Source organism: Streptomyces sp. NPDC050636, from assembly GCF_040654775.1.
Lineage (GTDB): Bacteria > Actinomycetota > Actinomycetes > Streptomycetales > Streptomycetaceae > Streptomyces.
Genome location: NZ_JBFAIP010000021.1, coordinates 1 through 57,671, shown reverse-complemented (window position 1 = coordinate 57,671; position 57,671 = coordinate 1). Strand labels below are relative to the sequence as shown.

The following is a 57,671-nucleotide window of genomic DNA, read 5'->3' as shown; positions in this document are numbered from 1 at the left end:
CCGCGCCCGGGATGTGGTGCTCTCCCCCACCGGCCGGCCCGACCGCTGGCAACTGCGGGTGGACACCTCGCATCCGGTGCTCTTCGACCACCCGGTGGACCACGCCCCGGGGATGCTGATGATCGAGGCCGCCCGGCAGGCCGCGCAGACGGCGACGCCCGGCTTCGCGCTGCCCGTCACGATGGAGTGTTCCTTCGAACGCTACGCCGAGATGGACGCGCCGAGCTGGGTGCAGGCCCGGACGACCGCACACGGGGACGACGGGAGCAGGCAGGTCGAGGTCGGTATCGAGCAGCACGGCAGGCCGGTGCTCGCGGCGCGGATCACCAGTCTGCCGACGCGCACCGACGCCTCGCTCCGCACGAACTGACTGCCGCCGACCGACCGCCGCCGGTCCATCGCCCCGCCGACCGCCCCGTCACCGCAGTGTGAGGCGGGGCTTCGGTGCGTCGGTACGGCCGGTCGGCGGGGTACGGCTGCCTGCCTGATAGGGCCGCGGCCAGGGTGCGCCGGGCCCCGTGTAGCCCTGGTCGGCGGCCGCGTGCAGCGTCCAGTGCGGGTCGTAGAGATGTGGCCTGGCCAGCGCGCACAGGTCGGCGCGCCCGGCCAGTACCAGGGAGTTGACGTCGTCCCAGGAGGAGATGGCGCCGACCGCGATGACCGGGACGCCGACGGTGTTGCGGATGCGGTCGGCGAACGGCGTCTGGTACGAGCGGCCGAAGTCGGGGCGCTCGTCGGGAACGACCTGGCCGGTGGACACATCGATGGCGTCGGCGCCGTGCGCGGCGAAGGCGCCCGCGATCGCGACCGCGTCCTCGGCGGTGGTGCCGCCGTCCGCCCAGTCGGTCGCGGAGATACGCACCGTCATCGGGCGTCCGGCCGGCCAGACGGCGCGGACCGCGTCAAAGACCTCCAGGGGGAAGCGCAGCCGGGCGGCGAGGTCGCCGCCGTAGGCGTCGGTGCGGTGGTTGGTGAGCGGCGAGAGGAATCCGGAGAGCAGATAGCCGTGCGCGCAGTGGAGTTCGAGGAGGTCGAATCCGGCGCGGGCGGCGGACTCGGCGGAACGGACGAACTGCTCGCGTACGGTGGCGAGTTCGGGTTCGGTCAGGGCGTGCGGGACCTGGTTGACGCCGGGCCGGTACGGCAGCGCGGAGGGGGCCGTCAGCTGCCAGTTGCCGTCCGGGAGCGGCTGGTCGATACCGTCCCACATCAGCCGGGTGGAGCCCTTGCGGCCGGAGTGGCCGAGCTGTACGCCGAGGGCGGTGCCGGGGGCGGCGGCGTGCACGAAGTCGGTGATCCGGCGCCAGGCGGCCTCATGGCCCGGCGTGTACAGGCCCGTACAGCCAGGGGTGATGCGCCCTTCGGGGCTGACACACACCATCTCCGTCATCACCAGCCCGGCGCCGCCCAGCGCGCGGGCGCCGAGGTGGACGAGGTGGAAGTCGCCCGGGGTGCCGTCGCCATCGGCGGAGTACATGTCCATCGGGGAGACCACGACCCGGTTGCGCAGCGTCAGGCCGCCCAGCCGGAACGGCGTGAACATGGGTGGTGTGCCGGGCGGGATGCCGGCCTCCTTCGCCACCGAGGCGGCGAACTCGCCGTCGCGCAGCCGCAGGTTGTCGTGGGTGACCCGGCGGCTGCGGGTGAGGAGGTTGAAGGCGAACTGGTGCGGCGGCTGCCCCGCGTAGGTCGCCAGGTCCTCGAACCAGGCGAGGCTGGCGCGGGCGGCGCGCTGCGTCGAGGCGACGACGGGGCGCCGCTCGGCCTCGTACGCGGCGAGCGCCTCGGGCAGGGTGCCCTGTTCCTCCAGGCACGCGGCGAGCGCCAGGGCGTCCTCGACGGCGAGTTTGGTGCCGGAGCCGATGGAGAAGTGCGCGGTGTGCGCGGCGTCGCCGAGCAGCACGATGCGGCCGTCCGACCAGCGCTCGTTGACGACTGTACGGAAGGCGATCCAGGAGGAGTTGTTGGAGCGCAGCGGGCGGTCGCCCAGGGCACCGGCGAAGAGCTTGGCGCACCATTCACTCGACGCACGCTCGTCGCACCGGTCCAGCCCGGCCGCCCGCCAGACCTCCTCGCGCATTTCGACGATGACGGTGCTCGCGCCGAATGGATACTGCGGCTCGGAGGGCCGCGTTGAGGGGTCCTCGTCGGGCGACGGGCGGGCGAAGGGATAGCCGTGGAGCTGGACGATCCCATGCTCGGTCTCGGCGATCTCGAAGCGGAAGGAGTCGAAGGCGAAGTCCGCGGCGAGCCAGATGTAGCGGCAGCGGTGGGTGGTGATCTGCGGACCGAACGCCTCCCGGTGGGACTCCCGGGTGAGGCTGTGCACACCGTCCGCGGCGATGACGAGATCGTGGGAGGCCGCCAACTCCTCGGCCGGCGGGGCTGGTTCGCGGAAGCGGAGCCGTACACCGAGCGAGGCGCAGCGCTCGTGCAGGATCTCCAGCAGACGGCGGCGGCCGAGGGCGGCGAAACCGTGCCCCCCGGAGGTCAGCGTCCTGCCCCGGTGCACGATGTCGATGTCGTCCCAGCGCACGAAGTCGCGGCGCAGCGCCTCGTACACCACCGGGTCGGCGTGCTCGATCCCGCCCAGGGTCTCGTCGGAGAGGACGACACCGAAGCCGAAGGTGTCGTCGGGGGCATTGCGCTCCCAGACGGTGATCTCGCGGCCGGGGTCCAGGCGTTTGAGCAGGGCCGCGGCGTACAGGCCGCCGGGGCCACCGCCGATGACCGCGATCCGCGCGGCGCCGCCCACGCCTATTTCCCCTGCCATTTGGGGGCCCGCTTCTCGGTGAAGGCGGCGTGGAATTCGGTGTAGTCGGCGCTGTTCATCAGCAGCGCCTGAGTGGCGGCGTCCATCTCGACGGCGGCGGCGAGCGGCATGTCGAGCTCCGCGGTGAGCAGCGCCTTGGTCTGGGCGTGTGCGAGCGCGGGCCCCTCGGCGAGCCGCCGGGCGAGCGCCGCGGCCGCCACGTCTGCCTGACCCTCTTCCGCCAACTCGCTGATGAGGCCGAGGCGTTCGGCCTCCGGGGCGCGGACGGCGTCGCCGAGCATCAGCAGCCGGGTGGCGTGGCCGAGGCCGACGACGCGGGGCAGGAGGTAGGCCGCGCCCATGTCGCCGCCGGACAGACCGACCTTGGTGAAGAGGAACGCGAAGCGGGCGGAGGGGTCGGCGACGCGGAAGTCGGCGGCGAGGGCGAGAACGGCGCCGGCACCGGCCGCGACCCCGTGGACAGCGGCGATCACGGGGAAGGGGCACTCGCGGATGGCCCGTACGACCTGGCCGGTCATCCGGTTGAAGTCCAACAGCTGCCCGGTGTCCATCCCCAGCGTGGCACCGATGATCTCCTCGACATCGCCGCCGGAGCAGAAACCGCGGCCCTCCCCGCCGAGGACGAGGGCGCGTACGGAGCGTTCCCTGGACAGCTCCGCGAGCAGATCACGGAGGTCGGCATAGGCCTCGAAGGTGAGCGCATTGAGTTTCTCCGGGCGCGCGAGGGTGACGGTGGCGATGCCGTCGTCCCTGGTCACGCGGATGTGCTGCCATGCGTCGGTACTGCGGGCGGATCCTGCGAACGGGCTCATCGGGCTGCCTGCCCCCTTTGGCGGGTCGGCCGGTGGATGTTCTCCGGATGCCCTTTGAAGTTATCACTGGTTGGTGACTGTCGTCACAAGAACGCGATCCGCTGCGCTTTGCCTGGGCCGCGTCTTTGGCTGTCCCGCCGTGGGGGTTGCTCGCCGTTGCGCCTGCGGCGGGCCGGTCCGCTGCGCGTTGCCTGAGCCGCGCTTCCGGCTTTCCCGCCGTTGCGCCTGCGGCGGGCGGTGCCGCTGCGCGGGGCTGTCGGGTGCGGTTCCGGACCTCCGGACTCCGTCCTGCGGTCCGGCCCCTCCCGTTGAGTGTGGGAAAAGACGGTGTGGGTGCACGTAATCGATCACGCGCGCCCAGTCGACGATTCGTATGGGAACTGGACACTCAACGTCGGCCCCCACTCAGTTTCACCACCCACCCACGGGAGGGGACAGCCCGCAGGACGGAGTCCGGAGGGCTGTCACCGCACCCGACAAAACCACGCCCGCCGCAGGCGCAACGGCGAGACACCCCCACGGCGGGAAAGCCGACAACGGCGAGCAACCAAGCCGGCTCAAGCCGAACGCAGCGCCGAGCGCCGCCGCCCATACACCGCATAGACCAGCGCGCCGACGAGCAGGAAGCCGGCGAACTGCAGCCAGGTCGCCAGGCCGGTGCCGTACATCAGGTAGACGCAGAAGCCGATTCCGAGGACCGGGCTGAGCGGGAAGAGCGGGACGCGGAAGCGGCGCGGCAGATCGGGGCGGGTGCGGCGGAGGACCATCACGCAGACGTTGACCACCGCCATGACCGCCAGCGTTCCGATGGTCGTCAGGTTCATCACGACGTCCAGCGGCACGACCGCGGCCGGGATGGCGAAGACGACCGCGACGATCCCGGTGTTGGCGACGGGGGTGGAGGTCCGGGGCGAGATCCGCTCGAAGATCCGCGGGACCAGGCCGTCCCGCGACATCGACATCAGGATGCGGGTCTGGCCGTACATCACGGCGAGGACGACGGAGGCGATCGCGACGACCGCGCCGAAGGCGATCACCCCGCCGCCGAGCGTCGAGTCGGTGACGCGGTTGACGATCAGCGAGAGCGCGGCGGGCTGGTCGGCGACCTGGTCGGAGGAGAGCGCGCCGATGGCGGCGACCGCGACCAGGCAGTACAGGACGGTGACCACACCGATGCAGATCATGATCGCGATGGGGATGTTGCGGCGCGGGTTGCGGACCTCTTCGCCGGCCGTGGTGATCGCGTCGAAGCCGATGTAGGAGAAGAACGCGACCGAGGCGCCGGAGGTGATGCCGGCGATGCCCTCCGAGGCGAACGGCGAGAGATTGCCGTCCCGGAAGGCCGTAAAGCCGATCACGCAGAACAGGATCAGGATCGCGATCTTGAGGACGGCCATGGCGGCGGTCGCGCGGGCGCTCTCCCGGATGCCGCGGACGAGGAGGAGCGCGGCGAGCAGCATCACGACGACGGCCGGGATGTTGACGATGCCGCCGTCACCGGGCGGGCTGGAGAGCGCCGCCGGCAGCTCCCAGCCGATCAGGCTGCCCAGCAGTTCGTTCAGGTACTGGCCCCAGCCGACGGCGACCGCCGAGGCCGAGATGCCGTATTCGAGGAGCAGGCACCAGCCGACGAGAAAGGCGGTGCGCTCGCCGAGGGCGGCGTAGGCGTAGGAGTACGAGCTGCCGGACACCGGTATCGCACCACCCAGCTCCGCGAAGGAGAAGGCGGTGAAGACGCAGGTGAGGGCGGCCAGCACGAACGAGACGAGGACGGCGGGGCCGGCCTCGGCGACGGTGTCGGAGAGGCCGACGAAGATTCCGGTGCCGACGATGGCGCCGATGCCGAAGCACACGAGCTGGAAGAGCCCCATGCTGCGCTTGAGGCCATTGCCTTCGAGGTCCGCGCCGGATTCGGCGACGAGGAGGTCGGGGGACTTGATGCGCAGTCCGGACGGACCTGACGACGGGGGCATGGGGTGGTTCTCTTCTCTGGTGGAGCGGTGCGCGGCCGGGGGTGGGGCCACACGCATCGGGGTCCGGACCGGTGGGTCCGAACCCCGTGAGCGGCTCGATGGTAGCCGCCGTGGCTGCATGATCGCCCATCCAGCCGTATGAGTATGCGGATGGGTCGGCGGTGGGCAGGCGGATGGGACAGGCAGCGGGCAGGCTGCCGTACAGACGGATGGGCCGGCGAGTGGTTGCCGGGCCGGGAGGGGCGTGGGTGAGCGGCGTGGCGCCCGGCGGCTCAGCCCGCCAGCGTCGCGACCAGCACGGCCTTGATGGTGTGCATCCGGTTCTCCGCCTCGTCGAAGACGACGGAATGCGCGGACTCGAAGACCTCGTCGGTGACCTCCAGCGACGACAGACCGTGCCGCTCGTGGATCTCCCGGCCGACGGCCGTGCCCAGGTCGTGGTACGCGGGCAGACAGTGCAGGAACTTCACGTCCGGCTTGCCGGTGGCGCGCAGCACGTCCATGGTGACCGCGTACGGGGCGAGCAGCGCGATCCGCTCGTCCCAGACCTCCTTGGGCTCGCCCATGGAGACCCAGACGTCGGTGGTGACGAAGTCCGCGCCGCGCACGCCTTCACTGACGTCCTCGGTGAGCGTGATGCGAGCGCCGCTGTCGGCGGCGAGCGCGCGGGCCTGCGCGACGACCGCCTCCTCAGGCCACAGCTGCTTCGGTGCCACGATCCGTACGTCCATGCCGAGCAGGGCACCGGTGACGAGGTAGGAGTTGCCCATGTTGTTGCGGGCATCACCGAGGTAGGCGAAGGCGGTCTCCGCCAGGGCGCGGCCCGAACCGTGCTCGACCATGGTCAGCACGTCGGCGAGCATCTGGGTGGGGTGCCAGTCGTCGGTCAGCCCGTTGAAGACGGGGACGCCGGCGTGCGCGGCGAGCTCCTCGACGTCCGACTGCCGGCTGCCGCGGAACTCGATGCCGTCAAACATCCGGCCGAGGACCCGGGCGGTGTCCTTGACCGACTCCTTGTGCCCGATCTGCGAGCCGGACGGGTCGAGGTAGGTGGTCGACGCGCCCTGGTCCGCGGCCGCGACCTCGAAGGAGCAGCGGGTCCTGGTGGAGGTCTTCTCGAAGATCAGGGCGATGTTCTTGCCCCGCAGGCGGGCGACCTCGGTTCCGGCGCGCTTGGCGGCCTTGAGCTCGGCCGCCAGGTCGATCAGTCGGCGGAATTCCTCGGCGCTGAAGTCCAGCTCCTTGAGGAAGTGGCGGCCCGTGAGGTCTGTCGCCATGGTGGGCTCCTGGTTCGTGGCGGACGGGAGGAACTCGTACCCTGGAAGTGTATACGAGCTCTCGTATCTCTATACGGTGAGTGTGGGCGAGACCACGGCGGCGCGGCCACGCCCGGTGAGAAGCCTGTCCGTGGGCACCCGTCCTCGAACACCGGCCGTGAACCCCGATCTCCGACATCGGCCTCGGACACCGGCCCGGGACGCCGACCACCGACGACCTTCGACCTGCCACCTCCACCTGTGACCTGCCACCTGCCACCTGCGGCGGGACCGGCTCTCAGGTCGTGCCCGGCACCGCCTCCCGCTCCACCGGGCAGCTCATACAGCGCGGCCCGCCGCGTCCCCGCCCCAGCTCGCTCCCCGGGATCGTGATCACCTCGATGCCGCGCTTGCGCAGAAAGGTGTTCGTCGTGACGTTCCGCTCGTACGCCACGACCACGCCCGGCTCCACCGCCAGCACATTGCACCCGTCGTCCCACTGCTCGCGCTCCGCCGAATGCACATCCTGCGTCGCGGTCAGCACCCGGATGTCGGCCAGGCCCAGCGCGGCCGCTATGGCGCGGTGCATATGCTCCGGCGGATGGTCGGTGACCTTGAGGTCCTGATCGCCCGAGCCGGGCTCGATGGTGTACGAGCGGAGCATCCCCAGGCCCTCGTACTGGATGAAGGTGTCCCCGTCGATCATGGTCATCACGGTGTCCAGGTGCATGAAGGCCCGCCGCTTGGGCATGTCGAGCGCCACGATCGTGCGCGCGGAACCGGCCGCGAACAGCCCGCGCGCCAGCAGCTCCACGGCCTGCGGAGCGGTTCGCTCGCTCATCCCGATCAGCACCGCGCCGCTGCCCAGCACCAGGACATCGCCGCCCTCGATGGTCGAGGGGAAGTCCGCCTGCCCCTCCGACCAGACATGGAAGTCCTCGTCCTGGAAGAGCGGGTGGTGCCGGTAGATCGCCTCGTAGTGCACGGTCTCGCGCTGCCGGGCCGGCCAGCGCATCGCGTTGATCGACACCCCGTCGTAAACCCAGGCGGAGGTGTCGCGGGTGAAGAGGTGGTTGGGCAGCGGGTCCAGCAGGAAGTCGTCCAGGTCCATCACATGGAAGCGGACCGAGGTCGGCTCGGGGTGCCGCTCCAGGAACTCACGCTTGGTCATGCCGCCGACCAGCGCCTCGACGAGTTCGGGCACCGGCAGTTCGTCGAAGGCAGCCCGCAGGTGGTCGGTGGCCAGCGGCCCGTACTCCTTCTCGTCGAAGACGCGGTCCAGGACGAGCGTGCGCGCTTCGGGAATCCGCAGGCTGTCGGCCAGCAGATCCCCGAAGAGGTGCACGTCCACGCCCCGGTCCCGGAGCACATCCGCGAACCCGTCGTGCTCGGCGCGCGCCCGCCGGACCCACAACAGATCGTCGAAGAGCAAGGCGTCCTTGTTCGTCGGCGTGAGCCGCTTCAGCTCCAGATCGGGGCGGTGCAGGATGACCCGGCGCAGCAGCCCGGCCTCGGAGTCGACATGGAATCCCATCTCCCCATCTTGGCCGCTTCCGGGGCCAGATGAGCGTCGCGGGGGCGATGTCGGGGGATGTCGGCGGGATGTCGGCGGGCTGGTGGACACCGTCCCGTGGCCTGGGCGCGGCGGTGCACTCCCATAGGCGGCCGGGTGGCCAGACGGGCCAGCAGCTCGTAGACGCGCCGGGCACGGCCTGCTCACCAAAGCCGCAGCGATGGCCACAGCAATGGCCACAGCCGTGCCCGTACGCCCATACGCCCCGTACGCTCCGTACGCCTCTACGCTCCGTACACCCCTACAACCGCGGATCCACCGGCTCGGATTCCAGTGCGAGCACCGCGAAGACCGCCTCGTGCACCCGCCACAGCGGTTCGCCGTCCGCCAGCCGGTCGAGCGCCTCCAGTCCGAGCGCGTACTCGCGCAGGGCCAGCGAACGCTTGTGGCCGAGATGGCGTATTCGGAGCCGCCGCAGGTTCTCCGGGCGGGTGTACTCCGGCCCGTAGATGATCCGCAGGTACTCGCGACCACGGCACTTGACGCCCGGCTGTACGAGCCTGCCGTCCTCCCGCCGCACCAGCGCCTGCACCGGCTTGACGACCATGCCCTCGCCGCCGTCCGCGGTGAGATCCAGCCACCATGCGACACCGGCCGCGAGCGATGCCTCGTCCTCGGTGTCGACGATGAGCCGACGGGTCGGCGCGAGCAGCCCGGTCCGGCCCGCCGGAGCAACTGCCGCCTCTCCCACTGCCGCCGGTTCTCCCGCTGTCGCGACCTCTCCCTCTGCCGCGATCAGCCGGTCGATCAGCGCCAGCTGCTCAGTGTGCGCCAGCCCGGCGAGGTTGCGGCCCTGCACGGCGAGAATCTGGAACGGGGCGAGCCGAATGCCGTCCAACGCATCGACCCCGGCCGACCGGCCCGCGGACCCGCTCGCCGCGGCCGACGGCCCAGCTTCCGGCGCCGCCTCCCCCGCAGCCGCCGCATCCGCGCCGACCCGCCAGCAGTAACGCCGGTACGCGTCCGTGAACGCCGCGGCGTCCGCGGCCCGGTCACGCTGCCGCTCCAGCAGCGCCGACACATCGACGCCCCGCGCGGCCGCCGCCTCCAGCACGCCGAGCGCGCCTGGGAACACCGCCCCGGACGCCGCACCAACGGCCGCGTACTGCTTGCGCAGCAGACCGGTCGCCTTCAGGGACCACGGCATCAGCTCGGCGTCCAGCAGCAGCCAGTCGGTATCCAACTCCGCCCACAGCCCGGCCCGTTCGGCGCAGTCACGAACCCTCCGCAGAATGCGCTCGGTCGTCTCGGCGTCGTCGAAGAACGGCCGGCCCGTACGGGTGTACAGCGCGCCGGTCACGCCCTTCGGCACCCCGAAGTGCTCGGCGGCCGCGGCCTCGTCGCGGCAGACCAGGACCACCGCGCGGGAGCCCATGTGCTTCTCCTCGCACACCACCTCACGCACACCATCGGCGCGGTAGGCGGCAAAGGCCTCCGCCGGGTGCTCCAAGTAGCCCTCTTCAGCGGCTTCGCCGCGGGCTTCATCAGCGGCGCCGCCGCGGGCCTCCTCCTTGGAGGTCGCGCAGGGCGCCATCGTCGGCGGGAGGTACGGCAGCAGCCGCGGGTCGATCGCGAAGCGGCTCATCACCTCCAGCGCGGCCGCGGAGTTCTCCTCCTTGACCGCGAGCCGGCCCATGTGGCGGGTCTCCACGATGCGCTTTCCCGCCACGTCGTTCAGGTCGAGCGGACGGCCGTCCGCACCGCCCGGAGCCTCGGTGGCGAGCGGTTTGGCGGGCTCGTACCAGACCCGCTCCGCCGGTACGTCGACCAGCTCGCGCTCCGGCCAGCGCAGCGCGGTCATCGTGCCGCCGAAGACACAGCCGGTGTCGAGGCAGATGGTGTTGTTGAGCCAACTGGCGCGCGGGGTGGGCGTGTGGCCGTAGACGACGGCGGCGCGGCCCCGGTAATCCTCGGCCCACGGATACCGCACCGGCAGGCCGAACTCATCGGTCTCGCCGGTCGTGTCGCCGTACAGCGCGAAGGACCGCACCCGGCCCGACGTCCGGCCGTGGTACTTCTCCGGCAGCCCGGCGTGGCACACCACCAGCCCGCCGCCGTCCAGGACGTAATGGCTGACCAGGCCCTGGATGAAGTCCCCGACCTCGGCGCGGAAGGCGTCGTCCTCCTTGTCCAGCTGCTCGATGGTCTCCGCCAGGCCGTGAGTGTGCTGAACCTTGCGGCCCTTGAGGTAACGGCCGAGCTTGTTCTCGTGGTTCCCCGGCACGCACAGCGCGTGGCCGGCCCGGACCATGCCCATCACCAGGCGCAGCACACCCGGGCTGTCCGGCCCGCGGTCGACCAGATCACCGACGAAGACGGCCGTACGGCCCTCCGGGTGCGCTGCGTCCACGGCGCGGCCGGACTCGTCGTGCACCATGACGTAGCCCAGGCTGCCGAGCAGGCTTTCCAGCTCGGAGCGGCAGCCGTGGATGTCGCCGATGATGTCGAAGGGGCCGGTGAGGTGGCGCAGATCGTTGAACCGCCGCTCGATGACGACCTCGGCCGACTCAGCCTCTTCCCGGCCTCGCAGGATGTGCACCTTGCGGAAGCCTTCCCGCTCCAAGTGCCGCAGGGACCGGCGCAGTTCACGCTGATGGCGCTGGATGACGCGGCGCGGCAGCCCGGCCCGGTCGACCCGTGCGGCATTGCGCTCGGCGCAGACCTGCTCCGGCACGTCGAGCACGATCGCCACCGGCAGCACATCGTGCTCGCGCGCCAGCCGGACCAGCTGGGCGCGGGCCTCGGACTGCACATTGGTGGCGTCCACGACGGTCAGCCGGCCGGCCGCCAGCCGCTTTCCGGCGATGAAGTGCAGCACGTCGAACGCGTCGCGGCTGGCCCCCTGGTCGTTCTCGTCATCGCTGACCAGCCCCCGGCAGAAGTCGGAGGAGATGACCTCGGTGGGCTTGAAGTGCCGGGCGGCGAAGGTGGACTTGCCGGAGCCGGTGGCCCCGACCAGCACCACCAGCGAGAGATCGGGCACGGGGAGGGAGCGGGGCCGCCGACTCCCGCTGCTCTCGGTGGGGTTCTGACTCACGGTCTCGCTCATGTTCGCGCGCTCGGTCTCGGTCTCGGTCTCGGTCTCGGTTTTGTTCCGGACCTTGTTCCCGGCCTTGTCCTGGGCGTTGGTCTCGGCCTTGCCCTGCGCCCTGTCCGCGGCTCTGGCCTGGGCTCTGTCCTGGGCCTTGTTCTCGTTCTCTGTACGGTCGGCGTCCGTCATGCCGCGGCTTCCTTCATGCTCACCGAATTGCTCGCGCTCTCGCCGCCGTTCGCCTTCGCCGCCTCGTCGGCACCGTCCGCCATCCGGAAGTGCGCGAGCTGGGTCGGCGGCCCGACCTCGGGATCCTCCGGCCCCACGGGACCGAAGGTCACCGCGTAGCCGTGCCGCTCGGCGACCTCCCGCGCCCACTGCCGGAACTCCTCCCGCGTCCACTCGAAGCGGTGGTCCGCATGCCGTACGTGACCGGCCGGCAGCGACTCCCAGCGCACGTTGTACTCGACGTTCGGCGTCGTCACCACGACCGACTTCGGCCTGGCCGATCCGAACACCGCGTACTCCAGGGCAGGCAGCCGCGCCGGGTCGACATGCTCGACGACCTCGCTCAGCACCGCCGCGTCATACCCCTTGAGCCGGATGTCGGTGTAGGCCAGCGATCCCTGTACGAGGCGAATCCGCTCCGACTGCCGCTCGGACATCCGGTCCAGCCGCAGCCGGCGCCGCGCTTCGTGCAGCGCCCGCATCGACACATCCAGCCCGACGATCTCGGTGAACTGCTTCTCCTTGAGCAGCGCACCGACCAACTGGCCCTGCCCGCAGCCCAGGTCGAGCACCCGCGCCGCCTTCGCCCCGCGCAGCACCGAGAGAATCGCCTCGCGCCGCTGTACGGCGAGCGGCACCGGCTTCTCCTCGGTGTCGGTCTCCTCGTCCACGGCGTTGTCGATCTCCTCGACCTGCACGCCGTCGGCCTCGGCCAGCCGCTCCAGCTCCAGCCGCTCCATGGCCCGGCGGGTCAGTGACCAGCGTCGCGCGAGATAGCGGCCGACGATCAGCCGCTGCTCCGGATGGTCCTCCAGCCAGCCCTCGCCGGCTCGCAGCAGCTTGTCGACCTCATCGGGCGCGACCCAGTAATGCTTGGCGTCGTCCAGGACCGGCAGCAGCACATACAGGTGCCGCAGCGCGTCGGAGAGCCTGTGCTCCCCTTCCAGGACGAGCCGTACGTAGCGCGAGTCGCCCCACTCCGGGAACGTCTCGTCCAGCGGCAGCGGCTCGGCCAGCACCGTCCATCCCAGCGGCTGGAACAGCTTGCGCACCAGCTCCGCACCGCCCCGGGCGGGCAGCACCGGCACCTCGATACGCAGCGGAAGCGCCCGCCCGACCAGCTCGGGCCGCGCCGCGCACTGCCCCTTCATCGCGCTCGCGAAGACGCTCCGCAGCGCCACCGCCAACAGCGAGGAGGCCGCGTACGGCCGGTCGTTCACATACTGGCCGAGCGCCGAATCCGGAGCGCCGCCCCGGCCCTTTCCCTTGGCCCGACGGACCAGGGCGATGGGATCGACCTCCAGCAGCAGTGCGGCCGTGCACCGCTCGGCGTCCGCCTCCGCGTAGAGCACATGCGCGGTGCCGTACGACGTGGAGAACTGCTGCGCCTTGTCGGGATGCTTGTGCAGCAGGAATCCGAGGTCGGTCGCGGGACGTTCGGCGCTGCCAGTGGTGGTTATCGTCAGGAACACACGTCCGAGTATTACTTCACCGGCCCCGATCCCCCACCGGTTTTCCGGTATCAGCGCTGTTTGATCGAGCAGGCCACCGCCGGCACGAACGCTGTAAAGATCAGCGAACATCCACAAACCCCCCGCAGTAGCGGCATTTCAGCGCACCAGACGCGTACTCTCTCGCCTCCAAAAACGCTACAACCCACCACTGACATCAGGGCCGTTCTGCCGTCCGCAGCGGGGATCGACACCACCGACTCCGCGCCGGCGTGATGCCACGAGAAGCGCAGCCACGAGCACATTCATGCCGCCCCTCGGTACGCACACGGCTGGATTGTCGCTGTCTGCGACGCGCTCCCGGTGGCTCGTGTCGGCAGCGATCATCAAGGCAATATGGACGGTATGGAACTTCGCATCTTCACTGAACCACAGCAAGGAGCCACCTACGAGAGGCTGCTCCGCGTCGCGCGGGCCGCTGAAGAGCTCAACTACGGCGCCTTCTTCCGCTCTGATCATTACCTCCACATGGGCAATGTCGACGGGCTGCCCGGCCCTACGGATGCCTGGATCACACTCGCCGGTCTGGCCCGCGAGACCAAGCGGATCCGGCTCGGCACGCTGATGACGGCGGGAACCTTCCGCCTGCCTGGCGTACTCGCCATCCAGGTCGCCCAGGTCGACCAGATGTCGGGCGGCAGGGTGGATCTGGGCCTTGGCTCCGGTTGGTACGCGGAAGAGCACGCCGCGTACGGAATCCCGTTCCCGAAGGAAAAGTTCGGCCGGCTCGAAGAACAACTGGCGATCATCAGGGGCCTGTGGGACACCCCTGTGGGCGAACGCTTCAACTTCGCCGGGAATTTCTACCAACTGCAGGACTCCCCGGCGCTCCCGAAGCCCACGCAGCCGCACGTGCCCATCCTCATCGGCGGGCATGGCGCCAAGCGCACGCCGGCTCTCGCCGCGCAGTATGCCGATGAATTCAACATCCCTTTCGCTTCGCTGGAGGACACGGAGAGGCAATTCAAGCGGGTACGGGCGGCGGCCGAAGAGCGTGGCCGGAAGGCGGATGATCTCGTCTACTCCAACGCGCTCGTCGCGTGCGTGGGCAAGAGCGACGCCGACATCAAGCGTCGCGCCGATGCCATCGGCCGAGAGGTCGAAGAACTCAAGGCCAATGGTCTCGCGGGATCTCCGGCCGAGGTCGTGGAACGACTGGAGCAATTCGCCGCCCTCGGATCGCAGCGCGTCTATCTCCAGATGCTGGACCTTGCAGATCTGGACCACATGGAACTGATTGCCGCGGAGGTTATGCCGCAGCTCGCTTGACCGCTTGGCGTCCCGTCGGAACAGCTGAACCGGAACAGCTGCCTCGGAATTGCTGCGCCGGAAAAGCTGCATCTCGTCCGGCGGGACCGCCAACAGGTGCGGCAGCGGTGGCGCTACCCGCGGACGGTCGAGGACGGGTCCGCCGGACGGTGGTTCCCTCGGCGGCGGTGACGGTGGCTGAGCCCTTGCCGGCTGCATGGTCGGGCGCGGCAACAGGCGCAGACGTGGGCGTAGGCATGAGCAGGGGCCGGTGCTACATCAGGCGAGATCCCGGTCGCGCACCTCTAGCCTTTCGAGTATTCCGGCCACGCGGTCCCCCGATTCATCGGCCATGTCGATGGCCTCGACGCAGGTCCAGTACATCCCCTCCTCGTCCGCCGTCGACACCACACTCACCAGTGCCTCGCACACCTCTTGCAGCAGTTGGCACAAGCCGGTTAAAGCGGCCTTGACATCACGCACTTCGGACAGCTGAGCCGCCCGCAGCCCACCGGTTGCCGGCGCCGAGCACAGCAGTCCCCCGCTGAACCGCCCGCCCGCGTCGCCCAACCCTCGCGCCCTGGACCGCACTTCATAGGGCCCGAATATCGCGAGATGGCTGCCGATCGCCTCCGCCAAGGCTTGCGCTTGCCATGCTTCGACGACCACGTCATGCGCCGTGCTCGCCTGCGCCAGACCGCGCCGGTTGGCCGCGATGATCCGCACCGCGTCCATCCGCGCCCCCTCCTTCCCTCATCAGTCACCTTCACCCTGCACTCTCTCCACTACCCAGAGTGAGGTCGAACACCCAAAAACGCCAGGGGAATTCGCAAATCTGTGGACAAGCGAGACGCTGTGGAAAGATCCATGACTCCAAAGAGTCACAATAGGCGAGTTCGGGCCCGCTCCTCTCCCTCGCGCCACCCTGCCCCCGCGAACCACCCTGCCATCACAGGCCACTTGAACCTCTGCCGACACCCCCGTCACGCCGATCAACGCGATCCCCGCCCGTCGTTCGACGCACAGCAGGAGAAGGGGAGGGAGGGCGCGCCTCCGCCCGCGCACCTCTCCCACGCCCCCGTCCACCGCCCGGCCGATCCTTACTCCTCGCTCCCCCGCGGCCGGTCCGGCCGTGCCGAGCGCACCGGCGGGAAGCGTGACTCGTTGCGTTCGATTTTCGCCGCGAGCGCCGTCAGGGCGTCGATCCCCAGGGCCTCACAGAACTGGAGCAGATACGCCAGCACATCCGCGACCTCGTCCTCGACCCGGTGGGCGCGCTCCGGGTCGGTCATGACTTTCGCCGACTCCTCCGGAGTCAACCACTGGAAGATCTCGACCAGTTCGGCAGCCTCGACGCTGAGCGCCGCGGCCAGGTTTTTCGGGGTGTGGTACTGCTGCCAGTCCCGGGCCGCCGCGAATGCGGCGAGCCGTCGCTGCAGGGCTTGAAGGTCCTCACTCATACCCCTAGGTGTAGCACCCGTACGCCGGGCAGCCCCTCGACGACCGACGGGTCGCGCACCGTCCCCAGCAGCCGGACGTGCCCCCGCTCGGCCATCCGTACGGCCAGCGACACCAGCTCGCGCACCTGCCTCTCGTCCATGCAGCGGTCCATCCCGTCCGCCATCACCGTCAGCTGCTGCTGGGCCGACGGGATCTCCCCGGCCGGGTCCATGGCCAGCACCCCCGGGCCGGTGAGCAGTACCAGCGCCAGCGCGACAAAGCGCAGCTCACCGTCGCCGAGCTGCTCGATGGGCAGCGCTCCCAGCGCACCACGGTCGATCACGGCCCGCACGCCCTGTGCTGGATCCACCGCCCGGGACACGTTCACGGCCGGGGACGCCTGAACCGCCTGAGTCACTTGAGCCGCCTGAGCTCTCCGTGGCACCTGTGTCGCCTGAGCCGCCGCTGCCCCGGCCTTCCGCCCCGCCCCCGGACCGGCATCCCCCCGCGTCCCCCTGGTACCCCCTTGCCGCGGCTCCGCCCGCAGCCCGTCGACAGGGCCGGCGCACGCGTCCCGTACGGCCTTGACCAGCACCTCATGCCGCAGCCTGCACTCGCGACTCGTTCGCTCCAGCACCGCCGGGAGGTTGTCGCAGGACGACCGCAGCCGCCCCTCGTCCACCTCCTCGTCACCGTCACGTCCCCAGTCGCCGGCCTCACCACCGTCCCGGCGCCCCGCACGCACACCCCCGCGCCCAGCCCCACGGGACCCCCCGGAGCCCCCCGCCCGGCCACCCTCACGAGCCCCGTTCCGCGCCGCACCTCCCCCATCGGCCCCGCCGGCCCCCTCATCCGCAACGTCCCCACCCCTCCCCGCCGCCCGCATGACTTCCGGCCGCGGGTCGCACACGAAGGCCGACCGGAGCGCGACCACCACCTGCTCCGCCGCGGCCAGGACCAGTCGCTGTCCCGCCGTCTTGCCCGCGACGCGCAACGGCAGCAGAGAGGTGCCCAGCCGGTCGTCGGGCAGTGGCGCACGCGTCACCGGAGTCGCGCCCGCCGTATGCCAGGCCGCCTGGACGGCGGGCCGGGCCGGATCGGTGAGGGCCGTGGTGAGCAGCGTCTCGCCGCCGCCGGTCAACCGCTCACCGACGATGCGCAGTTCGGGCTCGGCCTGTACGGCGAGATCGAGATGGACGGGGCCGGCCGGGCCGTCGACCGTGCAGCCGATCCGGAACCCGCGCCGCCCCTGTCCGTCGGGGCGGGCGCCCGCCGGAACGCACGCCGTCGCGCCGCCCGCCACCGCCCCGACGGCCCGCGCCAGCCGCTCCCCGCTGCCGAGCCGCGCGAGGACCTCGTACGCCTGCAGCGCGCTCGACTTGCCGCTGCCGCTCTCGCCGCTGAGCAGCGTCAGCGGGCCGAGCGGCAGGGTGACGCCTCGATGGGTCTTGAAGGCGGACAGCCGTAATTCGGTGACCGCCGGCCGCACACTGTCGGTATCCATGTGGGGACGCTATGCAGCGGCCCGTCGGGAAAACCGTTACGCCCGACAGCTCTTCCTACGAACGGGGGACGGCGCCTCCTGCTAGGAACGGGAGACGGCGCCGCCCGTCGGTTCGGCGACCTCGGTGCCGATCGGTGCCAGCAGGAACACATTGGTGTCGACGCGGTGCATCCCGCTGCCGAGCCCGAAGACCACGCCGCTGGAGAAGTCCAGGATGCGCTTGGCGACGTCGGTGTCGGCGCTGCTGAGGTCCAGCAGGACCGGGAGCTGCGCCATGAGGTACTCGGCGACCTCGCGCGCGTCCGCGAAGGTCTGGACGCGGATGACGATGAACCGCCGCATCTCCTCCGCCGGTTCCTCCTCAGGGAGGGCGCGGTGGTCGGGCCAGGACGGCCATTCGCTGCTGCTACGGAGCGGGACGACCTCGGCGAGCCCTTCCCACTGCTCGTCGGTGGCATCGGGGTCGTTCACCGAATCACCTCACTCAGAGGAGCACTGGCTGTCTGTGGTACCGGTATCTGCATCGCACAATTCTAGGGATAAACACACAAAGCTTGTCGGATGCGACACGCGGCGCCACACCCCTGCCCCATCCTGCACCATGGCCCCTGACCAGTGCTGACAGCCTCGGCAGATATCCTGCGTCGAGTTTCTGTGTGCCTGTTCATCCCCCCTTGTGACGGAGGTCGGTTCTGTCGTGAGCGCCGAGCCTCCCGGTCGGCGGCTGCGCGGCCTGCGTGGCCTGCGCAAACCCGCGAAGAAGCGGCCCGCCGCGCCCCCGCCGGCCGCGACCGCCGCCCTGCCGGACGCGCCGGCGCCGCCCCCCGACACCACCAACAGCGTCATCAACGCCGCCCTGTACCGGGACGGACACCGCGTCAGCACCCACGACACGCTCGCCGACACCTTCCGGCAGCTGCGCGCCACCCCGGACACCCTGGCCTGGATCGGGCTGCACCGCCCCGCCCCCTCCGAACTGGTCACCCTTGCCTCGGAGTTCGACCTCCATCCTCCCCCATAGCCCTGAACGGGCATGGGAGGTGCCCCCATGCCGTCGAGGACGCCCTGGAGGCCCACCAGCGGCCGAAGCTGGAGCGCTACGGCGGCACCCTCTTCGTCGTGCTGCGTGCCGCGCGCTATCTGGACGACCCCGAGGAGGTCGACTTCGGTGAGCTGCACATCTTTGTGGGACGCGACTTCGTCATCGCAGTGCGGCACGGCGGCGCCCCCGACCTCTCGGCCGTACGCCACCGCATGGAGGAAACCCCCGAACTCCTCAAGCGCGGCCCCGAAGCGGTCCTCTACGCGATCCTCGACGCTGTCGTGGACGGCTACGCGCCGGTCGTCTCCGGGGTCCAGAACGATATCGACGAAATCGAGACCGAGGTCTTCGGCGGCGATCCACGAGTGTCCCGCCGGATTTATGAACTCTCCCGCGAGATCGTGGAGTTCCAGCGTGCCACCCGCCCGCTGAACGGCATGCTGGAAAGCCTCACCGCGGGCTTCGAGAAGTACGCCATCGACGAGGAACTCCGCCGCTATCTGCGCGATGTGGCCGACCACGCACTCCATACGACGGACCGGGTGGACGGCTTCCGGCAGGCCCTGCAGGACATCCTCACGGTCAACGCGACGCTGGTGAACCAGCAGCAGAACGCCGAGATGCGGGCGCTGGCCGAGGCCGGCTTCGAGCAGAACGAGGAAATCAAGAAGATTTCGGCATGGGCGGCGATTCTCTTCGCACCGACCCTGGTCGGGACGATCTACGGCATGAACTTCACGGAGATGCCAGAACTACGCTGGGCGTTCGGATACCCCTTCGCCATCGTTCTGATGGCGGTCGTATGTGTCACTCTGTACCTGGTCTTCAAGCGGCGAGACTGGCTCTGAGCAGCCACGCCGAAAGATGATCGTCGTCCAAGCCGCCGGCCGTCCCGTCCTCGTCATCCAGCAAGCGGAGAGCGGGCGTTGCGGGACACCAGCGACGTCTTGAGTGTCGCGTCGGGTGCCAGCCGGGCGAGGACGGGACGGTTGGCGGCGTCGGTGGCCAGGGAGGCCGCACCGACCACCGCACCGGTGATGGTGGACCACCGGGGGGCGTGAACGGCGCCGAGGGTGGCCAGGCTGGTGCTGCCGTCGTTGTTGCGGGCAGCCAGGAGCACACCGTCATCTACGGGGCGCAGGGCGAGCGTGCCGTAACCGCGAGCGGCCAGATCGACGCGTTCGCTTCGCCAGGCCCCGCCGTCGGCCGGAAGACGGTGGACGAGCGGGCGGGCGGACTTGGCCTCGCGGAAGGCGAGGAGGACCGAACCGTCGGGCCGTGCCAGCGCGGTGGGCGGGTCGGCCGGGCTCGGCAGGCCGGTGCGGAGGAAGGCGAACTCCCCGCCGGTGTGCTCCTGCGCCCAGTGGTGGATGGTGGTGTGCCCGGAGCCGAAGACGTGGACCCGTCCCCTGGCGTCGGTGACGGTGCTCAGGCCCTCCTGGACTGCGGCGCCGCCCAGGTCCCTCCAGCCGGTCCAGCTGCCGTCGGTGCGCCGTTGGCGGGCGGAGACGGTCTTGGCCCAGTTGCGTACGAAGAGCCACGTCGTGCCGTCGGCGCCGCGGGCCACGACGGGCCCGCCGACCCGGCGGCCGTGATCCGGGTCGCGGTCGGGGTTGCCGAGCGAGGTCCAGGCGCCGAACGGGCCGCCCTTGTGGCGCTGTTCGGTCATGACGATCTCGCGGCGGTTGTCCTTCGGTCCGGGGCCCAGGGCAGTGATGCGCTCGGCGAACAGCTGCCAGCACCCGTCTTCGGTGAGGGAGACGGACAGGCCCGGCAGCAGCCCGTCGCCGCCCAGGAGCTTCGGTGCTGTCCACGTGCCGCTGCCTCGCCCGGTTTCCTGCCACATCGCAGCCTGCCCGGCGAGGACGGCGAACGCGGTCAGCCGCCCGTCGGGAGCCTGCCGCATCTGCGGGGCCGCGGTGGGATAGCGCAGGCTGGTGCGCTGAAGCCACCCGGTCCGGTAGGAGCGGTCCTGGCCGACGTCGTAGTCGCCGCAGCCTCCGGGGAAGTCGCAGGAGTCCGGGGAGCCTCCGTAGGCGTTGAGCACATCGGCCTTGGTACGGATGATCTGCGCCGGAAGGTTGTCCGGCCAGCGTTCGTTGTAGTAGCCGCGGTAGGCCGTGACGGCATAGAGGCGGCTGTTGCCGGGGCCCTTGTAGCGTTCGAGAGCGGCATAGGTGAACAGTGCGGCAGCCGTGTGGTCCGGATGGTCGGAGTAGCCGGGCTGGTCGTGGTGGACTCGGTGCCGTCGGTCGTGGACCTGCATGTCCGGGTCGGGGTCCATGGTCCGCACGAGCGTGGGCTGGTAGCGGTCAAGGAGGTGGACCAGAGCGTCGATCAGTCCGGACCGGGTGACCTTGTGGGAGGCACGGACGGGAGAGCCCGTGCTGACCAGGGTGCTGGTGACCATGGTGGGGTCCGCCCACAGGTCCCGCAGGCCGCGCTTGTGGCCGCGCCCGGAGGCGGAGTGCTGGCGCACGCCCAAGAAGATCAGTTGGATGCCGGGGTGGCCGGCCAGGGTGTTCACTTCGATGAGCGTGCCGTCGGGCAGGGCGGTCGCCTGCATCCCCCAGCGCATGTGCGCGTTGCCGGTCGCCATGAGCGCGTAGGCCTGGCGCAGGCCCTGACGGCGGGCGCCCGCATAGGCGGCGAGATGGGGCTTGGGCTGTGGCCGGCCCGGAACCTTGTTGCGGCCGCCGGTCTCACCGCAGTTCAGATAGACGCTGACGAGCTGGTCATTGGCGCCGATGGTCTGCTGGAGATCCGGGTTCATGAAGTACAGGTCGTCGTCCGGGTGGGCGAGGATCTGCATGACCCGGCCGCCGCTTTTCCCGTCCTCGGCGGCCGCCACCGCACTGCGTTGGGCGGACGGCAAGGAGACCGTCCGCGTAGCACTGCTGCACCCCGCCGCGGCGAGGGTGACGAGGCCGGCAACGACGGTGCGGCGGGTGGGCTGTGATCGCACGGGAGCTCTTCTTGTGGGTCAGCGGGGCAGTTCGTAGCGGCTGGGCACCGGGAAGTACGACTCCAGGAAGGGGCGCAGCAGCGAGGTGCTCCGCTCGAAGTCGTCCTCCGTGGAGAGAGTGTCGTTGAGGCAGAACACTCCCTTGTCGCGGTTGAGGAGGAGCCGGTCGAGCCGGTTGGCGGTGTTGGGGTGAGAGACGTCGATGTAGCCGTACTCAACGTCGCCGGGCAGCGCGCGCCGGGTGTGGAAGGCGTAGTAGTGGTAGAGGGAGGAGGGGATGGAGATGTCCGTGCTGCCGCGGAACCGTTGCGCGGCCGTCGCCCGGTGCTGCTCGCTGAACTCCTGCTCGATCTCCTTGAGGACGCCCCGGGTCAGCGCGTGCGGGACATGGCGCATCTTGCGGACGGGTGTCGTGCCGAAGCGTTCCTCTATGAGGGCGCGGTTGTTCTTGCCCGCGATGGAGACCGGTACGTCCTCCGGCGTTGGCGGCCCGAGCGGAACGAGCGCGGGCGAGGGGAAGAATTTGGTCAGCCCGTTGGCGAGGAAGAAGTCCTTCGGCGATACCTCGGCGCCGAGGAAGACGTCGTCGTTGAAGTAGAGGAAGTGTTCCGACAGGCCCTCGATGCGGTGCAGTTGGCTTTCGATGGCGTGGGAGTTGAAGGTGGGAAGCAGCTCCGGGTCGGCGAAGATCTCGCGGTGGCTGACGACCTTGATGCCGGGCTGGGTGGTGTCCAGCCAGGTCGGCGTCTGGTCGTCGGTGACGAGGTAGATGTTGCGCACCCATGGGGCGTACATCGCCAACGACCGCAGGGAGTAGCGCAGTTCGTCGTGGTTGGCGTAGCGCGCCGCGTTGGCCGCCTCCTCGTGGTACGCGCTGTCAGTGAAACTGATCCGGCGGTGCAGCCACTTGGGGTCGGAACCGTCCACCCAGGTGTAGACGACGTCGATGGGGAAGGTGATGTCGCGGGGCAGGACCGTGGTGAACTCCTCACGAGTACGCACCGTCACCGGTGAGACGTCGCGGGTACCGAAGGGCGCGGTGAAGGCGGCGACCGGGACCTCGACGCACGCCGCCTCGGCGGCCACGGACTCGGTGATGGCGTTGCGCCGCGGAGCGGTCAGCCGGTCGCCTTCACGCTTCCAGAACTCGATGGTGCAGCCGTGTTCCGCGCCCAGGACGAGGCGGCGGCTCGGCTCGGTGCGGTACCAGAACAAGCGCAGCGACTTGGTCTTGGCGTAGCGCCGCCACCCGGCGGGCCGGTAGGCGGGGGTAACGCGCCCTCCGTCCTTGCCAGGGGGGCTGCCGAAGTAGGCGGGGAGCGTCCGGCACAGCTTCTCAAGGGCACCCAGCGCGCGTCCTCGATCATCGGCGGAGACGGCCACCGTGGTCCCGCCGGGTTCCTGGTTGCGCACACAGAAGTAACCGATGCCGGCCCCCTCCAAGGCGGCGATCACCGCACCCAGGTCGGCACGGCGGGCCGTTTCCGGCGAGAGCCGGCCCTCGACGAAAGCGATCCGTGGACGACCGTCCACGGCCAGCACGACACCCCCCGACGCCGCGATCAGGGAGCGGCGCCGTGCGGCGAGGCGGGCGCCTCGCACCCGCTGGACGCTGCGGCCGAGGGCCGCCGCGCTGACGAACCGCTTGATGCTGCGCCGCATTTCGGGGGAGAACCGGCCGGCTATCGCGCGGCGCAACCGCTTGGGCGTGACCTTGCGGTAGACGGCAACCAAGGGGGAGGCCTCGGTGTTGACTCCTCCGTCGCTCCCGGGGACCGCGCCGTTCGTGCGCGACTTGGGCTCTTGTCCGACTCCGGCTGCGCTCTGCTCCGCGGGCCGCGCGCTCTCGATCTGCTTCATACCCTCTCGGTCCCCCTGGTCTGCAAAGACAGGGTTCATCCTTTATCGTCCAAATATTGCTAAGACACTACATTTAACATGCAAGTTGCATGAATGCTCAGGCGAGCCTGCCGTCACCGCAAAGGGAGAGGGCAAATCGGGCGAGAGGGTCACATGAGGCATCCGTGATTTAAATCACCAGAGCTATGCAATGCGGTGATTTGCTGCCGCCATGCACATGCTTGACACTGATCGCTGGCCGCCCGGCCAAGAGAAGAGATGACGAAGCGCCATGAGTGAAGCCCTGCTGTCCCACGCAGTGGCCGCGGTCACGCGCGCCCGCCGCACCGTGGGCCGTGTCCGCCGCCGCGTGGAGCAGATCAACACCGTTCCGGCGCTCGGCACCCGCGCCCGCCCTCGCCCGACCGTCCGCCCGGTCCACCTCTCGGTCCTCTCCGGCCGGACCCTCAACCTTGCGGTGCCCTGCCCCCAGGGCTCTGCGAGCCCGGCGGAGGCCCGCCTCGTACTGGAGCACCGAGGTCGGCAGCAGAGCGTTCTCCTGGAACAGGAGCCGCAGCCGGACGGCACCCTCCTGCTCACCGCCACCGCGCCGCTGCGCCATGCGCGGCACGACGATCGTGCCGCTGCGGGCCCCCAACTCGACGACGGCGTATGGCGGTTGACCATCGTGGCGGTCAACCGGGCGGGGCAGGAAACCCGCTACGGGATCGCGGCCCCGGACGCGCGCGCGGCGGACGGGCCCACGCTCCCCTGCCCGCCCAGCGCTACCAGCGGCGCCACGTTCCGGCCCGTGCGGTCCGTCGACGGCCACGCCATGATCAAGGTGGCCGGGCCACGCGAGCAGGCCGAGCTGATCAGATTCGACCTGCGCTGGGACCGGATCACCGTGCACGGCCGCCTGCTCGCCGCCGGCTCTCCGTACGCCGACTACACAGCGGAGGCGGTGCGCCGCGGCTCGGGCGCGGTGGTCGCGGCCACCCCCGTCTGGGACGGCGACCGCTTCACCTTCGACGTACCGCTCGCCACCATGGCCCGCGGCGCCCGGACCCAGCGGATGTGGGACCTCCAGCTACGCCGCGGACGGACCCGGATCAAGATCGCACGTCGGCTGACCGACGTACGCCACCCGAAGAAGGTCTTCCGCACTCCCTTCCGGACCGTCGCCACGGAGGACGGCGCGCTACTGCGCGTGCACGCCCACCTCTCCGCGGCCGGAACCTTCGCGGTCAGCTGCGCTCCCTTCACCACCACCGAGGAAACCGCCTGATGAAGATCACGTTCCTGCTCACCTGGGGCGACGAGATGGGTGGCACGGAGATGGCCACCTACACCCAGGCGGCGCATCTGGCCCCGCGCCACGACGTCGAGGTCCTGAGCGTCCTCAAAACCCGGAGGGAACCTTTCTTCACCGCCGGTCACGCGATCCCGCGCCGGTACCTGGTGGACCGCACCGGCTTGTACGGCCGCCCGGTGCGCGACAGCGGCCTGGACGAGCAGGCATGCCGCACTCTCACGTCCCTGCCCAGCGAACTGATCAAGCCTGCCTGGGAGTCCACCTTCGACCGACTCACCGACATCGAGATGTCCACCGCGCTGGGCGCGCTGGACACCGATGTACTGGTCACCACCACGCCCGCGCTGATGGCCGCCGCGGCCGAGCTGGTGCCCCCGCGCGTCATCACCGTCCACCAGGAGCACCGTGCCTCCCAGCTGCGGGGCGTCACCGGCGAACCGCTGCTGGTGTACGCGCCCCGGATCGACGCCCTGGTCTCGCTGACCGAGCGCACCAACGACTGGTTCGCCGACTCGCTCGGCGCCACCGCCCCCGAACTGGCGGCCATCCCCAACGCCGTTCCGGGCGGCTTCCGGCCGCGCTCCGACCTGGACAGCAAGACCATCGTGCTGGCCGCCCGCATGACGCCGGAAAAGCAGCTCGACCACGCCATCGAGGCGTTCGCCACCCTCGCCGACCAGCACCCCGACTGGACGATGCGCATCTTCGGCGACGGACCGCAGGAAGTACGGCTGCGGCGCATCATCGACGGCCTGGGCCTGCACGACCGCGTCCAACTCCTGGGCCGCTCCTCCGAGATGGAACAGGAGTGGGCCAAGGCCGGCCTGGCCCTGCTGCCCTCCCGCAACGAAGCCTTCCCGCTGGTGCTGCTGGAGGTCTTCGCCGCCGGTGTGCCCGTCATCGCGTACGACATCGTCACCGGCCCCGCCGAGATCGTCCGGCACGGAGTCGACGGCCTGCTCGTTCCCGCCGGCGACAAGGACTCCCTGGCCGTTGCCATGGCCAAACTGATGGACGATGACGACACCCGGCGCGTGTACGGCAAGGCCGCCCGCGAAGGCGTCCACGAGCGCTTCGGCGCCGAGAAGATCACCGCACGCTGGGAGGAACTGTTCTCGCGACTGGTGGCCCGTCGCGACGATCCCCGGCGCCTGGCCGACCGGGCCGACCGCACCGCCCGCCGCATCGCGGCCGGCGGCAGCCGCAGCTTCAACGTGGCCGCGCCCATCAGTGTGCTGTCCGGGTCCGCCGACGAGCAAAAGGCCCGCGAGGTACTGCTCCAGGCCCAGGACCGCACCGGCACCCTCGTGCGCTCGGCCGGCCGACTGGCCGAGGTGCGCGACGACGTCCTCGCGCCGCGCATGGCCGAGTGGAACCTGGAGATCGCCACCTCGGCACTGGCCGCACACGGCATCCCCTACATCCTGCTGCGCGACGGAGGCACCTCCTACCGTGTCGCCGTCGAGGTCGAGCGCCGCGAGCAGGCCCTCGGGGCCCTCGCCTCCGAGCTGCACGGCAAGCCCGTGTACGCGGAGTTGATCACCCCGCGCGGTGCCGCTCCCGGAGCCGTGCTCGCCGAGCGGCTGCGCGAGGCCGGCGATGTCGCGGGCCTGCGCGTCTTCAAGCCACTGACCACCGAGAGCCGCACCCTGCGCTACGGGCCCGCGTTCGGCTGCACCGTGGAGTTCTGGGCCGAGAACGCCGAGACCGCCGAGATGCCCGGCTGGCGCAGCGCACCCCGCGGCTCCACCCTCCTTGGCCCGAGGCTCCCGTCGCTGGAAGCGGAAGGGACCTTCCGCGTCGGCGAGCAGGACCACCCCACGGTGGCAGCCTTCACCGACCGCCTCATGTGGGACATCGATGTCCCCATCGACGTCGTCTACACCTGGGTCGATGACACCGACCCGAAGTGGCGCGAACGCCGCGACGCCGCCAAGCGCGCTGCGGGCCTCGCCGAGGGCGGTGCGGACAGCGGCGATGTACGTTTCCGCAACCGTGACGAACTGCGCTACTCCCTGCGGTCGTTGGCGATGTACGCCCCATGGGTGCGCAACATCTACCTCGTCACCGACGACCAGACCCCGACCTGGCTGGACACCACCCAGCCCGGCATCAAGGTCGTCAGCCACCGCGAGATCTTCGCCGACCCGGAGCTGCTTCCCACCTTCAACTCCCACGCCATCGAAAGCCAACTGCACCGCATCGAGGGCCTGTCAGAACACTTCCTCTACTTCAACGACGACGTCTTCCTCGGGCGCCCTCTCACCGCGAGCTCGTTCTTCGACAGCAACGGCACAGCGCACTTCTTCCGCTCGCCGACCGCCGTGCCACCCAGCGAGCTCTCCGAGAACGACGAAGGGTATTTCGCAGCCGGGAAGAACAACCGACGCCTCCTCCAAAGGGAGTTCGGCCGCACCGCCACCCATGGCTTCCTGCACGCCCCGCACCCGCTGCGGCGCAGCGTCCTGGCGGAGATCGCCGAGAAGTTCCCCGAGGAGATCGCGGCTACCGCGGGCAGTCGTTTCCGCGCGACCACGGATCTGTCCGTGGCATCCTCCCTGCACCACCACTACGGCTACCTGACGGGGCGCTCCACCCCGGCATCGATCTCGTGCTCGTTCGTCAACGCGGGCGACTACACCCACCACACCAGGCTCAGCCGCATGCTGGCCACCCGCAGCCACAGCGTGTTCTGCATAGGCGAGTCCGCGGACGCCGAGGTCCCCGCCGACGAGCAGGACCGCGTGCTGCGTGCCTTCCTCGGCGCGTACTTCCCCGTCCGTTCCCCCTTTGAGCGTGGGTGAGTAAACGCCCTGAGCCCCTGGGCGGCCCTCCTGCCCGGACGATCTCCGTCGTCCTGACCGGAATGGGCCACAAGCGGAATCCCCGGAGAGTCTTGGACCTCCGGGGATTCCTGCTCCGCAATGAGCGCCCCAAAGAGGCAGCGCCCTCGCCAGAACCTTCCTGGCGAGGGCATCTGTGCTTTTTATGGCTCAACGCGACGGGGTCGTAAGGACAGCGAACCCGTCACTTCTCCGAGGGGGGATTTCCCGTAGTAGGGACGGACGGTCTTGGCCAGCTTCCGCTGGATCGACCGCAGTGTCCTGATGGTGGTCTCGTCATCCCGTCCCGTGGTCGTCGACCATTCGAAGCCGGTGCCCGCCAGGTCGCTCACGAAGACGATCTCGACCGCCAAAAGCAGGCGCGCCCACTCCACCGGGGCGAGCGGTGCGTCTGCGCCAAGCGCACCCCGCAGTCTGTTGCACTGCCTGACCATTTCCTGGGCGTCCGTGAACCCCATACCGACTGCCAGATGGTCACTGCATCGTGCCGGCCCGCCCCACTCCAATAGTGCACGCCGTAGGAGTTCGGTCTCACCCTCGGTGAGTAGCTCACTCGCTGCCACTTCTCGCCCTGACATCATTCCAGTCCTCGCCAGTACTCATCCAACGTGGCCGGATCCCGGCGGAATACCGTTCCGGCGTCCGGATGGTTTGGATCGTGAATCACAATGGTCGATCCATCCTTGCCGAGATAGGCCTTCCGTCCGCGCCCCAGTTCCTTGGTCTGCGTCTTGTCCGCAGCCTTGCGGGCCTCCTCGTACTCCTCGGGGGACATCCCGGCCTGTTTGAGCGCATTCGCTTCCCGCCGACTCAGCTCGGGACCGCCCCCTTACCCGCCTGGTTGACGGCTTCCTCGCGGCGCTTGCGCTCCTGCTCGCGCTCCCACTCCTCGGCTTTCTTGGCTGCCTGGTCGGCTTCGTGGGCGTATTTGTTGGCGTATTTGTTGGCGTTCTTGGCTGCTTCTTCCGCTGATTTGGCGTGCTTTTCTGCGGAGGTGGCCAGGCTGTTGGCGGCCGAGGCGTCCTTCTCCGCCTGTGCCGCCGCGCCCTGGGCAACGCCGGCCTCGTGTTCGGCCTGGCTGACATCAACCGCTCCAGCATGTACGCCGCCTACGGCTCCAAGCACGACCTCTACCTCAAAGCCCTGGAACGCTACGGCGCGCACGAGGCCACCAAAGCACAACAGGGCCTGGCGGACACCGGTCCGGCCCTGCCCGCCCTTCGTGACTTCCTGCTCTCCTATGTGGATGCCGCGCTCGCGGATCCGGAACGCACCGGGTGCATGGTCACCCATGGCGTGATGGAACGCGTCCCGGGTGACGTCGAGGCCGCCCAGCGCCTGCGTACCGCGCTGGGTTCACTGGAAGAGACCTTCTTCGAGCTGTTGCTGCGTGCCCGTACAAGCGGAGAGCTCACGCCCGGTACGGACGTGCGGAGTGCGGCCCGGTTCATGGTCACGTTCACCCAGGGGCTGCGGGTGATGGAGAAGGCCGCTGACCGGTCGTACCTGACCCAGGCGGTGGATCAGGCGCTCAAAGCCTTCCCCCGGTCCCTCGGCCAGAGCGGCTCCCCTACCGGCGGCTGACGCATCCCGGGTCACACGGCCCGGCCTGCCAAGACGATCACTCCGCTGGGTATCGTGGCGTCACGTGGGCGACAGCACTCTATGGACACTGGCGATCGCGGCGCTGACCGGTGGCACCGCGGTACTCGCCAGTTGGGTCACCAGCCGCGGCAGCACCCAGGCCGCCAGGATCCAGGCGGAGATAGTCGCGCGGTCGCAGCGCGCCGAGCGGCTGCGCGAGAGCCGGCGTGTGGCCTATCTCGATCTGATCGAACAGACCCACCGGATAGGTGAGTTGTTCTGGGAGATATCCGCCGCGCTGCGGCTCCCCGACTCCGCTGACCGTTCGGCCGCGCTCAGCGAGCTATACGACCGGGAGCTCGCCGAATACGCGAGGATGCGCCGCTGTGCGCGCGTCGTAGAACTGGAGGGCCCATCCGCGGCCGCCGCGGCGGCACTCGCCCTCCAGCAGGCGACCGGCCCCTTCTTCTCGGCGTTCAAGGCCGAGTTGGACGGTGAAAACGGCACCCGTAACAGCGATAGCGACAACCATCAGGAATTCAACGCCGCTTACGACCCCTTCTGGAAGGCGTTGGAGGACTTCGTGGACGCGGCCCGCGATGCCCATCAGACCGACGAGGACCGGACCGGTCTCCAGTAGCCCCGGCGCGTGGCCGGGGCCGGCGCCCCCCGGCAAAAGCCCGGGCGCAGGGTGTGGCGGGTGTGCGGCGGGTCAGTGCGGCGGGTCGGAGTGGCGGTACCGTGCGGCCGCTGGTTGCGACGGGTCAGCCGCGTGGGCGCGGGCGCGGCGGGAGATGCTGCGGCCGTACGCTGCCCAGCCACAGGACGTCGCGAGCACGGGTCATCGCGACGAAGAGCTGGCTGCGAGCCAGTTCCCCGCGTTCACATGCCGTTTCGGCCGGTTGCGGTTCCGGGCCCATCGGCACATCGGCGTCGTGTCGCGGCAGGTATACGCGCTTGAACTCCAAGCCCTTGGCGCGGCGATAGCTGCCGAGCTTCACGGCTTCGACGGCGTGTCCGTCGTAGTGCTCCAGCAGGCATACGCGAATGCCGGCCTGGGTGAGAAGGCGCTGGTAGCCGGCTATGGCCCGCTTCGACGAGCACAGCACGGCGGCGTCCGACCGCTCCTGGGGAGTCAGGGCGCGCAGGGCCTCAAGGAGCGCCTGGTCGTGTTCGGCCGCCGTCGGCTTCACCACGCGGTGCACCCGACCGTCGTGGTACGTCAGGTCGACATCGCGCCGGCCCGGCGTACGGAGGCCGTCGATGTCCTCGAAGGAGTCCTCGGCGACGACGGCGAGCGCCGCGTCCACGATCTCCTTGCTGTTGCGGTAGTTGGTACGAAGGACCTGTCCGCGGTCTCCACGGATGTCGACACCCGCGTCCGACAGCCGGAACCCTCCGGGATAGACGGCTTGCTGGCCGTCGCCCACCAGGAGCAGGCCGTTGGGTATGTCTCCGACCAGGGCATGCAGCAACCGCACTCCGACGAGCGTCAGATCCTGGACCTCGTCCACGACGACGGCCCGGTACGGGGAGTCGCCGGCGTCGGTCGCCTCTTCCAGCGCGAGGGAGAGAATGTCGTTGAAATCGTGCACGGCGCGCTCGGTCCGGTGGGATTCGTACGCCTCGTACAGCGCCCAGACCGCCTGCCGGTGCGGGCGTCGCAGCGTGGTCCGTCGCCGGCGGCGGGCGACGGCGGCGTACTCCTCGAACGAGGCGATACCGCGCCCCTTGATGACGTAGTTGATCTCTTCCTGCCAGTAGTGCGGGGACGGTTCGATCTCGGCCAGGCAGCTGTCCCGCCCGACGTCCTTCCAGGCGAAGCTGAAAGCCGTCTCCGCCCGCGCCTTGTTCAGGTGGACGGGCACGCCGCGTCCCTTCAGGAAATCCTGGGCCCAGGAGTGCAGGCTGCGGAAGTCGATCCGGTCCGCCACGGCCGGGGCCATGGTCTTCAGGAAAGTGCCCTGCACGCGCGGCAGGTTGTTCGCGAAGGTGACATACAGGACCCGGCCGTTGGTGTGCCGGGCGAGATGGGCCGCACGGTGCAGACCGACGACCGTTTTGCCGGTGCCGGCCGGTCCGCTGATCCGGGCGGGACCGGCCCAGTTGCGGCGCACCAGCGCCACCTGGTCAGGATGGAGGAAGGTCATCCACTGCTCGATCGGTGCCTGCCGCGCCTCGTCGAGCGCCGCCTCGCGCAGGCCGTCGATGTCGAACAGGCCGTCGGGCTCCGCTTCCTGAGGACGGGCACGCGACGGTGCGTTCCGTGCGGCCGCCTGCCCGGCCCGGCCTGCCGGACCGGGCTCCGGGGCCCGGGTGGTCTGCGCACCCCGGCCCGGCGCGCTCTGCTTCGCGGCCGGGTCCTCGTACTCGGGGAAGACCCGCTCCAGGTGTTCGGCGATGGCGCGGACCAACGGCGCGGACAGCCGGGTGCGCTCCCGAAGCAGCACCGGCCCGATCTCGTACTCGCCCAGCAGCCGGACCCGCCCCAGCTCGATGTCGACCTGCCGCCCCGCGAAGGCCATGACCGGTTGCACCGCCACCGGGGACAGGCCCAGCGAGGCCACGGCGCCCTCCGCGGTCTTCGTCACCGCCAGCAGCTTGCGCCGGTGCTCGTCCCTCGACTCTCCTCCGGCACACAGCTCGCCGCCCGAAGTCTCCGGGGCGGCCCGCCAGTTCTTGACGTCGATGACGAAGACACCGCCAGGGCCGATCAGCAACATATCGACATTGGCCGCGCGCGTGCCCGGCCACCGCCGGTCCACGAGCAGCCGCCATCCCCGCTCGGCCAGCACCAGCAGCTGCGCGGCGACCCGCCGCTCACCCTCGCTCGCCGCCTCCCAGCGCCGGGCCCGCTGCCTGGCCGCCTGCCACTGCTCACGTAACAGCCGTTCCTGCAACCGGGCTTCCTGAGCCCGACGTGACGCCGAACCACCTGCCGTCATGTCTCGCCCCCTCGTACACGGAGTAAGGACCATAGGTCGTTGCACGGATGATGCGATAGCTGCCATGGGCCGGCGCAAAGGCACCGGGAAAGTCCTGGCCGGCCGGCCCCGGAAGGACGCCCTACCCCGTGCTCAGGCTCAGCGCCGACGTAAGGATGCGCACGGCCGAGGTGCCCAGCCCCGTCGGCCCCCCGAGCCACACCGGTGAGCCCGGTCCGTGGCTCAGGTATTCCTCGCGGTAGCGGCGGCAGTCCCGGTGCCAGGTGAGGATCCCGGCCAGCCAGTTCTCCAGTTCCTTCACATAGCCGTCGAGGGCCGTACGTGCCTCGTCCGAGAGCTTGAAGTCGTCGTAGACGATGGGGAGTTCATTGGCGGCGACATGCTGGAACTCGCGCATACGGGACGTCATCAGGTCGTGGATGATGGCCAGCGCCGTCGGATAGTCGCAGTCGAAGAAGTTCTGGACCACCAGGATGCCGTTGTGTACCTCCCCCTCGTATTCGATCTCCTTCTGGTAGGAGAAGACGTCGTTGAGCAGGCACGCGTAGTCGGCGGCCGCGTTCTCCAGTGAGCGCATCGGGCCGGTGCGGTAGATCTCGGGCGGGATCTGCCGCCCGTGTCCGATACGGCTCAGGCTCATCGTGAGGTCGGACCCGAAGGTGGACCGCCGCATCTCGATGTAGTCGACCGGGTCGGGAATACGGTTCAGCGCCTGGTTGTCCAGTTCCCAGAGCCAGCTGGCCGTCATCTTGTCGACGGCGGTACGGAACGTACGGCGCGCTTCAGGGGTCATCGGACCCGCCGTACGGGCCCACAGGTCCGCCAGGCCGCGTTCGAGGGCGTTGGCCGGCTGGATCGCGGGGGCCGAGGAGTCGACCGTCATCAGCTCCGACAGGCGCATGGTGCACGCCTTGGCCGAGGCCAGGTCGCGGGTCCGGCCGAAGACCGCGGGGTAGTAGTCGTCCGCGTATGTGCCCCAGGCCAGCCACTGGGCACCCAGATCGAGTTGCTCCAGGGTGGCGTCCGGGTGGAGGCCCGCCGCGCAGAGAGCAAGATCGTGCCGGGCCATCGCGGGCTCGTCCCAGACACCGGAGAAGGGCACCCCGGGCTGTGGCTGGAGCATGCCCATGCGGTGTGCCCACGCGATGACGTTTCGGCGGGACGCTTCCAGATGCGGGCTGTGTGTGGTGGTGAACGGCATGTAGATGTCGGGGATTTGGGACGGCCCGACCTTTGTGTACGGGGTGTGACTGTGACTGCGGACGCGCTGTCCGAAGTCCGTGGCGAGCGCCGCCTTCAGGTCCGCCGCCGAGGTGCCGAGGCCGCTGACGGCGAAGGGCGACCAGGACGCGGATGCCCCGGAGGACGACAACGGGGCCCCGGCCACCGCACCGGCCGCCACTCCGCCGCCGTTCATGTACCGGCTGGAACGCATATGCCATTCATGGCCGCCGGACTGCCAGTCCTGGAGCCCCTTCGCGTACGTCAGGACATCCGCGCAGGACTGCGGGTCGAGCCCCTTCTCCACGAAGAGCACGGGGAGTTCGCCCAGCACGGTGTTCTCGAACTGCTGCAGACGCGAGGTGATCAGTTCGTTGACGGCGTTCGCGGCCTCCTGGGTGGTGCAGTCCAGGAATGTCTCCAGCACCAGGACGCCGTTGCTCAGCTCGCCTTCGTCCTCCGTCTCCCGCTGGTAGGAGAAGAGGTCGTTGCGCAGGTGAACGCCGTCGGAAAAGGTGTCCTTGAGGACCCTCAGGGGACGGGAATCGGCGACGGCCACGGGAACTTCGGCGCCGGCCGCGAACTCCACCAGACCCGCGGACCACGGCGCTCCACCGACCTTGCGCCGCATCGCGATGTACTCAACGGGATTGGGCACGCGGTGAATATTGATATTGGACAGTTCCCACAGCGATTCATTGAGCAGATGCTCGGTGGCCTCGGCGAACCGCGCCCGCCATTCCATGGACATGTGCGGCACTGTGCGCGTCCACAGGTCCGCCAGGCCCGCTTCCACGGGATTGGTCGGCTCGGGCATGGGTGTGGCCAGGTCCATCGGCATAAAGGCCGGCAACCGGTCCAGATACGCCTTGCCGCCCTCGCGGTCCAGCGTCCGCTTGTACTTCTCCAGGAAGTGGTCGTCGAAGAAGAAGACCCACACGTACCAGTCCGTCACCAGGGACAGCGCGTGCTCCGGGGCGTCCGGGTGGGTATAGGAGCACAGCAGGGCGTAGTCATGGGCGTCGAGGTCCCGCTCCTCCCAGATGTTCGAACCTTCGAGCATTCCCATGCTGCGGGCCCACTTCTTCGAGTGTTTCCGCGCCTCCTCCAGATGCGGGTTCAACCGCGCCGGATAAGGGGTGTAGAAGTTCGGCAATTCGAAAGGCTGTGTCATCGCTGCTGACCTCTCCCGATACGCACGGAAGGAAGGCGCGTTGCGGTACGCCCCCCTGACGCGCACAGCACTACCCCGGGGCGCATCGCCGTAGGCCAGCTCCGTCAGATCATCAGCGCTACCACCCCCGCCGCCCGTTCATGCATTCGAGCCGTGCAGCGTAACTCAGCTGATTCCCGGCACATTTATTCATCCCTCCGGAATGCAGACGCTCCGACCGCGACCACCCCGGCTTACCCGGCCTCCCCCTCGGTCGCCTCGGTGTACTCCAGCCCCAGCGTGGCCGGGCCGGCCCTCCGCATCACCGAAGGAGGCATGGACCTGGACAAGGTCAACGTCATCTAAGAGCGGTATGGGATGCGCTATACGAGCGGCACGATGGAACTCGACCAGCAAACGGGCAAGCCCGCATTGGCCCCGCCCGAATCAGAGCTGGCAACCCGCCCGTTCGAGCAGCGCCCGCGCGGCATGCGTATGAGGATGATCGCTGCCGAAAGCGCCGTCGCAGGCGCGTACGGCTTCCCCGGCCAGCCGGCGGGCGTCGTCCCAAGTCAGTCTCTCGGGCCTGGCGTTATTGCCCACCGTACGGTCCAGGAAGCGCACTACCGGCGCCGGGAACATTCCGACGCCCCTGGACCGGCTCGCGCCCTCCTCCTGCAAGGAGCGGACCGCTGCCACCGTCACCTCCGCATGCGCGAGGCGGATCAGCGCGTCATCACGCGGGCTGTCCCGTTCGAGTTCGACTCGGTCGCGGAAGGCAAGGGCGTCATGGACCAATGACAGTGCCTCCACCCACAGACGCCGGCGTCCGAGCGCTCGGGCGCGATGCAACTGGGACAGCATGCGCGCCGGGTGCGCCGCTCCCAGGACCCGCCAGCGCAGCCCGACGGCTGTGTAGAGCAGCCGCTCGCACTCCACGTAGCGACGCAGCCCGTACAGGGCGTCGCCCAACGCATGCTGTACGTCGGCGACCTGCGCCAGCACATCGCAGTCGACCGGGGAGAGGCGACTGGTGAACGGGCCTTCGGCGTTCTCCCGGAAGATCTCGGTCAGGCTGGGCCCGGTGCGGCCGGCCAGCGACAGCCCGCGCCCGCTCGCCTTCTTCTCCGTCTGCGCCAGCAGCGGGCGCAGCGCGGCCTCGGCTTTGCTGAAGTCACCACAGTTGGTGTGCAGTTGACCGAGTGCCAGGGTGTCGTCGAATGCCACCCCGGGCCCGGCCTCAGCCCCGGCACCGGTCCCGGCCGTGGACTCGACGATCCGGGTGGCGAACGGAAGCGCCTCCCCGTACCGTCCGCACCGCTCGTACGCGTCCCGTACCCGGCGCGCGGCGGCGACCGGCCGCTCGGGATCGCGGCCCTAGCACCACAACAGCTCCATCGCATGCGGAGCGAACAGGTCCAGCACGGCACCGCCGAGTGACCGCGGCATGGCGTGGTCCAGCAAAGCCGCGGCGTAGGCGCACAGTTGGGCGCGCGCCTCGTCCGTCAGCTCACGGGCCGACTCCGCGAGCGCCGCCGCGTCCGGCCGCACACAGGCGACGACCGGCGGATCGGGATCGCCGTCCGCCCCGCCCGGATCGACAGCGGCGTCCCGCAGCGCGCGGAGCTCGGACGCCACCCGATCCGGCGGCAGTTCCGGCATCCGGACCGTGGCGACGGCCTCGGGGGACAGGACGGACACGGGAAGCGGGGCGTCGGCGAAGCAGGACAGAAGGTGCCCCAGCGAAAGCTGCGGCGACGTGCCCGGCTCGGGGGATTCGCCCTGCTGATAGGTGATGTGCAGGTCACGGGCGGCCTGGTAGCTCCGCGCTTGTTCGCGCGCGTCCGACCGGAAGGACGCCCCGTCGCTCATGGCTCCTGCACCCGCATGTCGCGGCCCGCCTGGTAGATCCGGGCGCTGCCCTCCGCGCGCGCCTGTAGCTGCACGCCGGCGGAGGGAGTTTCCGAAGGCAGTGCCCCGCGAGCCGCCTCCAGCACCCGCTGCAGCTCGTCGGCGGCCGCCGGATCGTCCCGCAGAACGCGCAGCAGACGCCGCTGCCACTCACCGACGAGTTCCAGCTCGGTCGCGTCCCCGTCAGCGGCGCCGGTCCTGGCCTCGACGAGTTCGGCGCGAGCCTCGTCGAGGTCCCGGCCGACGGCATCGGCGTCCGCGGGCCGTACCCGCCGCCACAACGCGACAACGCCCTCCCGGGCCTGCCCCCAGGCTTCCGTCACCATCAGCCCGACCAGGGCCGTACCCGCACTGGCAAGCATCGGATCCACCACTCCGCCGCCCCCTTCGTTTCCACCGCTGTGGGGTCAACAGCGTGGCACGACAGCAGGATGCTTCGCCGCGGAACGGTCACTTCTCACGGTGGTGGAACTCCGGGCCGGAGGTGCGTCCGCTTCCGTCGGGAAGCGGGGTGACAAGGATGCGGTGACGAGGATGGGGTGACAAAGATTCTGGAAGCGATCTCGGGCATTGGTGCCTTGCCCTTGCCGCGCCTCTTGCCGAGCAGGAATTCGACCTGCCGCCACGCCGCAAATACTCGGTGGGCGGGCACAGCAACCGGGTGACGCTGTCACCTTCGTAGCGGGCCATAAATGCAGTCGTCCGGGCTGCTCCCTGCATGGCATCAGGGACCGCTGCCGATGCGAACTCACTGATTCGAGTAGCCCTGTGCTCCAGTTGGCGCCGACCTTCTGCGGGCCGGCCGATTCGGTGTTGGGCTGGCACCGCAGGCCGTACTACGGCTGCCTTTGGTGTGCCCTTGCGGCTGTTTCGTCATATGCCCCAGGCAGGTTCCAGCTGCCCTGAGCAACCCCGGACAAGGAGAGCAAACGAGTGACCACCATCTCCGCGCGGCCCACATCCGTACCGGACATCGAACAGATGCCGGTACCGCAACTGCGCAGATCCAAAGAAATCCAGGGCAACATTCTTGCCGCGTTCAACAAGGACTACATGGCTTTCCGCTATGTGCGCTTCCCCGATGACGGGGGCGCGGGCGGCCGCGGCTGGCTGTCCGTCATGCTGAACACCGTCGCGGTGACCGCCGCGGTCGAGGACTTCAACGAGGAGTTCTCCCTCTCCCGCAGGGCATACGGCCAGGATCCGTCCATCACCGCCACCTGGGTCGGGGTCTCCCTGACGTACGACGGCCTGCTCGAAGTCGCCCGGGAACCCGGCAAGATCAAGGAGGATCTGAAGCCGCTCACGTCATTCGTCAAGGGCGCCGCCGAGATGGCGGGGGAGCTCGGCGACGTGGGTGAGAGCGACCCCGAGTTCTGGATGTTCGGCTCGGTCAGGAACGGCGTCCACGCGGTACTGGTCGTCGCCGCGGACTCCGAGGCGGCGCTGAATGACAAGCTCGAAAACATCGCCGCCGCGGATTCCGCGCACGGAGTGACACTCGTCCATCAGGACGACGGGCGTACGCTCACCGGAAACCTGCGCGGGCACGAGCACTTCGGGTACAAGGACGGCATCGCCCAGCCGGGAGTGAAGGGCTTCCACCGTGAGGACCGGGAGAACCCCGGCTTCCGGGAGAACCGCCCGGGGGCCAATATGGTCGAGCCCGGGGAGTTCGTCTTCGGGCACCAGAGTGAAAGCGGGCCGCCGCCCGTAGGACGGCCCGAATGGCTGGACAACGGTTCTCTGCAGGTCGTACGCCGGCTGCGGCAGGACGTCCCGGGCTGGAACGAAGCGGTGGTACGCGAGGCGGACACCTTCCGGCCGCGGGGCATTTCCCCCGATGTGCTGGGCGCGTGTCTGGTCGGCCGCAAGAAGGACGGCACACCTCTCGCCCGAGGCGAGAACCCGGTGACGGGTGTCGGTTCGGACGGCAACGACTTCACCTACGAGAACGACCCGGAGGGAAGGGAAACTCCGTGTTGCGCGCACATCCGCAGAACCCATCCCCGTCACTTCGAGCCGACGCAGCAGCACCGCATCATGCGCCGCGGCATCCCGTACGGCCCCCAGTACACGCCGAAGAACGCCGACGCCGACCGCGGCCTGATGTTCGTGTGCTACGGCACCTCTCTTGAGCATCAGTTCGAGTTCGTGCAGAAGGCCTGGTCGAACAATCCCAGGTTCGTACCCGGAAAGAACAGCGCCCCCAACGGCATCGACAAGTTGACCGGCACCGACGACGAGACCCCGGACGCGCAGATCGTGCTGGCCGACGGCCAGGAAGGCACCGTGTCGATGGACAGATTCGTCCGGACCACCGGTGCGGTGTACGCGTTCACGCCCTCGATCAGCACCCTGCGGCGGCTCGCCGCGAACAAGTCCCTGCACGAGAAGGCCTAGGTCACCATGGACGACAACACCCGCAGGGAAAGCACCGGCGTCGAGCGCGCCGACTGGAGGACTTTTCAGCAGCTCGCCCGCGAACTCCTGTTAGTCGGCCCCGAGCCGGCCAACGAGGACCTCAAGCTGCGCTACCTCGACACTCTGATCGACAACGGCCTTACACCGACCCGCGATCCCAAGCGCGTACTGATCGTCGGAGCGGGCATCGCCGGTCTCGTCGCCGGCTCGCTGCTCACCCGCGCCGGGCACCATGTCACGATCCTGGAAGCCAACGCCAACCGCGTCGGGGGACGCATCAAGACCTTCCACGCCAAGAGGGGAGAGCGGCCGCCCTTCACCGACCCCGCGCAGTACGCGGAAGCCGGCGCCATGCGGCTGCCCAGCTTCCACCCGCTGACGCTGGCACTGGTCGACAAGCTCGGCCTGAAGCGGCGGCTGTTCTTCAACGTCGACATCGATCCCGGTACCGGCAATCAGGAAGCCCGGGTACCCCCGGTGGTCTACCAGTCGTTCAAGGACGGCAAGGTATGGACGAACGCCGATCCCAGCCCTGATTTCCGCGAGCCGGACAAGCGCAACCACACCTGGATCCGCACCAACCGCCAGCAGGTCCGGCGTGCCCAGTACGCCAAGGACCCCTCCGATGTCAACGGCGGCTTCCACCTCACCGGCTGCGAATCGCGGCTGACCGTCGGCGAGATGGTCAACCAGGCCCTGGAACCGGTGCGCGACTACTACTCCGAACTGCGCGGCGACAAGCGGGTCAACAAGCCGTTCAAGGACTGGCTGGACGGCTGGGCCGGAGTCATCCGCGACTTCGACGGCTACTCGATGGGCCGCTTCCTGCGCGAGTACGCCGGGTTCAGCGACGAGGCCATCGAGGCGATCGGCACGATCGAGAACATGACGTCGCGGCTGCACCTCGCGTTCTTCCACTCCTTCCTGGGCCGCAGCGACATCAACCCGGACGCCACGTACTGGGAGATCGAGGGCGGGAGCCGCCAGCTCCCGGAGGCACTCGCCAAGGATCTGCGGGACCAGCTCGTGATGGGCCAGCGGATGGTCCGGCTGGAGTACTGGGACCCGAGCCGCGACGGTACACACAGCGGGCTCGTCGGACCGGGCGGCCCGTCGGTCGCGATCCAGACCGTGCCCGAGGACGCCCCGTACAGCGAGGAGCAGACCTGGACCGGTGACCTGGCGATCATCACCGTCCCCTTCTCCAGCCTGCGCTTCACCGCGGTGACCCCGCCGTTCTCGTACAAGAAACGCCGCGCCGTCATCGAGACGCACTACGACCAGGCCACCAAGGTGCTGCTGGAGTTCTCACGCCGCTGGTGGGAGTTCACCGAGGCGGACTGGAAGCGGGAACTCGACGCCATCGAGCCCGGTCTGTACGACTACTACCAGCGGTGGGGCGAGGACAGCGCCGAAGCCGCCGCGGCCGCCCCGCAGCGGGTGCGGGCACTGCCCACCGGACTACTCGGCGCCCACCCGAGCGTGGACGAGAAGCGCATCAGCCCGGAACAGGTGGCCTACCTCCGCAATGAACCGCTGCACGGCGCCACCGTGCGGCCGGCCACCAACGCCTTCGGCGGCGGTTCCACCACCGACAACCCCAACCGGTTCATGTACTACCCCTCCCATCCCGTTCCCGGCAGCCAGGGCGGGGTCGTACTCGCCGGGTACTCCTGGTCGGACGACGCCGCACGCTGGGACTCCATGGAGGACGCCGAGCGCTACGGCTACGCACTGCGCAACCTCCAGTCGGTGCACGGCCGCCGCATCGAGGTCTTCCACACCGGTGCGGGCCAGACCCAGAGCTGGCTGCGCGACCCGTACGCGTGCGGTGAGGCAGCGGTCTACACCCCGCATCAGATGACCAGTTTCCACCTCGACGTGGTCCGTGCCGAGGGGCCGGTCCACTTCGCCGGTGAGCATGTGTCCCTCAAACACGCCTGGATCGAAGGTGCGGTGGAGACGGCCGTACGCGCCGCCATCGCGGTGCACGAGTCTCCCTCACCAGGCGGGATCTCCGCCGCCACGCCCGCCGAGACGCCCCGCGAGCGCAGGGAGACAGCCGCACCATCGGACCAGCCGCGAGAGGAAGTACTGACGTCATGACCGGCACACAGACATGCACGGTGGCCGAGTACCTGGCCATCAGGCTGGAACAGCTCGGCATCACCCACCTGTTCGGCGTTCCGGGCAACCATCTCGGCCCGTTCCTGTCGACGCTGCACGAGAAGACCAAGGTGCGCTGGGTGGGCACCCCGACCGAGGGCGGCGCCGGCCAGGCCGCGGACGGCTACACCCGGGTGAAGGTCGCCGATGCCGAGATCGCGCTCGGCGAGCAGGGCATCGGCGCGGCCGCGGTCACCTACGGCGTGGGCGCGTTCAACCTGCTCAACGCGATCGGCGGCGCCTACACCGAGTACGTACCGCTCATCGCCATCAACGCGGCCCCCACGTACGAGCAGTGGCTGAACCAGCAGGCGATCGGCCTGCTCACCTCGCACATGTCGCAGCGCCCGGAGAGCAACCTGGACGTCTACCGCCAGGTGACGGTGGACGCCCAGGCCGTCTCCAACCCCGGCCTGGCCCCCACCCAGATCGACGGCGCCATCACCGCCTGCCTGTCCCACCGCCGGCCGGTCTACCTGGAGTTCCTCGAAGACGTCTGGACGGCACGATGCCCCGCACCGCGCGGCCGTCTGACGCGACGGGAACGGCCGCTGACCGACCAGAACACGCGCATGCTCGGCGAGGCGGTCACCGCGTGCGTGGACCTGATCCGGCGCTACCGCAATCCGGTGCTGTGGGCCGGCGAAGAGATCGACCGCTTCAACCTGTCCCAGGAGTTCGAGAAGCTGGTACGGGAGACCGGTATCCCGTTCTGCACCACCGTCGGCGCCAAGTCCGTCGTCTCCGAGTACACCCCGGGCTTCTCCGGCGTCTACAACGGCAAGGCCAGCAATCCGGACGTGGCCAAGGTCTTCCACAACGCCGGCTGCCGCATCGGGCTGGGTTCGTGGGCGACCTCGAAGAACCTCGGTGGCAAGAGGTCGATCGGCGACGACTGGACGGTGGCCGCCCACGAGGGGGTGCACGTCGGCGCCTCGTACTTCCCGGACGTGCGGCTCGCCCAGTTCATCCCCGCACTGCGGGAGCGCCTCGTCCGCGAATTCGGTACAGGTGCCTTCGACGCGGACTACTTCGCCCGCGCGCACGGGGACGGCCTCGACGTCCCCGAGAGCACCGCCGCCCACCTGTCGTCGCTGACCGGCGGTCCCTACCCGGAGAGCGTGACGTACGACAGCTTCTTCCGGCATATCAACGCCTTCCTCGAGTCGCAGAACAGCGAGCCGCCCGGCGAGCGCACCAATCCGTTCACCGTGATCAGCGACGCCGCGTTCGCGCTGATCGGCTCGATGAACCTGCGGATGGCGGAACGCGCCTCGTACGTGGCGCAGAACAGCTGGCTGTCCATCGGCTACTCGGTCGGCGCGGCCACCGGGGTGGCGCTGGGCCGGCAGTACTCCGGGAAGCGCCCGATGGTCTTCGTCGGCGACGGCTCATTCCAGGAGACGTGCCAGGAGATGTCCACCCACGTCCGGCTCGGGCTGCGCCCGGTGGTGTTCGTCCTGGACAACGAGGGCTTCTACGGCATCGAGCAGATGCTCGTCCACCCCTGCTACTACAAGGACGAGGCACCGGTCTCCAACGGCGCCGACTTCTACAACGAACTGCACCCGTGGCAGTACGAGGAGCTCGCGAAGGTCTTCGGCTCCACGAAGCACCCGATGCACGGCTTCGCCATCCGCAGGCACGACGACCTCGCCAAGCTGCTGAAGCAGATCGCCGAGCCCCATGACGCGATCAACCAGGGCCCGGTCGTCGTACGGGTCCAGCTGAAGCGGCACGACTACCCCGGGGCGCTCAAGTACAAGATCGCCGAGAACTGTCCGCCGCCCGTCGGCGCACCCTTGGAAGGGAAAGTGGGATGACGACCGCGAACGATCGGCGGGCGGCGTCGGTGAACGCCCCCGTCCGCAACTCGGCGAAGGCGCTCCGGCACGCCATGAGCGGTCTGTCCGGGCCGGAGGCCATGGGATGGACCGGCACCGTACGGCCCGCCGGAACCCCGGGCGACGGCCAGGAGGTGCTGATCCTCGGTGCCGGCGTCGCGGGCCTGACAGCCGCCTACGAGCTGAGCATGCTCGGCTACCGGTGCACCGTCCTGGAAGCGCAGAATCGCGTCGGCGGGCGCAACCGCACCGCGCGCAACGGCGACGAGCTCTATGAGCTCGACGATTCCGGCGCGGTCACACACACGCACACCTGCGCGTTCGACGACGACATGTACCTCAATCTGGGCCCGGGCCGTATCCCGTACCACCACCGCCGAGTGCTCAAGTACTGCCGTGACTTCGGCGTGGAGCTGGAGCCGTACATCATGGAGACCACGGCGAACCGCGTGCGTCCGCCCGGTGCCGAGGTGACCTGGCCCAACCGCCGGGTGGCGAACGACACACGCGGCTACATCGCGGCCAAGCTCGCCGAAACGCTGGTCGAACTCGACACCTTCACCGGCGAAATGCGGCATCTGCTGCGGGTCTTCGGCGCGCTCGACGAGAACGGCAAATACCGCGGCACCACCCGCTCCGGATATCTGGCGCCGCCCGATATCGAGGCGTGGCCCACCCCGGCCCCGCCGCTGTCCTTCGAGGACCTGGTGAACTCGGGATTCTGGAAGGCCCGCTTCTACCAGCCCGTCGACTACCTCTGGCAGGCCACGATGTTCCAGCCGGTCGGCGGCATGGACCACATCGTCAAGGCACTGGCACGCGAGGCCAAGCGGGCCGGCGCGACACTCGTGCTCGGCGCCGAGGTCCTCGACATCGAGATCGGCGAGGGCGGCCAAGGGGTCCACGTCAGATATCGCAAGGGCGACGACGAGTTCGACGCCGACGCGCGCTACTGCGTCAGCAACATCCCGATCCCGGTGCTCCGCGACATCCACCTCACCAACTTCTCGGACCCCTTCGAGCAAGCGATCAACACCATCAACTTCGAGCAGACCTGCAAGGTCGGCTGGCAGGCGAACCGCCGCTTCTGGGAAGGCGATCTCGGCAGCTGGGACGACACCGAGGGCATCTACGGCGGCATCAGCTGGACCAGCCACAACATCACCCAGCTGTGGTACCCGTCCAACGACTACTTCTCCGACAAGGGAACCCTGACCGGCGCCTACAACTTCCAGGAGGAGGCTCACACGCTCGGGAATCTCCCTCCTGAAGAACGCCTGGAACTGGCCCGCAAGGGCGCCATCGAACTGCACCCGGAATTCGCGGACGAAAGCCTCGTCCCGAACGACAAGGGCGTTTCCATCGCCTGGCACAAGGTGCCCTACCAGTTGGGCGGCTGGGCGGCCTGGAAACCCCACAAGGAAAACCACAAACAGGCCTACAAGCAACTGCTCCAGCCCGAGGGAATCGACGCGTTCTTCGTCACCGGCGACCAGATCTCCCCACTGCCCGGCTGGCAGGAGGGCGCCATGATGTCGGCCCACTACGTGTGCCAGCAGATCCTGGGCATCATGCCCCTCACGGCACCCGATGAGGTCGCGGTGCCTGACTCGGTCGCGTTGACGCAGGGATTGTTCTGACACTCGCGGAAGCTGAGGCATCCGGGGCCGACCGCCCCGGATGCCTCAGGTCGGAGCACGGCTGCCGGGACGCGAAGGGGTAGGGCAGAGCACGTTATCGAAACTCTCTTCTCCCTCCTCGACGATTTCCTGTCAGAAAAGATCGGCGCGAAAGGCGCCTCGACGATCACCGCCCGTTATGTGGTGGATCGTGAGCGGAGATTCCGGGACGGAGATTCCGGGACGGATAGGCCGGGATGGATAGGACCGGACGGATAGGGCGGAAAGGCCGTTAAGGTCGCCGTCGTTCGCTGAGCACAGCGTGACCACTCCCGCTCAGCAAAGATCCGCCGTGCCGGTCGATGCAGATCACGTCGGCGCCCAGGGCGACGAGGATCACATCGAGTGCGCCAACCGCGCCAAATCACCACAAAATCAACACCTTTGCACTGCGCAGCAACCCATTCACTGCGCCGGCGTGGCCATGGGGCCCGACCACGGCATCCCTCTCAGGCGGACCGCTTGAATGCTCAAAATGGCGGGGGGTTAGCATATGAGCACTGCCTAGCTCGAAAGATAAACCTGTGACTGTCAATGACGACTCGTTCACCAACTGGAAGAACCGCGAGGAGATCGCGGAGTCGATGATCCCGATCATCGGGAAGCTGCACCGGGAGCGGGACGTCACCGTCCTGCTTCACAGCCGCTCCTTGGTGAACAAGTCGGTGGTCAGCATCCTCAAGAGCCACCGATTCGCCCGGCAGATCGCCGGTGCGGAACTCTCGGTCACCGAGACGCTGCCGTTCCTGCAGGCTCTCACCACGCTCGATCTCGGCCCTTCCCAGATCGACCTCGGGATGCTCGCCACGACGTACCGGACCGACGACCGCGGTCTCTCGGTGGAGGAGTTCACCGCCGAGGCCGTCGCCGGTGCCACGGGTGAGAACAAGATCGAGCGCCGCGAGGGGCGCGACGTCGTCCTCTACGGCTTCGGCCGCATCGGCCGCCTCGTCGCCCGCCTGCTCATCGAGAAGGCCGGCTCCGGCAACGGCCTGCGGCTGCGCGCCGTCGTCGTCCGCCAGGGCGGGGAGCAGGACATCGTCAAGCGCGCCTCGCTGCTGCGCCGCGACTCCATCCACGGCCAGTTCCAGGGCACGATCACCGTCGACGAGGCGAACAGCACGATCATCGCCAACGGCAACGAGATCAAGGTGATCTACGCCAGCGACCCGTCTGAGGTCGACTACACGGCGTACGGCATCAAGGACGCCATCCTCATCGACAACACCGGCAAGTGGCGCGACCGCGAGGGCCTGTCGAAGCACCTGCGCCCCGGTATCGACAAGGTCGTCCTGACCGCGCCGGGCAAGGGCGACGTCCCGAACATCGTGCACGGCGTCAACCACGACACGATCAAGCCGGACGAGCAGATCCTGTCCTGCGCCTCCTGCACCACCAACGCGATCGTCCCGCCGCTGAAGGCGATGGCGGACGAGTACGGCGTCCTGCGTGGCCACGTGGAGACCGTCCACTCGTTCACCAACGACCAGAACCTGCTGGACAACTACCACAGCTCCGACCGCCGCGGCCGCTCGGCGCCGCTCAACATGGTCATCACCGAGACCGGTGCCGCCTCCGCCGTCGCCAAGGCGCTGCCCGACCTTGAGGCGAGGATCACCGGCAGCTCGATCCGCGTCCCGGTGCCGGACGTCTCGATCGCGATCCTCAACCTGCGGCTCGCGCGCGAGGCCACCCGCGAGGAGGTCCTCGACTACCTCCGGAATGTGTCGCTGACCTCGCCGCTCAAGCGCCAGATCGACTTCATCAGCGCCCCCGACGCCGTGTCCAGCGACTTCATCGGCTCGCGCCACGCCTCGATCGTCGACGCCGGCGCCACCAAGGTCGAGGGCGACGACGCGATCCTCTACCTCTGGTACGACAACGAGTTCGGCTACTCCTGCCAGGTCATCCGTGTCGTGCAGCACGTCTCCGGGGTGGAATACCCGACCTACCCGGCCCCGGCGGTCTGATCCCGGCGGACTGTCCGATCCGGTGCCCCGGCAGGCGGGGCAACAGTGGGCGGCAACCGATCCCGACAGGGCATCCGGTTGCCGCCCACCGCCACCTGCCGGCCGCCACCGGACTATCCGGCGGGGAGGTCGGTCCCGTCGTGGCCCTCCTCAGGGCACCCAGCGCGGCCGGGCCGAACGAGGTGACGTTCGTGGTCGAGAGGCCCTTCGCCGTGCCGTGCAGGATCCAGACGGCGCCAGACTCCTGCACCTGGCCGTGCTCGCCGTACAGGACGCTCGGACCGTCGCCGTCCTGCCGGCCGCTCCCGTAGTAGTTGTCGAGCAGTAGGTCGGTCCGGCCGACCCCGTCGAAGTCGCCGCCGTGCAAACCCCGGCCGCCCGGCAGCGTCATACCGCCGGACAGGCCCGCGGACGACCCCCACAGCATGACCGTCCCGACATGGCCGTCGGCGTCGGTACTCACCGTCACCGCCAGGTCGGTGAAGCCGTCGCCGTCGAAGTCGCGCGCGGCCGGGCTGCCCCCCGAACCTGCCGCAGCCGAACTGCGCATCGCTGCTGGGGCTCCGCGAGGTACAGCCGTTCCTGCACCGGTTGCAGCCGTCACGGACGCGCGGTCAGAACCAACTGGCGTGCTCAGTCACAGACGTTCAGCGCCCAGGCCGCGGAGCCGTCAGGCGTTCTTCTCCATCGTCGGTCGCAGGCGTTCCAGCAGGGCGTAGAGCGTTGTGCTCTCGGCTTCGTCCAGGGCGTCGAGGGCGCCGTGCGTGGCCTGCATCTCCTCGCGTACGCGGCGGATGATGTCGCGGCCCGCGTCGGTCGCGACGACGTTCTTCACACGGCGGTCCCTGGCGTCGGCTTCACGGCGGACCAGCTCTCGGGCCTCCAGGCGGTCCACGATCCCGGTGACGTTCGATGCGTCGCACACCAGCAGGGCGGCGAGGCCGCGCATGGGCAGCGGGTCGTCGAGCTGGGCGAGGACCTTGGCCTGGGTGGAGGTGAGGCCGTGGTGGGCGGCGGCGGCCGCGAAGTCGCGCCATTGGGCGGTGCCGATGGCGGCGAGCAGTTCCAGGAGCTGGAGCTTGGTCGGGACGTGCGGGGTGGTGGCGCTCATGGCTGGAGCGTACTCAAGACGCTTCACATCATCAATTATTTACTTGACTACCTTAACCATTGACGTCTACCGTCTACGGAAGTAGTTGATGACATCAAACATCTATGATCTGAAGCATTGAGAAGGTCCCGACTCCCATGAGCACCGCCGCACCCAAGCACGCCGCCGACGCCCGGCCCAGGAACGAGACGGTCATCGTCTTCGCCCTGAGCCTCGCCGCCATGGTCGTGTCGATGATGCAGACCCTGCCCGTCCCGATCCTGGGCCTGATCCAGGGCGACCTCGGCACCTCGACCGCCAACGTCAGCTGGGTGACCACCGCCACCCTGTTGTCCGCCGCCGTCTTCACCCCGCTGCTCGGCCGCTTCGGCGATCAGCACGGCAAGAAGCCCACCCTGGTGGCCGTGCTCGTGGTCATGGTCGCGGGCTCCGTCATCGCCGCGGTCGCGAGCTCGCTGCCGCTGCTGATCCTGGGCCGGGTACTCCAGGGCGCCGCCACCGCGATCTTCCCGCTGGCCCTTTCCGTGCTGCGTGAAGAGGTCCGGCCGCAGAGGCTGCCCGGCGCCATGGCACTGGTCAGCGGCACCCTCGCGTTCGGCAGCGGGCTCGCACTCGTCGCCACCGGCCTGCTCACCTCCGGCGCCGACGCCGACTACCGCAACGCCTTCTGGATGGCGACCGGCTTCGCGGTCCTCGCCCTGCTCGCCGTCGCCTTCCTGGTCCCCGCGACCCGCCACAAGACCGGCGGCCGCACCGACTTCTTCGGCGCCCTCACCCTCGGCATCGCCCTCCTGCTGCTCCTGCTGCCGATCTCCCAGGGTCACGAGTGGGGCTGGACCTCCGCCCGTACGCTGGGCAGCTTCGCCGGTGCGGCCGTCATGGCCGTGGTCTGGGCTCTGGTCGAGCGCAAGGTCCGCGAGCCCCTCGTCGACATGCGGATGTTCGTCCACCGCCCGGTCCTCATGGCCAACCTGGCCGGCATCCTCGTCGGCTTCGGCATGTTCGCGAACTTCCTCGGCGTCTCCTACCTCGTGCAGATGCCCGAGGCGCTCACCGGCTTCGGTTTCGACGCGTCCATCCTGCGCGCTTCCGTCCAGTTCCTGCTGCCCGGCGCGATCGTCTCGCTGCTCGCCTCGCCCGTCGGAGGCCATCTCGTCCGCCACCGCGGCCCCCGGTTCGTGCTCGGCATGGCCGCCGCATTCGGGGCCGTCGGCTTCGGCTGGCTGGCCCTCGACCACGCCCACACCGCCTCGGTGATCGGCGCCGGCCTCATGACCGGCGCGGCCGTCAGCTTCGGCTACGCCGCCATGCCCGCCGTCATCATGGCGAGCGTTCCGCACCACCAGAGCGGCATCGCCAACGGCATCAACTCGATCTCCCGCTCCACCGGCAGCGCGATCGGCAGCGCCATCGTCACCACGATCCTGGCGTCCAAGACCATCGAGCACCTGCCGGCGGGCGTTCCGCCGCTGCCCGCCGAATCCGGGTTCACCCTCACCTTCGTCATCGGGTCCGTCGCCTTCGCACTGGTCGCGGTGATCGGCTGGCTCGGCCTGCGCGGACAGCACGGCCCTCGGGTCGTCGAAGCGAGCGAGGCGGGCGAGGCGAGCACGGCCAACGCGCCCAGTGCGCCGAGTGCGTCCGGGGCGCAGCAGACGCACGCATCGGCCGACGCCCGCTGACCCTGACGCGTCGCCGATCACCGCCCGGCCTCGCGCGGAAGAGCACACGCACCTTACGGGCAACTTTTCCTTATAACGGAAATTTGATTCCGCCAGACGGTAAGCTTGGGTCGTTTCTCCCTTGCGTCAACGCCCGCATGCCACTGCTCCCGCATCGACTCCCGCCAGGAGGCAGGAAATGAGCGAGACCCGCGTCGCCCTGATCACCGGTTCGTCTTCTGGAATCGGCGCCGCCATCGCCCGTCGTATGGCCGCAGAAGGCATCAACGTCGTCGTCAACTCCACACGGAGCGAGACCGCCGGCAAGGAGCTGGCCGCGGAACTCCCGGACGCTGTCTATGTGCAGGGAGATGTGGCGAACCCGGACGATGCGCGGCGCATGGTGGAGACCGCCGTGAATGCGTACGGACGGCTGGACATTCTCGTGAACAACGCCGGTGCCACCCGGTTCATCCCGCTCGATGATCTGAATGCCGCCGACGCCGACGTCTGGCGGTCCGTTTTCGAGGTCAACGTCTTCGGCGCCTGGCAGATGATCACCGCCGCCGTGCCCAATCTGCGCGCCAGTGGGTCGGGGTCGATCGTGAACATATCCTCCGTCGCAGGGACCCGGGCACTGGGCAGTTCGATCCCCTACGCCGTGAGCAAGGCGTCCCTCAACCACCTGACCCGGCTGCTCGCCGCCCAGCTGGGCCCCTCGATCCGGGTGAACGCCATCGCCCCGGGACTGATCGAGACGCCTTGGTACGACGACGCGGAAGAGGTCTGGGAGAGCTCCCGCGAGTGGATCACCGCCAACGCCCCACTGCGCAGGGTCGGCACCCCTCAGGACGTGGCGGAGGCGGCCCTCTACCTGGTGAACGCCGCCTACACCACCGGCGATGTCCTGACCGTCGATGGCGGCCGGCACATCGTCTGAACCGACTGGGAAGGTCACGGCCGACCCGCAGATCCGCCCTTCCCGGTGCCCTGCATTCGCACTGCTGGGGAAGGGCGGATGCGCTGTGTGTGAAGAGCGGTGAATGCGGGCCGGCCGGAAATTGTCACCGTGCGCGGAAACAGATTCTGCTCATGTTCTCGATGTCTTGGGCGACTGCCGCGAACCAGCGGTTCCTGGAGCTTTCGCTCTCCGGAAACAGATCCTGGACGCACCATTCCGCCGGACTCTCGGGGTGGGCCTGATGATGCACGCGCGTCGGTCCGGACGCGGTGCCCAGTACCTCGACGTTGCGCAGACCAGCGACAATTCCCACGCCCGAGGCCTTGACCACCGCCTCCTTCCGGGTCCAGGCCCGGTAGAACATCGCGGTGCGGGCGGAGACGTCGGATTCTCCGTACAGCACGGCCAGTTCGGCAGGGGAAAAGGCGGCAGGCGCCACTTCCTCGACCACGATGTTCCGCACCGTCTCGATGTCCACCCCGATCCGGCGCGGCCCGAGCGTGACCCCGACCAACCAGTGGGGGCCCGATCTGGAGAGGCTGAAGACCAACTCGGTGTGCGGCCACAGGATGTGCGGGGGGCCGTGGTCGTGGGCTCCGCATCCGGGGCAGCGTGCGGGGCCGATCCGGATGTCCGCCGGGGCGACATCCAGGTACTCGGCAAGCAGCCGCCGAAGGCCGGCGTGGATCCCCGCGTAGTGGGCACCGGCCGCGGGGCGCAACTGCTCGTACCGGGCCCGCTCCTCCCGGGAGAGCAACGCCAGGTCCTCCGGGCCCAACTGGTCTGCGACCTGCCCCTGCCAGATGTGCGTGGCCGCGCCGGTCCACAGGTCGTCGCCCTGGCCGGCCCGCAAACCGTCACCGTGTCCGGCACGCAGCGCCCCGTTGCGCCGGGTCGTCACCTCTTCTGTGGGCATCGCGTCAGCGCGTGCTTGCCTGCGCGTTCCCCGGCGCGCTCTCCGCGGCCGCGGCCTCTTCCCGCGCGTCCGGCGTGCTCTTCCGTACCGCGAGGGTGATGAGTGCACCCGCCGTCATGATCGCCACGGGCAGCAGATAGGTGAGCCGGATGGCTTTGGTGGTGTCGCCGCCGGCCAACTGCGTCTGCAGTACCGCGCCGATAGCCGCGGAACCGAGCAGACTGCCGCACAACCGGGTGGTGTTGAACACCCCGGAGGCCGAACCGGCCATGGTCGGGTCGATGTTCTTGAAGGCCATCACGCTCGCCGGCGCGAAGGCCACGCCCATGCCCACACCGACGGAGAACAGACCGGGCAGCAGGACGGGCCAGCCGGAACCGTCCCGTATGAGCGCCGCCATGAGCCCGATCCCGCCCGCGAAGAACCCCAGGCCGACGATCAGCACGTACTTGCCGCCGAACCGGTCGGTGAGCTTGCCCGAGTACGGGGCGATGAACACCGAAACCAGGGGTGCAACCGCCACCAGCAGACCGGCCTGGAAGGCGGAGAACTTCTGCACCTCCTGCAGATACAGCGGAGTGAGCAGCATCATTCCGCCCAGCCCGCACGGCAGCACTCCGACCACCAGCGCCATCAGGGAGAAGTTGCGGTCGCGCAGCACCTCGAACGGGACCAGCGGATCACGGTCCTGTCGGCCGCGTTCCACCAGGAAGAACACGGCGAGCGCCACGACACCCGCCGCGAACAGAGTCGGCACCGTGACCGGTCCCCACAGGGCACCCCAGTTGTGTGCCTCGCCTTCGAGCAGCGCATAGACCACGGCGAGCATCGCGGCGGTCAGTACAGCCGCACCGAGCACATCGAGCCGCTGTTTGCGACCGCTCTCCAGCTTGGGCACGGCGAGCAGCACCAAGCCCGCACCGATGATGCCGACCGGGACATTGATGTAGAAGATCCACCGCCAGCCGAGCGTAGCCGCCAGCAGACCGCCGAAGGTGGGACCGGCCGCCGCGACGATGCCGGCGAATCCGCCCCACACGCCCATCGCGCTGCCTCGCCGGTCCGCGGGGAAGACCCGGGTGATGATCACGATGGTCTGCGGGGTGAGCAGGGCCGCGCCGACGCCCTGCACCAGGCGGGCCGCGATGGCCTGGCCCGGGTCCTGGGCCAGGCCGCAGCCCACGGAGGCGACGATGAAGACGGCCAGACCGATCAGGAAGACCCGGCGCGGGCCGAACATGTCGGCCAGGCGACCGCCGATCACCAGGAGCGCCGCGTACGACAGCAGATAGGCGTTGATCACCCACAGCACCTGATCGAGGCCCGCGTCGAGGCCCGTACCGATCTCGGCCAGCGCCACGTTCACCGCTGTGGTGTCCAGCAGCACCACGGCGCTGGCGAAGCAGATGGCGAACATCGCCCACCAGGGTGTACGCATCCTGGCCAGCAGTCGCTCGCGTATCGGCTGAGGCGTCCCGGCCCGCTGCTCGGCTCGGGGGGCGGTCACGCGGCCTCACCCTCCATCGCGCGCACCAGGCTTCGTGGACGCATGTCCGTCCAGGCGGCCTCGATGTGGTCCAGGGCCTGCTGCCGCAGGGCGGGGCCGAATTCGGCCGACCAGCCGTCGGGTACGTCAGTCTCCGCCGGCCACAGGGACCGCTGGCCCTCCTCGTTGACGAGCACCAGGTAGCTTCCTTCGTCGTTCTCGAACGGGTTCGTCTGCACTGTCTTCTTCCCTCGGTTCGGGCTGGTGAGGTGGTGAGCTGGTGAGCTGGTGGTTCACGATGCGAGTGGTTTGTGGTGCGGGTGGTTGGTGATGCGGGTGGTTGGTGATGCAGGTGGTGCCTGCTCCGGCCGGTGCCTGAACCCGGTGGTTCCTGAACCCGGCCGCTCTTGAACCCGGCCGCTCCTGAACCCTGCGGCTCCTGATTCAGTGGCCGACGGATCGCCGCAGGGCCTCTGTGAGTGCCCCGGCGATCTCGGACAGCGGCTGCGGTTGCGTCATGGCGCCGTGTTCGCAGGCCACTTGGTGATCGTCGATCCGTCCCGAGACATGGGTCCGCCAGGACTCGGCCGTCGGGTCGGTGGCGGTCTTGTCGAGCGTCGCGGTGAAGAACAACAGGTCGCCGTCGAACACCCCGTGCTCGGCTTCCCGCGCCAGCTGCACATGGCCGGCGAACGCCCCGGCGAGTGCGAACAGCCTGCTCTCCTCCAGCGCTGCCAGCGGACTGCCCTCGGCTTCGAGCAGCTCCAGCAAGCCGTGCCTGGACAGCGTCCGCCCGTCCTCGTCACGCGTACGGAAGCCCAGCGAGTCAAGGAGACCTGCGAGGTCGTGCCCGTCACCGGAACCTGAGCGCAGCGATGCGGCTTCCTGCGGCCGGTCCCCGGCCGGGTAGCTGTCCATGAGGGCCAGTACGGCCACCTGCTCGCCCTGGGCCTGCAGCTGGACGGCGATCTCATGGGCGACGCCGCCGCCGAAGGACCAGCCGAGCAGGTGGTAGGGGCCGTTCGGCTGAACCCTGCGGATCTGCTGGAGATAGTCCTCGGCCATCTCGCCCAGCGTGGCCGGCCTGTTGTCCGGCTCGGTGAGCCTCCGCGACTGCAGACCGTACAACGGCATGTCGGTATCGAGATGCCTCAGCAGTCCGGAGTAGACCCAGCTGATGCCTGCCGCGGGATGCACGCAGAACAGGGGCGCAAGCGTGCCCTGAGAACGGAGCGGCAGCAGTACGTCGAAGTCGCCTTGCGCATCCGTGTGGTCGAGTTGTCCGGTGAGGGTGGCGACGGTGGGTGCTTCGAACAGCGTACGGATGCTGAGTTCGGCACCGAGGGTGGTGCGGACACGGCTGACGAGGCGGGTGGCGAGCAGGGAGTGGCCACCCAGCTCGAAGAAGCTGTCGTCGATGCCGACCCGGGGCAGGCCGAGGACCTCCGCGAACAGGCCGCAGAGCACCTCCTCCTGGGGAGTGCGCGGCGCCCGACCGGAGACGGCCGGACTCAGGTCGGGCTCCGGCAGCGCCTTGCGGTCCAGCTTTCCCGACGGAGTCAGCGGCAGCGTATCCAGCACCATGACCGCAGCCGGAACCATATGGTCCGGCAGCTCCCCGGCAAGGAACGAACGCACCGCAGCCGGGTCCGGAGCTCCTCCGGCCACCGGCACGACGTAACCGATCAGCTGCTTGATGCCGCCGGCATCCTCACGCACGGCCACGACTGCCCGGTCCACCTGCGGATGCTTCTTCAATACGGCTTCGATCTCGCCGAGTTCGATACGGAAGCCACGAATCTTCACCTGGTGGTCGACGCGGCCCAAAAACTCCAGATTCCCATCCGCCCGCCACCGCGCCAAATCCCCGGTGCGATACATCCGCGAACCCGCCGGACCATGAGGATCAGCCACAAAACGTTCCGCGGTCAGCGCCGGACGACGCAGATAGCCACGCGCCAGACCCGCACCCGCGATATACAACTCACCCGGAACACCAACAGGGACCGGCCGAAGCCGCTGGTCCAAGACATAGGTACGGGTATTCCAAATCGGCCGACCGATCGGCGGAGCCAACTCCGACGGCACCAGCGGATCACTCATCGTGGCCACCACCGTCGACTCCGTCGGCCCATACACCTGCATCACGGTACGACCCGGCGACCAACGCTCCACCATATCCGCCGGCAACGCCTCACCACCCACCACAAACCCGCGCAACGACGGCAGATCCCCATCCGGCAACGAAATCAACATCGGAGCGACAAGATCAGTGTGAGTAACCCGAAAATCCGCGATCAGCTGAGCCAGCTCCTCCCCCACCGCCCGCTGCTCCGGACCCGGAACCACCAAAGCCGCACCGGAACTCAACGTCATAGCGATATCCGCCATCGACACATCAAAACTGATCGAAACAACCAGCAAAAACCGGCAACCCACCCCCAACCCAAGCCGCTCCGCATGCACCCCGGCCACACTCGCCACACCCGCATGCGAGACCACCACACCCTTGGGCCGCCCCGTCGAACCCGACGTATAAATCACATACGCCGGATGCGACAACAGCAGCGGTGCCACCCGCTCCGCATCCGACACATCACCCGCAGCGCACCCCGCCACCGCAGCCGCCGTGTCCGGAGCATCGAGAACCACGACCGGTATTTCGCTCCCGGCCCCGGTCACCTGGCCGGCGACCGCGGTCGTGGTGACAACGACAGCGGGCTGCCCGTCAGCAAGCATGAAGGCAATACGGTCCGCCGGATAGCCAGGGTCGATCGGCAAATAGGCCGCCCCGGTCTTCAGGACCGCCAACCACGCCACGATCATCTCCACCGACCGCGGAACAGCCAGCGCCACAAACCGCTCGGGCCCCGCATCCCGACTCACGAGGAACCGGGCCAGGCGATTGGCCCGCTCATTCACCTCGCGATACGACAACACGGAGTCACCGAACACCACCGCATCCGCCTCCGGTGTCCGTACCGCCTGCGCCTCGACCAGCTCCGGCAACGTCCGAGCAGGCAGCTCACGCACCGTGTCGACCCACTCGCCCAACACCAGCGCACGCTCGCCCGGCGACAGCACCTCCACCGCACCGATACGCCGCCCCGGATCCGCCACCAACGCCTCAGCAACCCGGACCAGCACCCCCGCGAACCGCTCCACCGTCACCCGGTCGAAAAGGTCCGCAGAAAACTCCAGCACACCCTCAACACCAGCAGCACGCCCACCCTCACCGAACCGCTCCACCACATCGACCACCATGTCGAAGTTGGCGGTCTCGCGGTCGAAGGAGTGCTCAGTGGCGGTGAGGCCGGGGAACTGCGAGTCCTCTCCCGGGGTGTTCTGCAGAACGAGGAGGATCTGGAAGAGGGGGTGGCGAGCGAGCGAACGCGTCGGGTTCAGGTCCTCCACCAGACGCTCGAAAGGCACATCCTGATGCGCGAACGCCGCCAGATCCGTCTCCCGAACCCGCCCCAACAGCTCGACAAACGTCGGATCCCCTGACGTATCCGTCCGCAGAACAAGCGTATTGAGGAACAGACCCACCAGATCATCCAGCGCCTCATCCGAACGCCCGGCAACCGGCGTACCGATCGGGATATCCGAACCCGCACCCCACCGCGTCAACGCCACAGCCAACACCGACTGAAACACCATGAACACCGTGACCCCATGCTCCCGAGCCACCACCCTCAACCGCTCATGCAACTCCGCCGAAACACCCAACGGCACCGACCCACCACGAAAACTCGCCCGCACCGGACGCGGCCGATCCACCGGCAAATCCAACTGATCCGGCAACCCCGACAACACCCCACGCCAAAACACCAACTGCCGAGCGCTCAAACTCCCGACATCACCCTCATCGCCCAGAACCTCGCGCTGCCACAACGCGAAGTCCGCATACTGCACCGGCAACCCCGACCACCCCGGCGCGCCACCAGCACACCGCGCCGCATACGCGAGCGACACATCACGCACCAACGGGCCCAACGACCACCCATCACCCGCAATGTGATGCAACACCAACAACAGCACGTGCTCCCGCGACCCCAACCGGAACACATGCACCCGCAACGGAACCTCACCACTCAGGTCAAAGCCGCGTCCGGCGGCCACCACCAGGGCGCGGTCCAGACCGTCCTCGCTGACCTCGACGACCTCCAGCGGCACAGTGACGGCTTCGGGATCGAGAACCAGCTGGTACGGCTGCCCGCCGGCTTCCCGGAAGACGGTGCGCAGCACCTCGTGCCGCTCCACCACATCGCCGAGCGCGTGATACAGCGCCGACACATCGAGGTCGCCCGAGAGCCGCAGCGCGATCGGCATGTTGTAGAACGCGCTGTTCCCTTCCAGCTTGCCGACCAGCCAGAGCCGCTGCTGTCCGTAGGAGACGGGGATCTGTTCCGGCCGCTCGACGGGGCGCAGCGCGGGACGTATCTCCCCCTGTGCGTGGGTGAGTTGTTCGGTGAGGGTGGCGACGGTGGGTGCTTCGAAGAGGGCACGGATACCGAGTTCGGCACCGAGCGCGCTGCGGATGCGGGAGACCAGACGTGTCGCGAGCAGCGAGTGGCCGCCGAGCTCGAAGAAGCTGTCGTCGATGCCGACCCGGGGCAGGCCGAGGACCTCCGCGAACAGGCCGCAGAGCACCTCCTCTTGGGGAGTGCGCGGCGCCCGTCCGGTCACGGTCCGGCTCAAGTCCGGCTCGGGCAGCGCCTTGCGGTCCAGCTTTCCCGACGGAGTCAGCGGCAGCGCGTCCAGGACCACCACCGCGGCCGGAACCATATAGTCCGGCAGTCCGTCACCCAGGAACGCCCGCACCTCGGCCGGCTCCGGCTCGCTACCGGGTACGGGGACGACATAGCCGATGAGCTGCTTGATCCCGCCCGCGTCCGCACGCACGACCACCACCGACTGACCGATGTGCGGATGCTTGGCCAACACGGCCTCGATCTCGCCGAGTTCGATACGGAAGCCGCGGATCTTCACCTGGTGGTCGACGCGGCCCAAAAACTCCAGATTCCCATCCGCCCGCCACCGCGCCAAATCCCCGGTGCGATACATCCGCGAGCCCGCCGGACCATGAGGATCAGCCACAAAACGTTCCGCGGTCAGCGCCGGACGACGCAGATAGCCACGCGCCAGACCCCCACCCGCGATATACAACTCACCCGGAACACCAACAGGAACCGGCCGAAGCCGCTGGTCCAAGACATAGGTACGGGTATTCCAAATCGGCCGACCGATCGGCGGAGCCAACTCCGACGGCACCAGCGGATCACT

General features: G+C 69.0%; 39 protein-coding genes and 1 pseudogene (1 of these 40 running past the window's edge). 14 read left to right on the top strand and 26 right to left on the bottom strand.

The features are described 5' to 3' along the window. Positions 1-370 carry the 3' portion of a ScbA/BarX family gamma-butyrolactone biosynthesis protein gene (locus AB0I10_RS18290; RefSeq protein ID WP_363153498.1) on the top strand. Its footprint begins 449 nt before the window's first position, so the window shows 370 of its 819 coding nt (coding positions 450-819); the start codon falls outside the window, past its left edge; its stop codon occupies positions 368-370. Positions 371-418: 48 nt separating this feature from the next. Here AB0I10_RS18290 and AB0I10_RS18285 read toward each other — a convergent pair whose 3' ends face one another. The 7 genes from AB0I10_RS18285 to AB0I10_RS18255 all read right to left on the bottom strand — a co-directional run bounded on the left by AB0I10_RS18285 (position 419) and on the right by AB0I10_RS18255 (position 13,118). Continuing rightward, entirely contained in the window at positions 419-2,773 is a 2,355-nt protein-coding gene (locus AB0I10_RS18285) for a bifunctional salicylyl-CoA 5-hydroxylase/oxidoreductase (RefSeq protein WP_363153497.1), read from the bottom strand. Continuing rightward, a complete protein-coding gene (locus tag AB0I10_RS18280) occupies positions 2,758-3,585 on the bottom strand; it encodes an enoyl-CoA hydratase family protein (RefSeq protein ID WP_363153496.1) in 828 nt (275 codons plus the stop codon). The genes AB0I10_RS18285 and AB0I10_RS18280 overlap by 16 nt, the downstream gene beginning before the upstream one ends. A gap of 557 nt (positions 3,586-4,142) precedes the next feature. Next, a complete protein-coding gene (locus AB0I10_RS18275; protein WP_363153495.1) occupies positions 4,143-5,558 on the bottom strand; it encodes an amino acid permease in 1,416 nt (471 codons plus the stop codon). Between the two features lie 272 nt (positions 5,559-5,830). Continuing rightward, positions 5,831-6,835, bottom strand: a complete 1,005-nt coding sequence (gene argF, locus AB0I10_RS18270) for an ornithine carbamoyltransferase (RefSeq protein WP_363153494.1) — start codon at positions 6,833-6,835, stop codon at positions 5,831-5,833. Positions 6,836-7,112: 277 nt separating this feature from the next. Continuing rightward, positions 7,113-8,348 carry an arginine deiminase gene (locus AB0I10_RS18265; RefSeq protein ID WP_363153493.1) on the bottom strand — a complete coding sequence of 412 codons (1,236 nt, stop codon included), beginning with the start codon at positions 8,346-8,348 and terminating at the stop codon, positions 7,113-7,115. 280 nt (positions 8,349-8,628) lie between these two features. After that, on the bottom strand, positions 8,629-11,436 hold the full coding sequence (locus tag AB0I10_RS18260) for a polynucleotide kinase-phosphatase (protein ID WP_363153536.1): 2,808 nt from the start codon (positions 11,434-11,436) through the stop codon (positions 8,629-8,631). Between the two features lie 167 nt (positions 11,437-11,603). Continuing rightward, positions 11,604-13,118 carry a 3' terminal RNA ribose 2'-O-methyltransferase Hen1 gene (locus AB0I10_RS18255; RefSeq protein WP_363153492.1) on the bottom strand — a complete coding sequence of 505 codons (1,515 nt, stop codon included), beginning with the start codon at positions 13,116-13,118 and terminating at the stop codon, positions 11,604-11,606. Between the two features lie 384 nt (positions 13,119-13,502). Between AB0I10_RS18255 and AB0I10_RS18250 the strand changes: the two genes are divergently transcribed. After that, complete coding sequence (locus tag AB0I10_RS18250) at positions 13,503-14,426, top strand: LLM class F420-dependent oxidoreductase (RefSeq protein WP_363153491.1); 924 nt, start codon at positions 13,503-13,505, stop codon at positions 14,424-14,426. A gap of 258 nt (positions 14,427-14,684) precedes the next feature. Here AB0I10_RS18250 and AB0I10_RS18245 read toward each other — a convergent pair whose 3' ends face one another. The 4 genes from AB0I10_RS18245 to AB0I10_RS18230 all read right to left on the bottom strand — a co-directional run bounded on the left by AB0I10_RS18245 (position 14,685) and on the right by AB0I10_RS18230 (position 17,820). Then, the gene (locus AB0I10_RS18245; RefSeq protein WP_363153490.1) at positions 14,685-15,140 is read right to left on the bottom strand and encodes a DUF6099 family protein; all 456 of its coding nucleotides are present in this window, start codon (positions 15,138-15,140) and stop codon (positions 14,685-14,687) included. A gap of 365 nt (positions 15,141-15,505) precedes the next feature. Further along, positions 15,506-15,865: a nucleotide pyrophosphohydrolase gene (locus AB0I10_RS18240; protein WP_363153489.1), complete on the bottom strand. Its 360-nt coding sequence runs from the start codon at positions 15,863-15,865 to the stop codon at positions 15,506-15,508. Further along, a complete protein-coding gene (locus AB0I10_RS18235; protein WP_363153488.1) occupies positions 15,862-17,349 on the bottom strand; it encodes a biotin transporter BioY in 1,488 nt (495 codons plus the stop codon). Before AB0I10_RS18235 ends, AB0I10_RS18240 begins: the two co-directional genes overlap by 4 nt. A gap of 81 nt (positions 17,350-17,430) precedes the next feature. Next, a complete protein-coding gene (locus AB0I10_RS18230) occupies positions 17,431-17,820 on the bottom strand; it encodes a cell division protein SepF (protein ID WP_363153487.1) in 390 nt (129 codons plus the stop codon). A gap of 328 nt (positions 17,821-18,148) precedes the next feature. Here AB0I10_RS18230 and AB0I10_RS18225 point away from each other — a divergent pair. Further along, positions 18,149-19,239 (top strand): annotated as a pseudogene (locus tag AB0I10_RS18225) (magnesium and cobalt transport protein CorA). Between the two features lie 53 nt (positions 19,240-19,292). Here the strand turns inward: AB0I10_RS18225 and AB0I10_RS18220 are convergent. Beyond that, entirely contained in the window at positions 19,293-21,356 is a 2,064-nt protein-coding gene (locus AB0I10_RS18220) for a PIG-L family deacetylase (protein ID WP_363153486.1), read from the bottom strand. 18 nt (positions 21,357-21,374) lie between these two features. After that, positions 21,375-23,216 (bottom strand): stealth family protein, encoded by a 1,842-nt coding sequence (locus AB0I10_RS18215; RefSeq protein ID WP_363153485.1) that lies wholly within the window; start codon positions 23,214-23,216, stop codon positions 21,375-21,377. 271 nt (positions 23,217-23,487) lie between these two features. Between AB0I10_RS18215 and AB0I10_RS18210 the strand changes: the two genes are divergently transcribed. Next, complete coding sequence (locus AB0I10_RS18210; RefSeq protein ID WP_363153484.1) at positions 23,488-24,483, top strand: hypothetical protein; 996 nt, start codon at positions 23,488-23,490, stop codon at positions 24,481-24,483. Further along, on the top strand, positions 24,483-27,314 hold the full coding sequence (locus AB0I10_RS18205) for a stealth conserved region 3 domain-containing protein (protein ID WP_363153483.1): 2,832 nt from the start codon (positions 24,483-24,485) through the stop codon (positions 27,312-27,314). The genes AB0I10_RS18210 and AB0I10_RS18205 overlap by 1 nt, the downstream gene beginning before the upstream one ends. Before the next feature lie 616 nt (positions 27,315-27,930). Here AB0I10_RS18205 and AB0I10_RS18200 read toward each other — a convergent pair. Further along, positions 27,931-28,128 carry a hypothetical protein gene (locus tag AB0I10_RS18200; protein ID WP_363153482.1) on the bottom strand — a complete coding sequence of 66 codons (198 nt, stop codon included), beginning with the start codon at positions 28,126-28,128 and terminating at the stop codon, positions 27,931-27,933. A 35-nt stretch (positions 28,129-28,163) separates the two neighbouring features. Further along, positions 28,164-28,478, bottom strand: coding sequence for a hypothetical protein (locus AB0I10_RS18195; protein WP_363153481.1), 315 nt, complete (start codon positions 28,476-28,478; stop codon positions 28,164-28,166). Between AB0I10_RS18195 and AB0I10_RS18190 the strand changes: the two genes are divergently transcribed. Beyond that, the gene (locus AB0I10_RS18190) at positions 28,452-28,937 is read left to right on the top strand and encodes a TetR family transcriptional regulator (protein ID WP_363153480.1); all 486 of its coding nucleotides are present in this window, start codon (positions 28,452-28,454) and stop codon (positions 28,935-28,937) included. The genes AB0I10_RS18195 and AB0I10_RS18190 overlap by 27 nt on opposite strands. Before the next feature lie 64 nt (positions 28,938-29,001). After that, positions 29,002-29,577, top strand: coding sequence for a hypothetical protein (locus AB0I10_RS18185; RefSeq protein WP_363153479.1), 576 nt, complete (start codon positions 29,002-29,004; stop codon positions 29,575-29,577). A 124-nt stretch (positions 29,578-29,701) separates the two neighbouring features. Here the strand turns inward: AB0I10_RS18185 and AB0I10_RS18180 are convergent, their stop codons facing one another. From AB0I10_RS18180 to AB0I10_RS18160, 5 genes are all read right to left on the bottom strand, one after another. Then, positions 29,702-31,837 (bottom strand): UvrD-helicase domain-containing protein, encoded by a 2,136-nt coding sequence (locus AB0I10_RS18180; RefSeq protein WP_363153478.1) that lies wholly within the window; start codon positions 31,835-31,837, stop codon positions 29,702-29,704. Positions 31,838-32,003: 166 nt separating this feature from the next. Next, positions 32,004-34,277: a germacradienol/geosmin synthase gene (locus AB0I10_RS18175; protein ID WP_363153477.1), complete on the bottom strand. Its 2,274-nt coding sequence runs from the start codon at positions 34,275-34,277 to the stop codon at positions 32,004-32,006. Positions 34,278-34,703: 426 nt separating this feature from the next. Next, positions 34,704-35,483, bottom strand: coding sequence for a tetratricopeptide repeat protein (locus AB0I10_RS18170; protein ID WP_363153476.1), 780 nt, complete (start codon positions 35,481-35,483; stop codon positions 34,704-34,706). 150 nt (positions 35,484-35,633) lie between these two features. Beyond that, positions 35,634-36,128: a hypothetical protein gene (locus tag AB0I10_RS18165; protein ID WP_363153475.1), complete on the bottom strand. Its 495-nt coding sequence runs from the start codon at positions 36,126-36,128 to the stop codon at positions 35,634-35,636. Then, positions 36,125-36,529: a hypothetical protein gene (locus tag AB0I10_RS18160; RefSeq protein ID WP_363153474.1), complete on the bottom strand. Its 405-nt coding sequence runs from the start codon at positions 36,527-36,529 to the stop codon at positions 36,125-36,127. The genes AB0I10_RS18165 and AB0I10_RS18160 overlap by 4 nt, the downstream gene beginning before the upstream one ends. Positions 36,530-37,100: 571 nt before the next feature. On the opposite strand from AB0I10_RS18160, the gene AB0I10_RS18155 reads away from it, so the two are divergent. The 5 genes from AB0I10_RS18155 to AB0I10_RS18135 all read left to right on the top strand — a co-directional run bounded on the left by AB0I10_RS18155 (position 37,101) and on the right by AB0I10_RS18135 (position 46,250). Beyond that, positions 37,101-38,570 carry a Dyp-type peroxidase gene (locus tag AB0I10_RS18155; RefSeq protein ID WP_363153473.1) on the top strand — a complete coding sequence of 490 codons (1,470 nt, stop codon included), beginning with the start codon at positions 37,101-37,103 and terminating at the stop codon, positions 38,568-38,570. Between the two features lie 6 nt (positions 38,571-38,576). Further along, positions 38,577-40,697 carry an FAD-dependent oxidoreductase gene (locus AB0I10_RS18150; RefSeq protein WP_363153472.1) on the top strand — a complete coding sequence of 707 codons (2,121 nt, stop codon included), beginning with the start codon at positions 38,577-38,579 and terminating at the stop codon, positions 40,695-40,697. After that, positions 40,694-42,580: a thiamine pyrophosphate-binding protein gene (locus AB0I10_RS18145; protein WP_363153471.1), complete on the top strand. Its 1,887-nt coding sequence runs from the start codon at positions 40,694-40,696 to the stop codon at positions 42,578-42,580. Before AB0I10_RS18150 ends, AB0I10_RS18145 begins: the two co-directional genes overlap by 4 nt. After that, positions 42,577-44,241 carry an FAD-dependent oxidoreductase gene (locus AB0I10_RS18140; RefSeq protein ID WP_363153470.1) on the top strand — a complete coding sequence of 555 codons (1,665 nt, stop codon included), beginning with the start codon at positions 42,577-42,579 and terminating at the stop codon, positions 44,239-44,241. The genes AB0I10_RS18145 and AB0I10_RS18140 overlap by 4 nt, the downstream gene beginning before the upstream one ends. Positions 44,242-44,804: 563 nt before the next feature. Beyond that, positions 44,805-46,250, top strand: a complete 1,446-nt coding sequence (locus AB0I10_RS18135) for a glyceraldehyde-3-phosphate dehydrogenase (protein ID WP_363153469.1) — start codon at positions 44,805-44,807, stop codon at positions 46,248-46,250. On the opposite strand, the gene AB0I10_RS18130 is transcribed toward AB0I10_RS18135, so the two are convergent. Further along, the gene (locus AB0I10_RS18130) at positions 46,186-46,800 is read right to left on the bottom strand and encodes a hypothetical protein (RefSeq protein WP_363153468.1); all 615 of its coding nucleotides are present in this window, start codon (positions 46,798-46,800) and stop codon (positions 46,186-46,188) included. The two genes, AB0I10_RS18135 and AB0I10_RS18130, sit on opposite strands and share 65 nt — an antisense overlap. Before the next feature lie 120 nt (positions 46,801-46,920). Beyond that, positions 46,921-47,361, bottom strand: coding sequence for a MarR family transcriptional regulator (locus tag AB0I10_RS18125; protein ID WP_363153467.1), 441 nt, complete (start codon positions 47,359-47,361; stop codon positions 46,921-46,923). Between the two features lie 137 nt (positions 47,362-47,498). Between AB0I10_RS18125 and AB0I10_RS18120 the strand changes: the two genes are divergently transcribed. Continuing rightward, positions 47,499-49,043, top strand: a complete 1,545-nt coding sequence (locus tag AB0I10_RS18120) for an MFS transporter (protein WP_363153466.1) — start codon at positions 47,499-47,501, stop codon at positions 49,041-49,043. A gap of 178 nt (positions 49,044-49,221) precedes the next feature. Beyond that, entirely contained in the window at positions 49,222-49,962 is a 741-nt protein-coding gene (locus tag AB0I10_RS18115) for an SDR family oxidoreductase (RefSeq protein ID WP_363153465.1), read from the top strand. 124 nt (positions 49,963-50,086) lie between these two features. On the opposite strand, the gene AB0I10_RS18110 is transcribed toward AB0I10_RS18115, so the two are convergent. The 4 genes from AB0I10_RS18110 to AB0I10_RS18095 all read right to left on the bottom strand — a co-directional run bounded on the left by AB0I10_RS18110 (position 50,087) and on the right by AB0I10_RS18095 (position 57,659). Continuing rightward, positions 50,087-50,899: a 4'-phosphopantetheinyl transferase superfamily protein gene (locus AB0I10_RS18110; RefSeq protein WP_363153464.1), complete on the bottom strand. Its 813-nt coding sequence runs from the start codon at positions 50,897-50,899 to the stop codon at positions 50,087-50,089. A gap of 4 nt (positions 50,900-50,903) precedes the next feature. Then, complete coding sequence (locus AB0I10_RS18105) at positions 50,904-52,406, bottom strand: MFS transporter (protein WP_363153463.1); 1,503 nt, start codon at positions 52,404-52,406, stop codon at positions 50,904-50,906. Continuing rightward, complete coding sequence (locus AB0I10_RS18100) at positions 52,403-52,624, bottom strand: MbtH family protein (protein WP_363153462.1); 222 nt, start codon at positions 52,622-52,624, stop codon at positions 52,403-52,405. The genes AB0I10_RS18105 and AB0I10_RS18100 overlap by 4 nt, the downstream gene beginning before the upstream one ends. Before the next feature lie 205 nt (positions 52,625-52,829). Continuing rightward, a complete protein-coding gene (locus AB0I10_RS18095; protein ID WP_363153461.1) occupies positions 52,830-57,659 on the bottom strand; it encodes an amino acid adenylation domain-containing protein in 4,830 nt (1,609 codons plus the stop codon). Positions 57,660-57,671 lie beyond the last annotated feature (12 nt).

Coding starts and splice junctions, on each gene's coding strand:
- AB0I10_RS18175 (WP_363153477.1), bottom strand. CDS start 34,277: ATGACACAGCCTTTCGAATTGCCGAACTTCTACACCCCTTATCCGGCG.
- AB0I10_RS18205 (WP_363153483.1), top strand. CDS start 24,483: ATGAAGATCACGTTCCTGCTCACCTGGGGCGACGAGATGGGTGGCACG.
- AB0I10_RS18285 (WP_363153497.1), bottom strand. CDS start 2,773: ATGGCAGGGGAAATAGGCGTGGGCGGCGCCGCGCGGATCGCGGTCATC.
- AB0I10_RS18240 (WP_363153489.1), bottom strand. CDS start 15,865: ATGAGTGAGGACCTTCAAGCCCTGCAGCGACGGCTCGCCGCATTCGCG.
- AB0I10_RS18245 (WP_363153490.1), bottom strand. CDS start 15,140: ATGGACGCGGTGCGGATCATCGCGGCCAACCGGCGCGGTCTGGCGCAG.
- AB0I10_RS18165 (WP_363153475.1), bottom strand. CDS start 36,128: ATGAGCGACGGGGCGTCCTTCCGGTCGGACGCGCGCGAACAAGCGCGG.
- AB0I10_RS18140 (WP_363153470.1), top strand. CDS start 42,577: ATGACGACCGCGAACGATCGGCGGGCGGCGTCGGTGAACGCCCCCGTC.
- AB0I10_RS18250 (WP_363153491.1), top strand. CDS start 13,503: ATGGAACTTCGCATCTTCACTGAACCACAGCAAGGAGCCACCTACGAG.
- AB0I10_RS18265 (WP_363153493.1), bottom strand. CDS start 8,348: ATGGGATTCCATGTCGACTCCGAGGCCGGGCTGCTGCGCCGGGTCATC.
- AB0I10_RS18235 (WP_363153488.1), bottom strand. CDS start 17,349: ATGGATACCGACAGTGTGCGGCCGGCGGTCACCGAATTACGGCTGTCC.
- AB0I10_RS18160 (WP_363153474.1), bottom strand. CDS start 36,529: ATGCTTGCCAGTGCGGGTACGGCCCTGGTCGGGCTGATGGTGACGGAA.
- AB0I10_RS18125 (WP_363153467.1), bottom strand. CDS start 47,361: ATGAGCGCCACCACCCCGCACGTCCCGACCAAGCTCCAGCTCCTGGAA.
- AB0I10_RS18150 (WP_363153472.1), top strand. CDS start 38,577: ATGGACGACAACACCCGCAGGGAAAGCACCGGCGTCGAGCGCGCCGAC.
- argF (WP_363153494.1), bottom strand. CDS start 6,835: ATGGCGACAGACCTCACGGGCCGCCACTTCCTCAAGGAGCTGGACTTC.
- AB0I10_RS18145 (WP_363153471.1), top strand. CDS start 40,694: ATGACCGGCACACAGACATGCACGGTGGCCGAGTACCTGGCCATCAGG.
- AB0I10_RS18275 (WP_363153495.1), bottom strand. CDS start 5,558: ATGCCCCCGTCGTCAGGTCCGTCCGGACTGCGCATCAAGTCCCCCGAC.
- AB0I10_RS18260 (WP_363153536.1), bottom strand. CDS start 11,436: ATGAGCGAGACCGTGAGTCAGAACCCCACCGAGAGCAGCGGGAGTCGG.
- AB0I10_RS18210 (WP_363153484.1), top strand. CDS start 23,488: ATGAGTGAAGCCCTGCTGTCCCACGCAGTGGCCGCGGTCACGCGCGCC.
- AB0I10_RS18215 (WP_363153485.1), bottom strand. CDS start 23,216: ATGAAGCAGATCGAGAGCGCGCGGCCCGCGGAGCAGAGCGCAGCCGGA.
- AB0I10_RS18190 (WP_363153480.1), top strand. CDS start 28,452: ATGTACGCCGCCTACGGCTCCAAGCACGACCTCTACCTCAAAGCCCTG.
- AB0I10_RS18200 (WP_363153482.1), bottom strand. CDS start 28,128: ATGTCCCCCGAGGAGTACGAGGAGGCCCGCAAGGCTGCGGACAAGACG.
- AB0I10_RS18130 (WP_363153468.1), bottom strand. CDS start 46,800: ATGCGCAGTTCGGCTGCGGCAGGTTCGGGGGGCAGCCCGGCCGCGCGC.
- AB0I10_RS18110 (WP_363153464.1), bottom strand. CDS start 50,899: ATGCCCACAGAAGAGGTGACGACCCGGCGCAACGGGGCGCTGCGTGCC.
- AB0I10_RS18120 (WP_363153466.1), top strand. CDS start 47,499: ATGAGCACCGCCGCACCCAAGCACGCCGCCGACGCCCGGCCCAGGAAC.
- AB0I10_RS18115 (WP_363153465.1), top strand. CDS start 49,222: ATGAGCGAGACCCGCGTCGCCCTGATCACCGGTTCGTCTTCTGGAATC.
- AB0I10_RS18280 (WP_363153496.1), bottom strand. CDS start 3,585: ATGAGCCCGTTCGCAGGATCCGCCCGCAGTACCGACGCATGGCAGCAC.